Annotated in this window: 48 protein-coding genes and 1 pseudogene (1 of these 49 cut by a window edge); 27 read left to right on the top strand and 22 right to left on the bottom strand. The window is 66.6% G+C overall.

What is annotated here, in order from left to right; translation table 11 throughout:
- Together FHG09_RS08660 and FHG09_RS08655 are read right to left on the bottom strand one after the other, a co-directional pair.
- Positions 1-181: pseudogene (locus FHG09_RS08660) on the bottom strand (fasciclin domain-containing protein); the annotation flags it as partial.
- A gap of 224 nt (positions 182-405) precedes the next feature.
- Positions 406-1,974: a molybdopterin-dependent oxidoreductase gene (locus FHG09_RS08655; RefSeq protein ID WP_152347220.1), complete on the bottom strand. Its 1,569-nt coding sequence runs from the start codon at positions 1,972-1,974 to the stop codon at positions 406-408.
- Between the two features lie 108 nt (positions 1,975-2,082).
- Here FHG09_RS08655 and FHG09_RS08650 point away from each other — a divergent pair, with 108 nt between their 5' ends.
- From FHG09_RS08650 to FHG09_RS08635, 4 genes are all read left to right on the top strand, one after another.
- Positions 2,083-2,586 (top strand): OsmC family protein, encoded by a 504-nt coding sequence (locus FHG09_RS08650; protein WP_152347219.1) that lies wholly within the window; start codon positions 2,083-2,085, stop codon positions 2,584-2,586.
- 167 nt (positions 2,587-2,753) lie between these two features.
- On the top strand, positions 2,754-3,440 hold the full coding sequence (locus FHG09_RS08645; RefSeq protein ID WP_152347218.1) for a trimeric intracellular cation channel family protein: 687 nt from the start codon (positions 2,754-2,756) through the stop codon (positions 3,438-3,440).
- Positions 3,441-3,533: 93 nt separating this feature from the next.
- Positions 3,534-4,427, top strand: coding sequence for a hypothetical protein (locus FHG09_RS08640; RefSeq protein ID WP_152347217.1), 894 nt, complete (start codon positions 3,534-3,536; stop codon positions 4,425-4,427).
- A 4-nt stretch (positions 4,428-4,431) separates the two neighbouring features.
- The gene (locus FHG09_RS08635; protein ID WP_152347216.1) at positions 4,432-5,292 is read left to right on the top strand and encodes a polyphosphate kinase 2 family protein; all 861 of its coding nucleotides are present in this window, start codon (positions 4,432-4,434) and stop codon (positions 5,290-5,292) included.
- A 5-nt stretch (positions 5,293-5,297) separates the two neighbouring features.
- Here the strand turns inward: FHG09_RS08635 and FHG09_RS08630 are convergent, their stop codons facing one another.
- Both FHG09_RS08630 and FHG09_RS08625 read right to left on the bottom strand, forming a co-directional pair.
- On the bottom strand, positions 5,298-5,720 hold the full coding sequence (locus FHG09_RS08630; protein WP_152347215.1) for an OsmC family protein: 423 nt from the start codon (positions 5,718-5,720) through the stop codon (positions 5,298-5,300).
- Positions 5,721-5,805: 85 nt separating this feature from the next.
- Positions 5,806-6,327: an isochorismatase family protein gene (locus FHG09_RS08625; protein WP_319803253.1), complete on the bottom strand. Its 522-nt coding sequence runs from the start codon at positions 6,325-6,327 to the stop codon at positions 5,806-5,808.
- Positions 6,328-6,421: 94 nt separating this feature from the next.
- On the opposite strand from FHG09_RS08625, the gene FHG09_RS08620 reads away from it, so the two are divergent.
- Together FHG09_RS08620 and FHG09_RS08615 are read left to right on the top strand one after the other, a co-directional pair.
- Positions 6,422-7,723, top strand: a complete 1,302-nt coding sequence (locus FHG09_RS08620) for an MFS transporter (RefSeq protein ID WP_152347214.1) — start codon at positions 6,422-6,424, stop codon at positions 7,721-7,723.
- Between the two features lie 67 nt (positions 7,724-7,790).
- Positions 7,791-8,630, top strand: a complete 840-nt coding sequence (locus tag FHG09_RS08615) for an MOSC domain-containing protein (RefSeq protein ID WP_264674065.1) — start codon at positions 7,791-7,793, stop codon at positions 8,628-8,630.
- A 3-nt stretch (positions 8,631-8,633) separates the two neighbouring features.
- Here FHG09_RS08615 and kynU read toward each other — a convergent pair whose 3' ends face one another.
- On the bottom strand, positions 8,634-9,947 hold the full coding sequence (kynU, locus tag FHG09_RS08610) for a kynureninase (protein WP_152347212.1): 1,314 nt from the start codon (positions 9,945-9,947) through the stop codon (positions 8,634-8,636).
- A gap of 215 nt (positions 9,948-10,162) precedes the next feature.
- Here kynU and FHG09_RS08605 point away from each other — a divergent pair, with 215 nt between their 5' ends.
- The gene (locus FHG09_RS08605) at positions 10,163-10,717 is read left to right on the top strand and encodes an OsmC family protein (RefSeq protein WP_152347211.1); all 555 of its coding nucleotides are present in this window, start codon (positions 10,163-10,165) and stop codon (positions 10,715-10,717) included.
- A gap of 107 nt (positions 10,718-10,824) precedes the next feature.
- Here the strand turns inward: FHG09_RS08605 and recQ are convergent, their stop codons facing one another.
- Positions 10,825-12,651 carry a DNA helicase RecQ gene (recQ, locus tag FHG09_RS08600; RefSeq protein ID WP_152347210.1) on the bottom strand — a complete coding sequence of 609 codons (1,827 nt, stop codon included), beginning with the start codon at positions 12,649-12,651 and terminating at the stop codon, positions 10,825-10,827.
- A gap of 336 nt (positions 12,652-12,987) precedes the next feature.
- A complete protein-coding gene (locus FHG09_RS08595; RefSeq protein ID WP_152347209.1) occupies positions 12,988-14,295 on the bottom strand; it encodes an MFS transporter in 1,308 nt (435 codons plus the stop codon).
- 54 nt (positions 14,296-14,349) lie between these two features.
- Between FHG09_RS08595 and FHG09_RS08590 the strand changes: the two genes are divergently transcribed.
- On the top strand, positions 14,350-14,808 hold the full coding sequence (locus FHG09_RS08590) for a Rieske (2Fe-2S) protein (RefSeq protein ID WP_152347208.1): 459 nt from the start codon (positions 14,350-14,352) through the stop codon (positions 14,806-14,808).
- Positions 14,809-14,834: 26 nt separating this feature from the next.
- On the opposite strand, the gene FHG09_RS08585 is transcribed toward FHG09_RS08590, so the two are convergent.
- The 3 genes from FHG09_RS08585 to FHG09_RS08575 form a co-directional block, all read right to left on the bottom strand.
- A complete protein-coding gene (locus FHG09_RS08585) occupies positions 14,835-15,209 on the bottom strand; it encodes a hypothetical protein (RefSeq protein WP_152347207.1) in 375 nt (124 codons plus the stop codon).
- Positions 15,206-16,309 carry a serine hydrolase domain-containing protein gene (locus FHG09_RS08580; protein WP_152347206.1) on the bottom strand — a complete coding sequence of 368 codons (1,104 nt, stop codon included), beginning with the start codon at positions 16,307-16,309 and terminating at the stop codon, positions 15,206-15,208. The genes FHG09_RS08585 and FHG09_RS08580 overlap by 4 nt, the downstream gene beginning before the upstream one ends.
- A gap of 81 nt (positions 16,310-16,390) precedes the next feature.
- Positions 16,391-16,987, bottom strand: coding sequence for an ArsR/SmtB family transcription factor (locus FHG09_RS08575; RefSeq protein ID WP_152347205.1), 597 nt, complete (start codon positions 16,985-16,987; stop codon positions 16,391-16,393).
- A 124-nt stretch (positions 16,988-17,111) separates the two neighbouring features.
- Here FHG09_RS08575 and FHG09_RS08570 point away from each other — a divergent pair, with 124 nt between their 5' ends.
- Positions 17,112-17,897, top strand: a complete 786-nt coding sequence (locus FHG09_RS08570) for an HdeD family acid-resistance protein (protein ID WP_193627322.1) — start codon at positions 17,112-17,114, stop codon at positions 17,895-17,897.
- Between the two features lie 35 nt (positions 17,898-17,932).
- Positions 17,933-20,578, top strand: a complete 2,646-nt coding sequence (gene otsB / locus FHG09_RS08565; RefSeq protein ID WP_152347204.1) for a trehalose-phosphatase — start codon at positions 17,933-17,935, stop codon at positions 20,576-20,578.
- Between the two features lie 213 nt (positions 20,579-20,791).
- On the opposite strand, the gene FHG09_RS08560 is transcribed toward otsB, so the two are convergent.
- Entirely contained in the window at positions 20,792-21,244 is a 453-nt protein-coding gene (locus FHG09_RS08560) for a MaoC family dehydratase (protein WP_152347203.1), read from the bottom strand.
- Positions 21,245-21,412: 168 nt separating this feature from the next.
- On the opposite strand from FHG09_RS08560, the gene FHG09_RS08555 reads away from it, so the two are divergent.
- Positions 21,413-21,961, top strand: a complete 549-nt coding sequence (locus tag FHG09_RS08555) for a DUF1990 family protein (protein ID WP_152347202.1) — start codon at positions 21,413-21,415, stop codon at positions 21,959-21,961.
- Positions 21,962-22,068: 107 nt separating this feature from the next.
- On the opposite strand, the gene FHG09_RS08550 is transcribed toward FHG09_RS08555, so the two are convergent.
- From FHG09_RS08550 to FHG09_RS08535, 4 genes are all read right to left on the bottom strand, one after another.
- Positions 22,069-22,953, bottom strand: a complete 885-nt coding sequence (locus FHG09_RS08550) for a D-alanyl-D-alanine carboxypeptidase family protein (RefSeq protein WP_227492637.1) — start codon at positions 22,951-22,953, stop codon at positions 22,069-22,071.
- A 400-nt stretch (positions 22,954-23,353) separates the two neighbouring features.
- Positions 23,354-24,640, bottom strand: a complete 1,287-nt coding sequence (locus tag FHG09_RS08545; protein ID WP_152347200.1) for a sensor histidine kinase — start codon at positions 24,638-24,640, stop codon at positions 23,354-23,356.
- A gap of 4 nt (positions 24,641-24,644) precedes the next feature.
- Positions 24,645-25,613, bottom strand: a complete 969-nt coding sequence (locus FHG09_RS08540) for a response regulator transcription factor (RefSeq protein ID WP_152347199.1) — start codon at positions 25,611-25,613, stop codon at positions 24,645-24,647.
- The gene (locus tag FHG09_RS08535; protein WP_227492636.1) at positions 25,613-26,374 is read right to left on the bottom strand and encodes a hypothetical protein; all 762 of its coding nucleotides are present in this window, start codon (positions 26,372-26,374) and stop codon (positions 25,613-25,615) included. The genes FHG09_RS08540 and FHG09_RS08535 overlap by 1 nt, the downstream gene beginning before the upstream one ends.
- A gap of 249 nt (positions 26,375-26,623) precedes the next feature.
- Here FHG09_RS08535 and FHG09_RS08530 point away from each other — a divergent pair, with 249 nt between their 5' ends.
- The gene (locus FHG09_RS08530; RefSeq protein WP_152347198.1) at positions 26,624-26,905 is read left to right on the top strand and encodes a hypothetical protein; all 282 of its coding nucleotides are present in this window, start codon (positions 26,624-26,626) and stop codon (positions 26,903-26,905) included.
- A 304-nt stretch (positions 26,906-27,209) separates the two neighbouring features.
- On the opposite strand, the gene FHG09_RS08525 is transcribed toward FHG09_RS08530, so the two are convergent.
- From FHG09_RS08525 to FHG09_RS08515, 3 genes are all read right to left on the bottom strand, one after another.
- Positions 27,210-29,477: a heavy metal translocating P-type ATPase gene (locus tag FHG09_RS08525; RefSeq protein WP_152347197.1), complete on the bottom strand. Its 2,268-nt coding sequence runs from the start codon at positions 29,475-29,477 to the stop codon at positions 27,210-27,212.
- On the bottom strand, positions 29,477-29,689 hold the full coding sequence (locus tag FHG09_RS08520; RefSeq protein ID WP_152347196.1) for a heavy-metal-associated domain-containing protein: 213 nt from the start codon (positions 29,687-29,689) through the stop codon (positions 29,477-29,479). Before FHG09_RS08520 ends, FHG09_RS08525 begins: the two co-directional genes overlap by 1 nt.
- Positions 29,690-29,776: 87 nt before the next feature.
- Positions 29,777-30,070 (bottom strand): metal-sensitive transcriptional regulator, encoded by a 294-nt coding sequence (locus FHG09_RS08515; protein WP_062862662.1) that lies wholly within the window; start codon positions 30,068-30,070, stop codon positions 29,777-29,779.
- Positions 30,071-30,184: 114 nt separating this feature from the next.
- Between FHG09_RS08515 and FHG09_RS08510 the strand changes: the two genes are divergently transcribed.
- From FHG09_RS08510 to FHG09_RS08495, 4 genes are all read left to right on the top strand, one after another.
- Positions 30,185-31,969, top strand: a complete 1,785-nt coding sequence (locus tag FHG09_RS08510; RefSeq protein ID WP_152347195.1) for an MOSC domain-containing protein — start codon at positions 30,185-30,187, stop codon at positions 31,967-31,969.
- A 41-nt stretch (positions 31,970-32,010) separates the two neighbouring features.
- Entirely contained in the window at positions 32,011-33,885 is a 1,875-nt protein-coding gene (locus FHG09_RS08505; RefSeq protein WP_152347194.1) for a sensor histidine kinase, read from the top strand.
- 192 nt (positions 33,886-34,077) lie between these two features.
- A complete protein-coding gene (locus FHG09_RS08500; protein ID WP_152347193.1) occupies positions 34,078-34,812 on the top strand; it encodes a response regulator in 735 nt (244 codons plus the stop codon).
- A 289-nt stretch (positions 34,813-35,101) separates the two neighbouring features.
- Positions 35,102-37,048 (top strand): penicillin-binding transpeptidase domain-containing protein, encoded by a 1,947-nt coding sequence (locus FHG09_RS08495; protein ID WP_152347192.1) that lies wholly within the window; start codon positions 35,102-35,104, stop codon positions 37,046-37,048.
- A 49-nt stretch (positions 37,049-37,097) separates the two neighbouring features.
- On the opposite strand, the gene FHG09_RS08490 is transcribed toward FHG09_RS08495, so the two are convergent.
- Positions 37,098-38,699 carry a succinic semialdehyde dehydrogenase gene (locus tag FHG09_RS08490; protein ID WP_152347191.1) on the bottom strand — a complete coding sequence of 534 codons (1,602 nt, stop codon included), beginning with the start codon at positions 38,697-38,699 and terminating at the stop codon, positions 37,098-37,100.
- Between the two features lie 47 nt (positions 38,700-38,746).
- Between FHG09_RS08490 and FHG09_RS08485 the strand changes: the two genes are divergently transcribed.
- Complete coding sequence (locus FHG09_RS08485) at positions 38,747-39,946, top strand: amino acid deaminase/aldolase (RefSeq protein ID WP_152347190.1); 1,200 nt, start codon at positions 38,747-38,749, stop codon at positions 39,944-39,946.
- Positions 39,943-41,301, top strand: coding sequence for a D-arabinono-1,4-lactone oxidase (locus FHG09_RS08480; protein ID WP_152347189.1), 1,359 nt, complete (start codon positions 39,943-39,945; stop codon positions 41,299-41,301). Before FHG09_RS08485 ends, FHG09_RS08480 begins: the two co-directional genes overlap by 4 nt.
- Positions 41,302-41,489: 188 nt before the next feature.
- On the opposite strand, the gene FHG09_RS08475 is transcribed toward FHG09_RS08480, so the two are convergent.
- Positions 41,490-42,377 carry an alpha/beta fold hydrolase gene (locus FHG09_RS08475; protein ID WP_152347188.1) on the bottom strand — a complete coding sequence of 296 codons (888 nt, stop codon included), beginning with the start codon at positions 42,375-42,377 and terminating at the stop codon, positions 41,490-41,492.
- Between the two features lie 101 nt (positions 42,378-42,478).
- Between FHG09_RS08475 and FHG09_RS08470 the strand changes: the two genes are divergently transcribed.
- Both FHG09_RS08470 and FHG09_RS19805 read left to right on the top strand, forming a co-directional pair.
- Entirely contained in the window at positions 42,479-43,849 is a 1,371-nt protein-coding gene (locus FHG09_RS08470; protein ID WP_152347187.1) for an MFS transporter, read from the top strand.
- A gap of 223 nt (positions 43,850-44,072) precedes the next feature.
- Positions 44,073-44,873, top strand: a complete 801-nt coding sequence (locus FHG09_RS19805; protein WP_193627321.1) for a hypothetical protein — start codon at positions 44,073-44,075, stop codon at positions 44,871-44,873.
- A 114-nt stretch (positions 44,874-44,987) separates the two neighbouring features.
- Here the strand turns inward: FHG09_RS19805 and purB are convergent, their stop codons facing one another.
- A complete protein-coding gene (purB, locus tag FHG09_RS08460; protein WP_152347186.1) occupies positions 44,988-46,421 on the bottom strand; it encodes an adenylosuccinate lyase in 1,434 nt (477 codons plus the stop codon).
- Positions 46,422-46,671: 250 nt separating this feature from the next.
- Between purB and FHG09_RS08455 the strand changes: the two genes are divergently transcribed.
- From FHG09_RS08455 to FHG09_RS08430, 6 genes are all read left to right on the top strand, one after another.
- Positions 46,672-46,917 carry a hypothetical protein gene (locus FHG09_RS08455; protein ID WP_152347185.1) on the top strand — a complete coding sequence of 82 codons (246 nt, stop codon included), beginning with the start codon at positions 46,672-46,674 and terminating at the stop codon, positions 46,915-46,917.
- Entirely contained in the window at positions 46,914-47,606 is a 693-nt protein-coding gene (locus tag FHG09_RS08450) for a hypothetical protein (RefSeq protein ID WP_152347184.1), read from the top strand. Before FHG09_RS08455 ends, FHG09_RS08450 begins: the two co-directional genes overlap by 4 nt.
- A 61-nt stretch (positions 47,607-47,667) precedes the next feature.
- Positions 47,668-49,185, top strand: coding sequence for a hypothetical protein (locus tag FHG09_RS08445; RefSeq protein ID WP_152347183.1), 1,518 nt, complete (start codon positions 47,668-47,670; stop codon positions 49,183-49,185).
- 521 nt (positions 49,186-49,706) lie between these two features.
- On the top strand, positions 49,707-50,861 hold the full coding sequence (gene pdhA, locus FHG09_RS08440; RefSeq protein WP_152347182.1) for a pyruvate dehydrogenase (acetyl-transferring) E1 component subunit alpha: 1,155 nt from the start codon (positions 49,707-49,709) through the stop codon (positions 50,859-50,861).
- On the top strand, positions 50,861-51,838 hold the full coding sequence (locus FHG09_RS08435) for an alpha-ketoacid dehydrogenase subunit beta (RefSeq protein ID WP_152347181.1): 978 nt from the start codon (positions 50,861-50,863) through the stop codon (positions 51,836-51,838). The genes pdhA and FHG09_RS08435 overlap by 1 nt, the downstream gene beginning before the upstream one ends.
- 18 nt (positions 51,839-51,856) lie before the next feature.
- Complete coding sequence (locus FHG09_RS08430) at positions 51,857-53,290, top strand: dihydrolipoamide acetyltransferase family protein (protein ID WP_152347180.1); 1,434 nt, start codon at positions 51,857-51,859, stop codon at positions 53,288-53,290.
- Positions 53,291-53,924: 634 nt separating this feature from the next.
- Here the strand turns inward: FHG09_RS08430 and FHG09_RS08425 are convergent.
- Complete coding sequence (locus tag FHG09_RS08425; RefSeq protein ID WP_193627320.1) at positions 53,925-54,803, bottom strand: LysR family transcriptional regulator; 879 nt, start codon at positions 54,801-54,803, stop codon at positions 53,925-53,927.
- Between the two features lie 105 nt (positions 54,804-54,908).
- On the opposite strand from FHG09_RS08425, the gene FHG09_RS08420 reads away from it, so the two are divergent.
- Positions 54,909-56,153: the 5' portion of a CitMHS family transporter gene (locus FHG09_RS08420; protein WP_152347178.1), read on the top strand. The gene runs 216 nt beyond the window's last position; the window shows 1,245 of its 1,461 coding nt (coding positions 1-1,245); it begins with the start codon at positions 54,909-54,911; its stop codon lies off the right edge, out of view.

Here is a 56,153-nt window from a genome sequence, read left to right as displayed (position 1 = left end):
CGGACTCTTCGGGCATCTCGGACTCACCCGAGTCAGCCGGCTGGGATTCGGAGCTGCCCGAATCCGAGCCGGATTCCTCCCCGCCGGATCCGGAGTCCATACCGCAGCCGCTGAGGGCCAACAGGCCGATGGCACCGGCCGAGAGGATGGTGGCGGTGCGTGTGCGAAGCAGTGTCTTCATTGTTCTTCTCCTAATCAACAGTGATGCGTATTCGCGCACAGCTGTGAAGTGATCTCCATTGCTCGCTGTGTACTGGGTATTCGCAGCGGGCGAGTATCCGGATGGGTGAATGGGCAAGAAATCTGAGATTTTCTTCGCCGAGGCGGCCCCGGAGATTTCGTCCGGGCGTTCCTGCACGGATAATTCCGCCCGGGCGTTCCCGCTCGGACGATTCCTCTGGAAGATCATTCGACGCGGAATTGGATGTGGTGGTGTCCGGTGGCCGAGTTCGGGATCGAATCCCGACGTTTCCCCGTCTGCACGGTGCCGTCCCTGTCCGTGGCGCGCACGGTGAGGGTATGGGTGCCGGGCTCCACCCCGGAGAAGTCGGCACGCCATTGTCGCCAGGTGTCGATCGTGACCTCCTCGGCCAGATCCGCCTGCGTCCAGTCGCCGTCGTCGAGCTTGACCTCGACGCGGTCGATCCCCGAACGCTGCGCCCAGGCAGTGCCGCCGACCCGGACGGTCCCAGCGGAGACCTTGGCCAGCGGCTTCGGCACTTCGATTCGGGAGGCGACGAGGATGGGCGCCTTCGCGTCCCACCCGCGGTCGGTCCAATAGGCGGTCTTCTCATCGAAGCGGGTGACCTCGAGTTCGGTCACCCATTTGGTGGCGGAGACGAATCCGTAGAGTCCGGGCACGACGAGGCGGGCGGGGAAGCCGTGTATCGGGGTGAGCGGTTCGTCGTTCATCCCGACCGCCAGCAGAGCGGCACGGTCATCGGTCAGCGCTCCGAGCGGAGTCGAGGCGGTGAATCCGTCGAAGGAGTGGGAGAGGACCATGTCGGCTTGCGAGCTCGGGCGTGCTCGGGCGAGGAGCTCGCGCACGGGATAGCCGAGCCAGGTCGCATTGCCGACGAGCTCCCCGCCGACGGGGTTGGACACGCAGGTCAGCGTGATGTGGTGCTCTTCGAGGGGCAGATCGAGGACGTCGTCCATCGTCAGGGTCACCTCCTCCTCGACCATCCCGTGGATGCGCAGGGACCACTGTTCGGGGTCGATGACCGGGGGTGAGAGCACCGTGTCGATGCGGTAGAAGTCCTTCGCTTCGGTGACGAAGGGAACCGTGCCCTCGATGTCGGTGCTCGCTGCGGCCGGGATCGCGGCCGCCTTCTTCGCGGGGGTGGGCAGAACCAGCTTGGCCACCGCGGCTCCGGCCTCCTGGGCGAGCGAGGCCACGGTCTGACCGGCGGCGATGGTCACGGCGCCGATGGTGCCGACGGCTCCTGCGAGGGTGAAGAAGCGGCGTCGGCTCAGCGGATCGGGCTGCTGTGGCCGGGCGGTGCGAGCGGTCGCCTCGGCGGTGGCTTCAGGGACGCCGAGGCGGAGCAGCAGGACGAAGACCGCGACGCCGACCCCGATGCCGATGAGCGTGGGAATGATGTCTGGGGCACCCGCCTCGGGGCGCAGGATGATGACGATGACGGGGACCAGCCCGGCAGCGAGCAGCAGCGTCGTGGCCAGTCGCCGGCGGGAGGCGGCCAGGGCCCCGATGAGGCCCGCCGCCACGAGCGCCCCCAGCCCTGTGGAGAGGATGAGGACGAGTTTGTCGTTGTCGCCGAAGAGAGCGATGACGGGTTTGATCGCCGCCGGCGGAGCCAAGGGAATGATCGCCTGCCCGAGAGTGAGCAGGGGCGCGGCGCTCGGGCTGAAGGCGCGGGCGAGGACGTCGGCGAGGCCGAACATCACGACAGTGGCGACGACTCCGGCCAAGGCGCCGCGGAAACGGTGTGCAGCACGGGTTTTCCGATTCATAGTGATCATTCGGAGCCATCGGGACGGCGGATGGGTTCACAGCCTTGGTCACTGACCATTCACCGAAACGCCAGTGACCTCGTTGCGCTCCTGTCGTAGCATGGTGCAATGACTGAGAAACCCGGATACGCCCAGCCGCAGGCTCCGACCGGAGATGCGGATGAGCCGAAGAGCCCGAGCGCGCCGATCTACACCGCGAAGGTCGAAAACCTCGGCGGCACCTCGGGTGAGGTGCGCGTCGAAGACGGCCAGACCCTGCCCACCGCCCCGACCTCACGGGTCGAGGAGGGCAACAACCCGGAACAGTTCCTCGCCATGGCCTGGTCGACCTGCCTCGGTGAAACGCTCAAGGTCGTCCTCGCCGTCAACGAGATCGAAGCGCTCTCACGAGTGCGCGTCGAGGTCGAACTGCACAACGAACCCTCCGGCAACGGCTTCTATTTCGCCCCGAAGGCATTCATCTCCATTGAAGGGGTCCCGGACACCGACGCCGAGAAGTACGCCGCCCGCGCCCACGCTCGCTGCCCGATCTCCAAACTGCTCATGGGCAAGGGCACCCCGGTCGTCGAGATCGAACCGTACAAGAACCCGGACAACTTCCAGCTCAGCTGAGTTCACTACTCACCTCGGCGGTGATCTGCGCCAACTGCACGGCCGCCTCGGCGATGGGGAATGGTCCACCAGGCAACGGCTCACCAGGCGCCGAAGCGGATTACAGTGGCGGATAGGGCGTTCGGCACCGGGCCGGGCACGGGTCGTGGAGAGGAGCCGCTGTGGAGATGAATCTGCAGGAGGTCCTGTTCCTCGCGCTCGACCTCACCGGCACCTTCGCGTTCGCCGTATCCGGAGTGCTGCTGGCCGCGCGCCGGAATTTCGACATCACGGGCGGGCTCGTGCTCGGCACACTCACCGGCATCGGCGGCGGCATGATCCGCGATGTGCTCCTCGACCGAGTGCCCAACGCCATCGGCCAACCGATCTACCTCGCTCCGCCGGTGATCGCGACCCTGCTCATCTACATCATCGGTTCGCACATCTCCAGGGCCCGGATCTGGATCGTCGCGTTCGACGCGATGGGCATCGGACTCTTCAGCGTCACCGGGACGACGATCGCGCTGTCGGCGGGGACGAACTATCCGGCGGCTCTCCTCATGGGTGCGCTGACCGCGTGCGGCGGCGGGCTGATGCGCGATGCCGTGGCCAGTGAGGATCCGGCGATCTTCCGCGGCACCGATCTCTACCTCATTCCCGCACTGTTCGGGTCGGGGCTGACGATCATCGCCGAGGTGACCGGGCTGTTGGGTGCCATCGTCTCCCTGGTCATCGCGGCCGCCGCCTTCGGCTTCCGCATGCTCGCATGGAAGCTGCAATGGCGGGTGCCGCAGCCGATGCGGCAGTGGTCGTACAAGGACACCGGCCGTCGAGTGAAGAAGAAGCTGCCGTCGGTGTTCCGGAAACCGGACTGAGCGGTTGATGATGTCAGAGCGTCGTCACAGGGGCGACAGATCTGCCACATCGGCATCGGCTTCGTCGGCCGGGACGTGTGCGACGATGAAATCATGAGTCAGACACCCGCTGGACCGCCCCCGCCCGGATCGTCCAGGGTCGCCGAGGTCGAGCCGGTCCCGACGTGGACGCGTGACTTCCTGCGGGTCCTCGGCATCGCACTCTTCGGCGCGCTCTTCTTCACCTTCCTGATCTGGTTCGCCTCGACCGGTCTGCTGCTGCAGCAGAACCTGGAAGCGATCGAAGCGAACGCAGCCTGGGCGGGGATCTGTGCCGGATTGATCGCTTTTCTCTTTCCTTTCCTGTTCATGGAACACAAGCGCCGGGACAACGGGTTCAGGCGTGATGGTCTCATTCCGCTGGCCACCCTCAGCGTGGTCTGCAGCGGAGTGATCGTTACCCTGGTGGCGCTGATATGGCCCGTCATCCTCGGCGATCGGACGGTGCCCGGAACGGTTGCTGCGGGACTCAACAGCGATCCGGCGAGCTTCTTCCTCATCCTGCTCTTCTTCATCGGCGGCATGGCGTGGGCGATGACCCTGATGCTGCCGATGATGGTCGGCGGCTATAAGATCGCTGTCTGGCTGCTGCTGCCCTATCTTGGTTTCGTCTTCCTCATCCTCTTCGCCGGTCTGAGGGTCTTCGAGAATCCGCCGAGTCTGCTCTTAACGATGATCTGGCTGGCTGTGGCGCTGTCGGGCCTGGCCGCGCTGACGGGCATCGCCGCTCTGCGCAATGTCATCGACAGACCGAGTCGGCAGATGACCGGTGCCGAACGCGAAGCGGCCTACCAGCAGTTCCTGGAGGACCGGCGCCGTCGCGGGCTGGGGAACGAGAGCCCGCTGCCGGGGATCGACACACCTCAGACGAGTCCGTCTCCGAACTCTCCACCCGGCCCGAGGGCGAACGGTCCATATAGACGCGGCCCCTCTCACCTGGAAAGATGAACGCATGAGTGAGCCGACGAGCAACTGGGCGACCGACCCCGCCCCACTTCTGCGCGTGGGGGAGGGGTTCCGCCTCGGCGAGGTCGGCCCCGATTCCACCCCCGGCTACGAGGGGGATAAGAAGAGCGGGAAGAAGGACCTGGCGGCGCTGTCCGCTGAACTGAGCGACCTGCAGGAACGCCTCTTCGCCGCCCACCACGACGATGATTCCGGTCCCGCCGTCCTCCTCGTCCTCCAAGCCATGGACACCGCGGGCAAGGGCGGCATCGTCCGCCACGTCGTCGGTGCCGTCGATCCGCAGGGCGTCGAACTCGCCGCCTTCAAGAAGCCGACCGACGAGGAACTCGCCCACGACTTCCTCTGGCGCATCCGTCCGCGCGTGCCCGGGCCGGGCATGATCGGTGTCTTCGACCGCTCCCACTACGAGGATGTGCTCATCGGCCGCGTCCGCGAACTCGCCGACGACACCGAGCTCGACCGCCGCTACTCGGCCATCAACGACTTCGAAGCCGAACTGGTCGCGGCGGGGGTGCGGATCATCAAGGTCATGCTCCACATCTGCCCGGACGAGCAGAGAGAACGCCTGGCCGAACGCCTCGACCGACCCGACAAGCACTGGAAGTACAACCCCGGCGACGTCGACGAACGCCTCCTGTGGCCGGACTACATGGACGCCTACCAGGCCGTCTTCGACCGCACCTCCACCGAGGCGGCTCCGTGGTTCGTCGTGCCCGCGAACCGGAAATGGTACGCCCGCTTGGCCGTGCAGCGACTGCTGACCGACGCCCTGAACGCGATCGACCCGCAGTGGCCGGCGGCCGACTTCGACGTCGAAGCCGAGAAGAAGCGCCTGGCCGAGAGCTGAGGGCCTCAGTCGCGACGGATGCTGAAGTCGACCTTCGTGGGGTGTTCGACGGTGCGCGAGACCGTGCAGTACTTGTCGTGGGAGAGCCCGACGAGGCGTTCGATGCGGGCATCGGCCTTCCGGCCCTCCTCGTCGTCGGGGAAGGCGAGGTCGAAGTCGAGGTGGACGTTGTCCACGCGGGAGGCTCCGTCCTCGTCGATCTTGTCGGCGGTCGCGGAGACCTCGAACTTCGTCGGTTCGGTGTGGCGGCTGGTCACGGTGTCGACGTCGATCGACGAGCAGCCGGCGACGGCGGCCAGGAGCAGTTCGACGGGTGTCATGAGGCCCTCGCCGCGGCCGAATTCGATGCTCGCTCCGCTCGGTGCGGTGGCGCGGTAGTGGTTTTCGGCGATGCGGGTCAGTTCGATGCTGCGAATGTCTTCACTCATGAGCCCATGATGTCAGATCCCGGGCGGGACGGCGTGTGGGGCTGAGCTTCGACGATGCGGTCCGGTGGCGGTCAGGGTCTGAGGTTCAGGGTCCGGGGTTCGGGGTTCGGGGTTCGGGGTTCGGCGAAGTCGACCTCGCTCGATTCCTGCACCCTTGCCTGCCGACCGGGACCGGATTCGAACTGCCAGTACAGGTTCGTGTGGGAGACGACCTGCTCCGGTGGGGGAGCGCCCCATTCGGTGAGGTCCTCCGTGGTGTGGGCGTCGGTGACGAGGGTGACGTCGTAGCCGCGGCAAGCACCTCCTCGAAATCCGTGTCCTCGAAGGTATTGCCATGGGTCTTCTCGACGATCGCTTCGCCGTCGGCGGGGGAGAGGGCGTCGACGATCTGCCATTGCGGGGAATCGATCGGCAGCTCACCGGAGCTGTGCCGGACCCAGATCACCTCGGTGCCGGTGCCGGTGTTGCGGGCGCGGTCGACGAGATCCGAGATCGTGGAGATGACGCCCTCGGAGTTCCAGGCGGCCTGCATCACCCCGTTCTGGACGTCGATGACGATGAGGGCGGTGTTCGGGCGAGTGGACGTCGGCGGCTGTGCTGTGGACATGTGATCCTCCTTGATCAAGGATCATTGTCCTCGCCTCGATCCCAGCAGACAAGAGGCGCAGGCCGGTTCGCTGTGAGGGTGTGAGAATGGGGGAGTGAGCGATACCTCCCAGAACTCCGGCGACGAGGCGGGCGTCGGCAAGGCGGCTGCCCCGCGCCGCTTCAGCGTGCTCCGCAGCTGGAAGACCGCCCCTTACCTGGTCGGATCGGGCACGGCGATGATGGGCGACAACATCGAGCACGTCATCACCTATTGGGTGCTGTGGCAGAAGTTCGAATCCCCGGCGCTGGTCGGGTTCCAGCTCATCAGCCACTGGCTGCCGTTCCTGCTGCTCTCCGTCTATGCGGGGTCCCTGGCCGAACGCTTCGACTGCCGCCGTCTCATCCAGATCGGGCAGATCATGTTCATGGTCGTGTCCCTGTGCTGGGGGATCCTCTTCCTCACGGACTCGCTGCAGCTGTGGCAGGCATGCGTGCTGCTCGTCATCCATGGGCTGGCCGGATGCCTGTGGGGGCCGGCCGAGCAGATGATGCTCCATGACTTCGTCGATCGGAAGGAGCTGCCGAGCGCGGTCCGCCTCAATGCGACGTTCCGCAGCCTCGGCATCCTCTTCGGTCCGGTCGTCGGTTCCGCCTTGCTTCTCGGGGTCGGCGCCACTTGGGGCATCTTCATCAACATCATCTTCTACCTGCCACTGACGATCTTCCTCATCCGCACCCCGTTCACCGGACATCTGCGCAGCGGAGGAGTGCGCACTGCGCGGACGACCCTCATCCAGTCGCTGCGGGTGCTCATCGATGTCCGCCGCAATCGGGCGATCGTCGGCATGCTGCTGCTGGCCGCGCTCGCCTCGACGACGATCGGGGCGGTGCTGCAGACGGCGATGCCGGTGTTCGGCGACATACTCAACCCGGTCGGCGGGGACAGCGACTTCACGTATGGTGTGCTGCTCTTCGCCATGGGTGCAGGCGGGGTGCTCGGCGGCTTCGGGCTCGAGGCGACCGGATGGATCAAGGCAGTCCCGGCCGCGGCCGCACTGGCCGCCGCGGCCATGGGGGTCAGCGCCTTGCTCTTCGCCCTGACGTCGCACCTGTGGGTGGCGGTCATCATGCTCGTCATCGCCGGGGTCTCGAAGATCACCGCTGAGTCGACGGAGATGGCGATCATCCAACTCGAAGCACCCGCGGAGATCCGCGGCCGCGTCATCGGCTCCTATGCGACGTTCGGTCCCGGCATGCAGACCTTCTCCGGAGTCACCGTCGGAGTGCTCGGCACAATCGCCACGATCCCCGGAGCCGTCATCATCGGCGGCACTGTTCTGGCCATCGGAGCCGTGGCCATCGGCACCTACGCCGTCACAGGAAGACGCAACCCCCATGCCCCAATTACTACCTGACGGGGGCGCAGCAACCTGGCGCCAGGTATCTGCGCCGCCGTCACCTGCTCCGGCGCGGGGATTCGGCGTGCTGACGATCGGATTCGCCCATATCAAAGGCACGCGGCACGAGGCCCGGCCCGGCGCAGTCATCGACGCTCACGGCCCGAGAGGTGACCGCGAGTTCTGCTTCGTCGACGTCGACACGCGGCAGGTGCTCAAGACAGTGCAGAATCCGCGGCTCATCCAGATCGCCACGAGCCTGAACAGAGCCGGCCGTGAGGGCGGCGAGGACGGTGAAGAGGCCGGTCGGCTGACGATGACCCTGCCCGACGGTCGATCCGTGAGCGGAGTTCCACATGGGTCGGGCGAGCGGCTGACCTGCGACTACTGGAAACGACCTGTCGGTCTCGAGCTCGCCGACGGGCCGCATGCACAGCTCGCCTCCGAATGGCTCGACCGCGCGGTCCGTCTGGGCCGGGTGCCGCGCGGAGCAGTGGTCTACGGGGCTTCGCTGTCGATCGTCACGACGGCGTCCCTGCGCGATCTGAGCGACAGGATGACCGATACGCGACAGGGCGCGACCGATCTCACCAGGCAGGCAGCTCGGTTCCGCGCCACAGTCGTCCTCGACACCGACGAACCCTATGCGGAGGAGTCGTGGGAGGGACAGGTGATCGACCTCGGCGGTCTGCGGGTACGGATCGGGTCGCCGATCCCGCGCTGCGCGGTGATGGATCTCGACCCGATCACCGGCGAACGCAACGCCCCGGTGCTCAAGACGCTCGCCGGATTCCGACCGGCGAACTCGGCCGGCGAACCCGTTTTCGGTGTCTACGCCGAGGTGATCGGCACTCCCTCGCGCTCAGACGCTGGTGACGGCGGCCCAGATACCTGGCGCCAGGTTGCTGAGCCGCCGTCACAGTAGCAATTAGGTGACGGCGCCGCGGACTCTGTGGGCTGGGGAGTCCCAGAGGCGGTTGTCGAGGATGTCGCGCAGAGCTTCGACGGTGTCCCAGACCTCGATGAACCCGATGTAGAGCGGGGTCAGTCCGAACCGCAGCACCTCCGGTTCCCGGTAGTCGCCGATGATGCCGCGTTCGATGAGGGCGCTCATCACCGCAAACCCCTCCGGATGCCTGATCGAGACCTGCGACCCGCGGTGGGCGTGCTCGCGTGGGGTGACGACCTCGACCGGGTGGTCGGCCAGGCGCGTGTCGACGAGATCGATGAACAGGTCCGACAAGGCCAGGGACTTCTCTCGCACACGCTCCATGTCCACACGGGAATGGATGTCGAGGCCGAGCTCTGCCACGGACATCGACAGGATCCCCTGCGTGCCGGTGAGGTATCGGCGGATGCCGTCGGCAGGCCGGTAGTCCGGAGCCATCTCGAAGGGCTTGGCATGCGACCACCACCCCGACAGGGGCTGACTGAACCGGTTCTGCAGGGCTTCGGCGACCCAGATGAACGCCGGAGAGCCGGGCCCGCCGTTGAGGAACTTGTACGTGCAGCCGACCGCCATGTCCGCGCCCGACCCGGCGAGATCGATCGGCAGGGCACCGGCCGAGTGGCACAGATCCCAGATGACCATGGCCCCACCGGAATGGACCGCCGAGGTGGTCGACCCCATATCGAAGAGTCGACCGGTCCGGTAGTTCACATGAGTGAGGACGACGAGAGCCACCTCGTCGGACATCGTGGTCGGGAACCCCGCGGTGACTTCCTCATCGTCGACGAGGCGAACCTCATACCCGTCGCCGAGCTGATCGGCCAAGCCCTGCAGCATGTAGATATCTGACGGGAAATTCTCCCGCTGGGTGAGGATGATGCGGCGTTCAGGGGAGTCCTCGACCTGCATCTTCAGCGCCGCCGAGGCGGCCTTGAACAAGTTGATCGAGGTGGTGTCCGTGACCACGGTCGACCCGGCCCCACCGCCGACGATCCCGGCGATCTTCTCCCCGAGCGTCGCCGGCAGATCCCACCACCCGGCCGTGTTCCACGACCCGATGAGGCCGGTGCCCCACTCGTCGGTGATGACATCCTGGGCACGTTCGGCGGCTCCCTTCGTGCGGGGACCGAGTGAGTTCCCGTCGAGGTAGATCGTGCCCGGCGGGAGCAGGAATTCCCCGCGGAAGTCGCGCAGGGGATCGTTCGCATCGCGCTGTTCGCAGTCCGTGCGGGTGATTGCAGTCGGGGAGACATCTGAGTTCGCCGAGGTGGCAGTCCGGTCAGGGGTCGTCATCGTCGCCTTCCACGTGGTGAGGGAACCGGTGGGTTCGTCCGCATCCCAGGCTACCGTGCGTCGGCTGATGACGATCTATGACCTGCTCATGACATCAGACGACGGTATTCGACGGTGGGAAGGGATCAGTCAGGCGGCCGTTTCTAGTCTGAGACCAGCACCGACCCGCACGATCTCGACCAATCGCTTCACCATTCGATCAGGAGACCACCCTCATGACCACCACCGACTTCGACACGACCATCGCCATCAGTGACGAGGAACGCGCCACGCGACTGACCACGGCCGGAAACGCATGGAACGAACGCCTGGCCGCCTCGGCGAAGAACGGGCAGCTGACGTTCTCGGCCTCCGGCATCGCCCGCGGGTCCGTGTCCTCGGTCATCACGGCAGGCCGCCACACCTTCACCGTCGACGAACCGACCCCGCTGGCCGGGGACGATGCCGCCCCGAATCCCGTCGAATACGCCCTCGGCGCACTCATCTCCTGCCAGGTCGTCGTCTACCGCCTCTACGCCCAGAACCTCGGGCTGACCATCGACGAACTCGATGTCACCGCCGAGGGCGACCTGGATGTGCGGGGGCTCTTCGGTGCCGATGAGACCGTGCGTCCCGGGTTCTCCGCCGTGCGGGTGAGCGTGAGCATCGCCGGACCCGACAGCGAGGAGGACTACCGGAAGTTGCAGGAGACCGTCGATGCTCATTGCCCTGTCTTCGATATCTTCACGAACCCGACCCCGATCGACGTCAGCGTCACGAAGACCAACTGAGGTCACAAAGCCCGCTCCGCCCCTCCAGAACTACCTGACGGGGGCCCAGCAACCTCGCGCGAGGTTGCTGGGCCCCCGTCAGGTAGTTCTGGAGGGGTGGGCAGGGATCAGCCCGCGTGTGCGGAAAGCACCTCGAGCACGTCGTCGCCGTAGCGGTCGAGCTTCTTCAGGCCCACACCGCTGACCTGACCGAGTTCGCTGATCGTCGATGGCTTGACCTCCACGATGCCGTAGAGCGTGGCATCGGGGAACACGACGTAGGCGGGCACGCCCTGCTCCTTCGCCTGCTCGCCGCGCCAGGACCGCAGAGCCTCGAACAGGGAGGCGTCGGCGGGGTCGAGTTCGACCTCGGGACCGCCTCGGCGAGTCCTCTTCGCGCCGGACTTCTTCACCGGGTCGACGCGCAGGGAGATCTCCTCTTCGCCGCGCAGGACGGGTCCGGCGTTCTCGCCGAGCACGAGCACTCCGTAGTCTCCGTGGGATTCGAGCAGGCCGCGGGCGAGCACCTGCCGGATGACGGTCTTCCACTGGCTCTCGGACAGGTCCTCGCCGACTCCCCAGACGCTCAGGCTCTCATGGTCCGAGGCCCGTGACCGGTCGTTGTCGTTGCCGCGCAGCACATCGATGACCTGACCGGAGCCGAAACGCTGCCCGCGTTCCCGGTCAAGCCGGATGACCGCGGACAGCAGCTTCTGCACGGCCACGGTCGCGTCCCAGGTCACCGGGGGTGTCATGCAGGTATCACAGTTTCCGCACGGTGCGGATTCCTCATCGAAGTAGCGCAGCAGCTGCACCCGGCGGCAGTCGACGGTCTCACATAGGGCGAGCATCGCATCGAGGTGGCTCATCTGGCGGCGTTTGAACACCTGGTCGCCCTCGCCGGATTCGATGAGGCGGCGTTGGGAGACGACATCGCCGAGGCCGTAGACCATCCACGCATCCGCGGGCAGTCCGTCACGTCCGGCTCGGCCGGTCTCCTGGTAATAGCCTTCGACCGACCGGGGCAGGTCGAGATGGGCGACGAAGCGGACATCGGGTTTGTCGATGCCCATGCCGAAGGCGATCGTGGCGACCATGACGATGCCGTCCTCGCGGAGGAACCTCGCCTGATTCTCCGCCCGCACCTCGGACGGGAGCCCCGCGTGATAGGGCAGAGCGGTGATGCCGCGGGCGACGAGCGCCTCGGCGAGCTGGTCGACTCCGCGCCGCGACAGACAATAGACGATCCCGGAATCCCCGGGATGCTCGGTGGTGATGAAGTTCAGCAGCTGCGACCGCGCAGAGGCCTTCGGTTCGATCCGGTAGGTGATGTTCGGCCGGTCGAAGCTGGCGACGAAGTGCTCGGCGTTCTGGAGGTGAAGGCGCTCGGTGAGTTCGGCATGGGTGGCGGGAGTCGCCGTGGCCGTCAGGGCAATGCGCGGAACGTCGGGAAACTGTTCGGCCAGCACTCCGAGACCCAGATAGTCGCTGCGGAAGTCATGTCCCCATTGGGACACACAATGGGCTTCGTCGATGGCGAACAGGGAGATCTGAGCCTGCTCGAGCAGTCGCATCGTCCGCGGCAGGACGAGCCGTTCGGGCGCAAGGTAGAGCAAGTCGATCTCACCGGCGAGCAGCTGCTGTTCGACCTGCTGCGCGGTGTCGAAATCGAGGGAGGAATTGAGGTAGGCCGCGCGCACACCGAGGTTCTCCAGGGCAGCGACCTGATCGGCCATGAGCGCGATGAGCGGGGAGATGACCACGCCCGTACCAGGCCTGACCAGGGCGGGGATCTGATAGCACAGGGACTTTCCGCCGCCGGTGGGCATGAGCACGACCGCATCCCCGCCGCCGACGACCTGATCGACGACAGCCGCCTGCTGCCCCCGGAACTCCTCATAGCCGAAGACATCGTGGAGGACATCGAGGGCGGAGGCCGTGGCTGCGGAGGTCATGGGACCCACCCTAGTTCACGTCACTGACTCGAATCTCCGGGTCGTGCAGTCGTTAGAGGCCGTTCGATGACGAGGATGTGGGGGAGCCGCCGCCGAATATCGGTCACAATCGGATACTCGAGCCGAAACTCAGGTCGCAACCGGATACTCCGCGCGCCGGCGCCGAAAGTATCCGAAGGCGACCACAGTTTCCGACCCACTGTCCGAAAGTGACCACCTCTCGGCCGAGGGCTCGGGATCGGCCGAACTCTCGGCATCGGCTGACAGCCTCCGACCACGGCCCACCACAGCACTCATCGCCCGCCCTCACCGGGCAGAGAACCTCAGCACCCGCCCTCACCGGGAAGAGAACCTCCGTGCCGCCATCAACCCGAACACACAGACGAACGCCACCCCGATGGCAAAGATCGTCGTCGCATTCGCCAACCCCACCGTGGCGGCGAGGAATCCGGCACCGATGGCCGGCACCGACATGAACACGTAGGCGAGGATGAAGTACGAGGTGGTCGCCTCGGTGCGGTGCTCGGGTGCGGTCACCGCAGTGATCGCGCGCATCCCGGTCATGAATACGAGCCCCTGTCCGGCTCCGGCCAACACAGAGGAGGCGATGAGCACGGTCAGCGAGCTGACCAGGAGCGCGGCCACGAGGGCGCCCATGCTCACGATCATCGTCACTGTCCCGCCGATGATGAGCCGGCGGTCGCTGAGTGCGCGGAAGATCAGCTGCGCGCTCGCCGAGGCGCCGAAGAGGAGGAACACGACGGTGCCGGTGACCGCGGTCGACGTCACGTGCAGGGTCTGGCCGATGAAGCTCGGCGCGATCGCCGAATACAGTCCGCATACCGCAAATCCCGTGATCGCCCCAGGTGAGGCAGCCAGGAACATCCGTTTCGCCGAGGCGGGAATCCCCGGCAGCTGCAGCCGCACGGCACCCCGGTTGCCTCGCATCCGTCCGCCCGTGCGGTCGCGGACGAGGAGCAGCGCGACCCCGGCGATGACCAGCATGATCGCGTTGACTAGGAACGGTGTGAACAGGGGAGCGGGCGCGAAGCCGGCGAGCAGGCCGGAGGACAGAATCCCGAGGCCCAGCCCGCCCATATTCGCGGCCGTCGCCAGGGACCCGGCGAGCCGTTCGCGGCCGACCGGGGCGTTCTCGAGCACGGTGACGGTGGCCGTCGACGTGAAGATCCCCGCCGCGAGCCCGGAGAGGACGCGTCCGGTCAGCAGCAGGCCGACGTCGGAGCCGATGAGGAAGAGAATCGCCGAGGCGACCGAGAACACCACACCGAGGCTGAGCACCGGACGTCGCCCCAGTCCGTCGGAGAGGCGGCCGAAGACGACGAGCGCGGCGATGACCCCGAGCGCGTAGATCGCGAAGAGCTGCGTGGTGAACGCGGTGCCGAACCCGAATCGCTCCTCATAGAGCGGGTAGAGCGGGGTCGGCAGTGTGGTGCCCATCATGACGACGGTGAAGACGTACACCGAGGCGGCCAATCCCCATCCCGTCGCGGCGCGCGATTCCGGATCGCGCCGGTTCGCCGCGGGAGCTTCCTCCGCCATCAATCGCACCGCCTTCCCGGCCTCCGGGTCCCACCTGAGAGCCACGAGCCGTCTGCGATTGTACGCTGGAACTCCGATGCCCATGCCTGCGTGAGAGCATGGCGGATTGTGCGCACCCGCGAGAAGGAGCAGATTCCGATGACCACGTCCCCGAACAGCCCCGCCGAAGCCGACCCGACCGCACCGGCGGATCCGAGCCGGCGCCGAGTGATGAAGACGGCGGGCGTGGCCGGAACGGTGGCGGTCATCGGCGGCTCCGCGGCGGCCACCTCGGCGTGTTCGTCCGACGAGGAGGCGGAGCCGACGAAGGACGCGAGCCTGCCGGCCGCCGATGTTCCCGTCGGTTCCGGCACCGTCATCGAGGACACCTACGTGATCACTCAGCCGAAGGAGGGCGAGTTCTTCGCGTTCTCATCGGTGTGCACCCACCAGGGGTGCCAGGTCACCCGGATCACCGAGGAGGCCATCATCTGCCCGTGCCATTCCTCGAACTTCTCGGTGACCACCGGAGAGGTGGTGTCCGGACCGGCCGAGGAACCGCTGCCGAAGTACGAGGTCTCCGAAAGCGGCGGCACCCTCACCATCACGGGCAAGTAGCGCCGAGGCCGACAGCCGAGCGGCACTCAGAGGAAGAGCCCGGGCAGGACGAGGGCTCCGGCGACGAGGACCGCGAGGAGGCCGGAGAAGGCCAGTCCGCTCGACTCGCTGCGTCGAGTCTTCGTGTCCTCGGCCCGCCATGGCAGATCCGGCCATACGAGCGCGGTTCGAAAGACGGCGACGACGATGACGAGCAATCCTGCCGACCACACCCAGATGAACCAGCCGTCCCACCCTCCGAACGGTGTGATGAGGCGGATGAGCAGGATGAACACGACCGCCGTGACAATCCCTGAAAGCAGACTCAGGCGGGTCTCCGCGCGGGGAGCGCGCCACGCGGTGAACGCACCCCAGGCCACGATCAGTGCCCCGATGACCGTTGAGACGAGTTCCGCGTTCATGAGCGAGGTCCCTTCTTCGAGATGATCGACGCGGCGGCGTCGACGTCATTCGCTGAGTCGTTCAACACGATGACGCCCTGTCCGGTCTCGGCGGAGAAGCCGAGAAACGACCTGTAGCCGCCGGTGCCGCCGTTGTGCCAGGTGAGGTTCGGCGTTCGGTTCGTCGTCGTGAACCAGGCCCAGCCGATCCGGTCGCCGCCCTCGAACTCGGCGCGGGGTTCGGCCGCGTTCGCGCCGGGTGCGGTTCCGTCCCGCACGGCCCGCAGCCAGATGCTCATGTCGTGGGTCGTCGAGCGGACCGCTCCGGCCGAAGCCGAACCGCTCATCGTCCACGGAGCCGCCGGCAGCCCCGAGGCCGTGTACCCGTGGCTGAGCCCCTCGGCAGAGTCTGGTACGAACGTCTCCTTCATTCCCAGGGGTGCGGTGATGCGCTCTGCGACGAGGTCCGCATACTCCATGCCTGTCACCTCGACGAGAGCCTGGCCGAGGACGGCGAAACCGAAGTTCGAATACTCGGGTTCAGGGTCGCCGATCTCCACGTCGATGAGACTCGTCACGATCTGCGCCGAATTCGCACGGTACGGATCCGTGTGCAGATAGTTCGACAGGGTGCTCATCGCTCCGTCGATGAAGTTCGGCGCCGGTACCTGCGCGGGCAGCCCGGACCGCTGCATCGCAATCGACTCGAGCGTCACCTCGGCGATCTTTCCCTCGAGATCCGGCCAGACCTCGCCGAGGCGGGTGTCCGCCTCGACCTCCCCGCGGTCGATCGCATCGGCGAAGAGGGCGGCGGTGAACGTCTTCGTGATCGAGCCGATCTCGAACTCGGTGTGCTCATCGGCCCCGGTGCCCGCGAACGTCACCTCGTCGCCGTCGATGCGGGCGGCGGCCACATGCTGCCAATGCCTGCTGCCGAGGCTCTGCTCGACGTCGGCCATGAGACCGGCATCGCCGGTCGCTGCGCCCTGGAACCCGCGTGGCCACGGAGTGATCGCCACGAGCGCGGCGGCCGTCAGCGCGGCGGCGATGATGGCGATCAACCAGCGCCGAGGTACAGATGAGGCTGTCGCGGAAGTGCGGTCTTCCTCGGTGGTGGTCATCGTTCCTCCTGGTGAGCAGAGGCGGGTTCTGCGGTGGTCGGGATCGGGCCGCACAGTGCGCGGTGGGGTCGAGAGGTGTGGTCAGTGCGTGCCGATGAGGACGAGGGTGAGCAGCGGAATGACCCGCTGGGCAGGCACGCGCCAGTGCCCGCGGCGGGCGCTTTCGAGCCATCCGGCCCCGGCGAGGGCATGCACATGGTGGTAGATCTGCCCCGACGTGCCGAAGCGCTCGTCCTTTCCGAGCTCGGCCACGGTGCTCGTGCCCTCATAGATCGCCTGAAGCAGCTGGAGTCGGACGGGATGGCCGAGTGCTGCCAAGGACTCGGCCGCCTCGGCGAAGTCGATCTGCGCCAGCCCCGCACTGTTGAGGCCCATCTGCCACGCCACGGGATCGGAGCTGCCCGGAGGAGTGGTGCAGCCGGTGTAGGTCACCCCATCGCCGAGGTGGTCGACGAGTCCGTGCAGAGCCCAGAACGTCTCCGTGTCGCTCGGCAGGGCCGTGCCCGCTCTGTCGGACAGCGCAGACGATTCCGCTGCGACTGTCGATCGTGTCTCCGGATTCTCCTGTGCTGTCGCAGTCTCCTGAGGCGACCCGGGTGCCGCGGTCGCAGCCTCGAGTTCGGCGACTCGACGCTCGAGCGCGGAGAGGCGTTCGTCAGCTGATGCGATAGGTTCCATGCGTCGACAATACAATAAATACGTAATTACGTAAATGCTGATGTGGCGCGACAGCGGTGCCCGTCAGTCCCTGAGACGACGCTGACCGGACAGACTCAGCTGGGAGACCTAGACTGGTGCCGTGATGAGTACCGAAGAACCGCGCACCGAATCCACGCCTCCGCGTTCCGAGGCCGCACCGCAGGCCGTTGCCGCAGCGAGGCGACTCGGCTGGCCCATGGTCGTGCGCGGAATCCTCGGTGTCGTGTTCGGCATCGTCACCGTCTTCTGGCCCCGTGATGCGAGCAATCCGCTGCAGCTGAGCCTGCCGACCGAGGTCGTCGACCACCTCGCCATCGGCTACCTCATCCTCTTCGCCCTGGCGCTGGTCTTCCAGGCCGTGCGCTCGCCGTTGAACGTGCGCACCGCGATCTTCGGCCAGGCCGTCATCGCGATCCCGGCGATCGTCTTCCTCTTCCTCGCCGACCATCCCGCCGAACTGCGCGCGGCCCTGAGCATCTGGGCCCTGCTGCACGGCGCCCTCGAATTCTGGGCCTACCGACAGCTGCGGTCCCAGCCCATGGCCTCGGACTTCCTCATCGCCTCAGGAGTCCACGTCCTGCTCGGCATCATCCTCGTCTTCGGCGACGGCATGGAAGCCCTGTCGATCCTCGGCTTCACCGGTGCCGCGACCCTCATCGCCGGTGTGATCTTCATCATCGGCGGGTACTCCCGCCTGAGCAAGGGTCGCCAACTGGCCAAGCTCGGTGCCCTGCCCGAGCAGATCGACACCCCCACCGAGGCGGCCGACCCCGCCGACGAATCCGATCACGATGTCGAATCCGATCGTGCCGTCGACGCCGGTCACGCAGCCGAGTCCGAGCATCCCGATGATCCGGACAACGACGCTCCTGTGAAGAAAGAGCCCTGACCGGCACCCGAGCCAACCGAGACATCCGAGGTGAGATGAGCACTGTCGAATACGAGAGCGCAACCGAATCCCGATTGGCCACCATCGCCGCCTCGGTGAGGTCGTCTGAGCTGCTGGGCGACCTGGCCGAAGCGAGCCGAGCGCTCGACCCCGCCCTCTTCCGGCGCCTCTTCGAACTCTCCCGCTCCCCATCCCTGCTGGTGGCCACCGACTACGACGGGACGATCGCGCCCATCGTCGACGTGCCCAGCCAAGCCTTTCCCCTGGAGGGCTCGGTCGATTCGCTGCGTGCGCTCGCCCTGCTGCCGACCACCTCGGCGGGGGTCATCTCCGGTCGCAGCCTGCGCGATCTCGCGGCGATGTCGCGACTGCCCCGCGAGGTCCACCTCTTCGGATCTCACGGCGGCGAGACCGACACATTCACTATCGACGCCCTCACCGAATCGCAGCGGGCGGTCCTGGCCGACTTCCGCGCCGATCTCACCCGCACCCTGCCGCGAGAGGTCATCGAGCACAAGACCACAGGCGCTGCCGTGCACCTGCGCGGACTCGACGAGGCGAATCGACGCGACATCGAAACCGCTGTCGAGAAGCTCGCCGCCGCCCATCCGATCCATCCCACCCGCGGCAAGCAGGTCATCGACCTGACCGTCGTGCCCTCCTCGAAGGCCGATGCGCTGACCCGACTGCGCAGCCAGACCGGAGCGGAAGCCGTCGTGTTCATCGGAGACGACACCGCCGACGAATTCGCCCTCGAAACCCTCAGGGCCGACGACCTCGGACTCAAAGTCGGAGCCGAAGCAGCGCCCACGCACGCCGATTTCCGGTTGGACTCACCGGACGAGGTCTCCACCGTCCTCGGCGCGCTGTTCGAACTGCGCAAGTCCTGGCTCTTCGGCCGCCGCGCCACCCCGATCCAGCGGCACAGCCTGATCGGCAACGGTCAGTCGACCGCGCTCATCGACCCCGCAGGCAGCATCTGCTGGATGCCGCACCCGATGCCGCACTCGGCGTCGATGTTCTCCGAGGTCCTGGGCAGCGAGGCGGCCGGCTTCTTCGCCGTCGCCCCTGCCAACGGAGCCGCTCCGCTGACCCAGCGCTATCTCGGGAACTCGACTCTGCTCGAGACGCGGTGGGCCGGGCTGAGCTGTGTCGACTACCTCGCTCCCGTCGACGGACACAGTGACGACACGATCGTCGTCCGCGTGCTCACCGGCGACGTCCCGACCCGCATCCGGTTCGCACCCCGACTCGACTACGCAACGATTCCTACCCGCATGACCAGGACCGATGACGGTGTGGCGCTGCTCGGCACGGCGGAGCCGATCGAACTCCACGCCCCCGGCATCGACTTCGAGATCGTCGAGCACGGAGATTCCCACACCGCCGAGGCGACCGTCATCCCCTCGCAGCGGCCCGGCGGATCCGTCGTCCTCGTCCTCGCCTGCGGAACCGGTACCGGCGACGCCGGATATATGGCCACCGGCGGGGAGCACCATGTGCGTGAGCGCGCCCTGAACTTCTGGACCAACTGGGTCGAGTCGCTCTCCCTGCCGGGCCACCACCGCGAGGAGGTCATCCGGTCGGCGATCACCCTGCGCGCACTGTGCCACGAGCCCACCGGCGGAGTCCTCGCCGCCCCCACCACTTCCCTGCCTGAGGGCATCGGCGGCGTCCGCAACTGGGACTATCGCTATACGTGGCTGCGCGACGGATCGATGACCGTCCGCGCCCTGCTCGCACTCGGATCCACCGGTGAGGCCGAAGGATTCCTCACCTGGCTGTCGGGGGTCCTCGAGCGCACGGTCTCTCCCGAACAGCTCCATCCGCTCTATGCCGTCGACGGTTCGGCCCTGACCACCGAGGCGGTGCTCAACCACCTGCCCGGATACGCCGGTTCCCGGCCGGTGCGGGTCGGCAACGCCGCCGAACATCAGGTCCAACTGGACGTGTTCGGCCCGGTCACGGAGCTGCTCGACGAACTCAGCGGCCACCTCGGCGAGTTGCCCGAGGACTATTGGACGCTCACCTGTCAGATGGTCGAAGCCGTGGGCAAACGGTGGTTCGAGGCCGATCACGGGATCTGGGAGGCCAGGCGCCCGCCGAAGCACAACGTGTACACGCGGGTGATGTGCTGGGTGACGGTCGACCGGGCACTGCGGATCGCGGACCGGTTCGATCGGGAGCCGCCCGGTGCGTGGCGGCAGCTGCGTGAGGAGATCGCCCAGGACGTGCTCACTCACGGCTACAACGAGGAAGTCGGGGCGTTCACCGTCGCCTACGGGGAGACCGATCTGGATTCGGCGGCGCTGTTCGTCGGGCTCTCGGGACTCCTCGACGCCGACGATCCGCGATTCGTGGCCACCGTCGACGCGATCGAACGCGAGCTGCGGGTCGGTCCGACGGTCTTCCGCTACCGCTACGATGACGGGCTGCCCGGCCTCGAGGGCGGATTCCACATCTGCACGACCTGGCTCATCGAAGCCTTCATCAAGGTCGGCCGCATCGACGACGCCTGGGACCTGTTCCGACAGGTCGACGCCCTGCTCGGGCCCACCGGGCTGCTGTCGGAGGAGTACGACCCGGTCGCCGAGATGCACCTGGGCAACCACCCGCAGGCATACTCGCACCTCGGCTACATCCGCGTCGCCCAGCAGCTCGACGAGTACCGCCCCACCTGAGGTGTGCGGCGGTCTCAGCGGCGCCAGCCCCAGCCGCGAGCCGGCCGGGGCGCGGCCGCCCGAACGCGGCGGCCGCACATCTTCCGGCCGCTCAACCGTGCCTTAGGTGGACGAAATGGTCACAGAAACCCGCCGGGAGGGTGACCATTTCGCCCACCTGAGGCTGGATTGAGTGCCCAGGAGCTGCTGCCTCACTCGAGAGACCTCGCAGCCTCACTCGACGAGGAGGGTGACCACCTCGGCGACGCATGCGGGACGGTCTTCACCCTCGATCTCGATCGTGTGCTCGAGGATGACCTGCGTGCCCTTGTCGCCGCGGATGACGTTGTTGACGCTGATGGTTCCGCGCAGTCGGGAGCCGACGACGACGGGCTGGAGGAAGCGGACCTTGTTGAGCCCGTAGTTGACGCGGATGGCCACGCCTTCGATGGTGAAGACCTCGGTGGAGAACTTCGGGATCAGCGCAAGGGTGAAGAATCCGTGCACGATCGTCGCGCCGTAAGGGCCCTCGGCCGCGCGCGCTTCGTCGACGTGGATCCACTGGTGGTCGCCGGTGACGTCGGCGAAGGTGTTGATGGCGTCCTGGTCCATCGTCATCCACTCGGAAGAGCCGAGCTCCTGGCCGATGAGCGATTCGATCTCGTCGATGCCGTTGATTGTGCGCACGTGGTTCTCCTTTGATCCTGGCTCAGATGCTGAGCGGACATTCGATCGAGGTCCGCTGTCCTTGGCATCATACGTGGCCGTCCGGTCGACGCCGCTCTGCCGTCCGGACTGTGAGTCGCACGCTCCGCGTCCGTTAGGTTGACGGGCCGAGTCCGTTAGGTTGGAGGCATGGCCGAACAATCACAGGAGCGCCCGGAGACGCTGACGCATCCCCTCTCGCCGAGGTGGCTGGAGCGTCCCGACGGCTACCGTCACTTCGAATCCGCGTACTTCGTCGGCCGTGGCCGGGACACGTTCGACCGCTGCGCCGAGGAGCTGCTGCACTGGGAGGTCAAGATCCGCAGCGGCTTCGACATCGACGTGGACGGCGACATCGACGTGGACGGCGACGGAGCTGCGCGGCCGCCACGTGTGGAGCGTGGGCAGGAACCGACGATTCGGGTGCGCCTGGGACCGTTCCGACTGCCCGAGCCTTCCCGAGTCATCGATGTCTTCGAGGCTGAGGATCGGTGCGGCTTCACCTACGGCACGAAGCCGGGGCATCCGATCACCGGCGAAGAGTCATTCATCCTCATCCGCACCGCCGATGACCGGGTCTTTCTCGTTCTGCGGTCGGTCTCGCGGGCGGAGCAGGGAATCTGGCGACTCGGCGAACTAATCGTCCGGCTCGCTCAGATCGTCTACCGGCACCGCTACGGGCGGGCGCTGCGCCGCTGACTGCGCAGCGCAGAGGCGATCAGGTTGCGAGCTGCGGGTGCGGGTGCGCACATTATGGGCTGCCTCGGCGGCAAGAAGTGCGCGCTGCCGGACAGACCGCTGTTCGATCACTTGCCGGGAATAGAGCTCCGAGCAGGCTTGTACTCCCAGTGCCACGGCTCGTACATGCTCGCCTTGGCCCAGTCGGGGTTCTCCCAGCCGTATTCGTCGCCGTGCTCGACGAGCCAGCTCCAGGCTCCGGACTTCGAGGCGACTCCCCCGCCGAGGTCGAGGGCGATTCCCCAACCGTGCAGAGAGGTCCCCGGTTCGGCCGACAGTCCCGGTTTCCGGCTGGCCACAGAGAGCTGGCCGGCCATGTCACGGTAGGAATCCGTGATCTCGAGTTCCTTGCCGGTGTCCTTCTTGTATGCGGCATTCATCTTCGCGAAGGAGACGGCGGCGTCGTCCCGGAGCTGGTGGTCTCCCTTGCCGAGGTCGCACAGCCACTCATCGGGCAGTTCGCCGTTGCCGGCGGACTGGTCGAAGTCCTGCTTCGCATCGCAGCCGGGCAGAGCGCTCTTCTCAACTGCGCGGGACGCGGCTTCGACCTTCTTCTGCTCGGCGCTCGGCACGCCGATCTCGATCGACGACTTCCCCTCGGCAGCGGGGACGTCGGCGTTGACCTTCTCGGCGTTGATGGCGGCGGGCTCACCGGCAGCGGTCGGATCGGTTTTGACCTCGGCACCTCCGCTGAGGTTGTTGACGAGCATGGTCACGGCGGTGGCGGCACCTGCCACGGAGACGGCTGCCAGTGTCGACATGGTCCGCAGCTTCCGTTTGCGCACGGACTTGAGCAGAGCACCATCGGACCCGCGGCTTTCGGCGGCTCCTGCGCTGACCCGGCGAATCGATGAGGCGGAGTGGGAGCCGAAGGTCGCAGGAAACTCGGCGGCCTCACGCTCCATGGCGGCCCGACGCGGTGACGTCTCCGCTGCTCGGGCCTCGGCGGCCATCGCTGCACGCCTGGGCGACAAGGTGTCGGCCGAGGAGTCAGCGGAAGCAGGGGCTGGCGGCGTCCCGGTCCCGCGCGTCGCGGTGCGTGCGCGTGAGAACGGGGACGATGAGCGACGCCTGTGCAGATCCCGTCGACGCACCGATGGTTCTGTGGCCGATGATGACTCTGACATAACTCTCCGTGTGACTGTGACTCGTCGAAGACCGCCGAGGTTTCGACGACTTCAATCCAACATCACAAAAGTGTAACGGGAATATATAGAAGCTGTCACATACAGGTGACGAGTCCCACTGACGGGCACTCAGCCGCCACTCAGGCCGATTTCAGTCGCACCGCTGCGAACGCTGCATCACGCCAGGTCAGCTGGCTTCCGGAAGCGGAGGGCCGCCTCGGCGAGGTTATTCGGATCGGCTCTCGACGTACTGTCGGAGAGCGCGTTCCTGGGCCTCTTCGTCGGGGAAGATCACTTCGGTCCGCGCGCCCCCTGTTACGGGATCGTTACTGAAGATCAGCTTGATGCCGAGCAGGCGGGCCTGCCCTTGGGCGATGACGAGGCCGAGGCCCATTCCTCCCCCGCCGGCGGAGACGAAGCGGGTCGGGCCGGTGTTGACGATATCCGGCGGGTAGCCGGAGCCCGAGTCCGTGACGACGATGCTGCGCGTGCTCGTCTCGAGGCGGATGGGATCCCCGCCGTGTTTGATCGCGTTGACGAGCAGGTTCGACACGATGCGCTCGAAGCGGCGGACATCGGTGACCAGCGTCGAATTCAGTGCGGCCAGATGAGTGTCGATCTGGTGCCCGGCCAGGGCGCCCGAGGCCTCCATCGTGCCCAGCAGGGATCGGATCGCCTGATCGACGTCGACGCGGGTGAAGTCGGGGTTGGCCCGTCCCGCGTCGAGGCGGGAGACCTCGAGGAGGTCCTCGACGAGGACCTGCATGCGCACGACCCGGTCCTTGACGAGTTCGGCGGGGCGGGAATCCTCTTCGAGCAGGTTCGCGGCGTTGACCAGTCCGGTCAGCGGGGTGCGCATCTCGTGCGCGAGGTCGGCGGTGAATCGCTGCTCGGAGTCGATGCGTTCGGTCAGTCGTGCCACCGCGGTGTCGACGGCCGTGGCGAAGGCCCACACCTCCTGATCGGATTCGTCGATGACGTCGGCGATGCGCGTCGTCGTGTCCCCGGCGGCGATCTTCCGGGCCGCCTGTGCGCCGAGGGTGAGCCTGCGGGAGATGCGGCCGGCGACGATCGATCCGACGCCGCCGACGACGAGGGCGGATCCGATCATGCCGACCAGCAGCGCCTGGTCGATGCGGCCGATGAGCTCCTGGCTGTCCTTCGTCGATGCGCGCACGGAGATCACCTCGGTGTACTCGCCGACCTCGATCGGGGCCGCGGCCCACACGATCTCCTCGCCGTCGACCTCGGAGCGGATCGTCACGCTCTGCCCCTTGAGCGCGGACTTGCGCGCCTCCTTGGGCAGCTGCGGATCCTCAATGCGGGCGTTGAGGGTGAGCACACCGGTCTCGGAGAAGATGGCGGTCGCATTCGTCAGCTGCTCGGTCACCGTCGACCGCATCCGGTCGTCCTCGGCCCGGGCCGCGGACTGGCGCAGCACGATCGAACACGACAGGACGGCGATGATCACCGAGGCGACGATGAGCAGAGAGATCTTCCAGCGCAGCGACATACGATCAGCCTGCGAAGCGGTAACCGAATCCGCGAACGGTTTCGATCATGTTCGCCCCGATCTTCTTCCGCAGGCGCTGGATGTGGACGTCGACGACGCGGGAGTCGCCGGCCCATTCGTAGCCCCACACCGTGAACGCGATCTTCTCCCGCGAATACACGTGCTCGGGCTGCTCGGTCAGCAGCAGAAGCACACGCAGCTCGGTCGGGGTGAGGTGGACTTCCTCCCCGTCGACTTCGACGGTCAGCCGCCCGGTGTCGAGAACGAGGGATCCCAGCTGTGTGCGGAACGGGCCCAGCCCGCCGTCGGAGCCGGACGTTTCCGGGGCCACGGTGGGGGAGCCGCTCGGTCGAGGGGGGACCCCGGTGCCGCCGCCGATGGCCTCTTCGTCGTCGTCCGCCTCGGGGGCGGTGGTGAATCTCCCACCGGCACCGAGGTAGGTGTCATCGGATTCGAGCTGCGCTCGCAGCCGATCCCGGGTGTCCATGCCGGGGCTGGCGCCGAGGACCTCGGGGATGCCGTCGCCGGTGACCATGCCGCCGGGTCCGATCACGGTTTCGTGATGCTCATCCGCCTCGGGGGCGGGGGAGTAGCCGAACCGGTCGGTGCCGGTGGTGATGAACCGGCGGACGACAGCGCGGATGCGGGCGTTGAGCACCTGCATGTCGAAGGGCTTGGTGAGGTAGTCGTCGGCTCCGGCCTCGAGGGCCTGGACGATGTCGATGGCGTCGGAGCGGGCGGAGATGATGATGATCGGGATCGTCGAACGCTCGCGCACGGCACGGCAGATGGAAGCACCGTTCATCGTCGGCAGCATGAGATCCAGCAGGAGGACGTCGGCGCCGTTGGCGGAGACGAACTCGTACCCCTCGCGGCCGTCGGCGAAGGCCGAGACCGTGTAATCGAAGCGTTCGAGTCCGATCTGCGTCGTTTCGCGGATGACCTCGTCATCCTCGACCAGAACTATATGCATTACGTTTCTCCATTAAGCCGCGTGAAGCGTTGACCTGGTTCAAACCTACCGTCGTGCAGGCGGAACACCTGCACCGACCATCCGGAGGGGCAGCATGCTCTGTCCCCGTCTGCGAACATGGCCTCCTGCACCACCAGTGTCCCATTTCTGCCGGGGCTGACCTTGAGCTGATTGCCGGTGGCGATGAGTTCGAGGCGGGGCCGGCTCTTCTGCTCGCTGATGACTGCGCCGGCGATGATCTCGTCCCGCTGTTTGGGGTTGGCCACCGTGACCAGCTGGAACTTCTGTTCGCCGCTGAGGAACGGTGTCGAGAACTTCAGACAGTCCTTGCAGTCGGCGACGACCTGAGCGGTCTCCGAGGCGCTGCCGGTGACGGCGATTCCCGACGAGGATTCGATGGCCTTGCGGACCTCGTCGAGCGAGAACGGTTCGTTCGGCTGGCCGGCGGCCACGGTATTGGGGGCGAAGAGGGAGGGGGAGGGGTTGCCCTCCGGTGAGACCTTGAGGCCGCGATCGGGTCCGCATGCAGTGACGGTGAAAGTCATGACGGCCGCGAGGAGGAGTGCTGTGACGGTGCGGACGGTGCGGCGGGAGGATCGTGACTGGGGACTGTCGAGGGTGCTGGGGCCGCTGGCTGCGATGCCGGCAGCTGTGGCCGTCGGGGTCGCGGCGTCTGCGCATGGTTCACGGCCAGGCGGGGCCTGGCTGGAGTGAAAAGAGCGCAGCGCCTCCCCGGAGGCGCGTCTGACGGTGACGGGCACACACTCATTTTTGCCTGTTCGGAGCCCGTAGTCCACCTGATCATCGGTGCAGGCGGGTCGGACCCTCGGTCGGATCCTCCCTCGGATCCTCCGTCGAATCCACCGGTCGCTGCGCCCTTCGCCGGTTTCAAGGCGTCTTGTGGCCTCCTCGGTGCCGGTGGGAATGTGGTTCCAGGTGGAACGGTGTGGGGTGATGATCTCGGGCACAGGATGGGTCGGCTCTCAGGTCCGACCGGTAGAATGAGGGGCATGGCGCCCACGAACACCCCGAAGAAGAAGTCCACAGGCGGCAGGCCCACCAGCACGGTGTCCTACAAGGATGCGATCAAAGTCGGCCTCGTCTGCGGAATCGTCACCCTCGTCCTTGCGATCATCGTCACCCGAGCTTGGCAGGACGGCCGCGCCTTCGGCTACGCATTCCTCTACGCCGGAGCGGCATTTGTGGTGGTGTCAGGCTTCGCGAGCTACCTCAACTGGGTGATGCGCAAGGACACGCAGAACCAGAACCAGTCCTACCCGGTCATGCGGTAGGACGCCCCACCACGCACCGAGACGCGCCGGCCCTCCGCTGAGGCGTCCACTGCGGCGTCTCCGCTGAGACGTCCGCTGCAGCGCCGGCATCGACTTCCCTTTCGCGGCAGTTCGTCGCGTGACTGTCACTGCCTACAGCTGCTGAGGCATCAGACACCGAAAGCGCCATAACGCCCTGCTCCTGCAGGGTGTTATGGCGCTTTCAGTGGGGGATGCTCGCGGACGAGGGGTGACGGCTCGTCGGATTCCGCAGTGTGCAGCTCCGTCGCTCTGACCCGCCGTCGCCGGCCGGGCCCCGGCGCACCTACTTGAAGCGCAGGAGGCGGAGGCTGTTGAGGATGACGAACACCGACGAGAAGGCCATCGCGGCCCCGGCGATCATCGGGTTGAGCAGTCCGAGAGCCGCGATCGGGATCGCCGCGGTGTTGTAGGCGAAGGCCCAGAACAGGTTGCCCTTGATGAGCCCCAAGGTCCGGCGCGAGAGCCGGATCGCCTGCGGGATCTGCTGCGGATCGGACTTGACCATGGTGATGTCCGACGCCGCCATCGCCGCATCCGTGCCCGATCCCATCGCGATGCCGAGATCAGCGCCGGCCAGAGCGGCGGCGTCGTTGACCCCGTCGCCGACCATGGCCACGGCCCGGCACTGCCCCTGCAGTTCGCTGACCACGGAGACCTTGCCTTCCGGGCGGACATCCGCGCGGACCTCGGTGATCCCGAGAGCCTCGGCGACCACCTCGGCGGCTTGGGCATTGTCCCCGGTCAGCAGCACCGTGCTCAGTCCCAGCGAATGCAGTTCGGCGATCGCTTCCGCGGCCGTCGGCTTGGCCTCGTCGGAGACGAAGCTCAATCCTCGGAACTGCCCGTCGATCGCCAGTGCGATGATCGTGGCCCCGCGGGGAACCGAGTCGGCCGGGCAGTCGACCGCGATTCCGCGTTCTCGGAGCAGGTCCGGGCGACCGGCGAGCACCTCGGCGCCGTCGATCGCGGCCCGCAGTCCGCCGCCGGGGATGTTCTCGAAATCCGTGACCGCTGCGTCGGCCGACGTTCCGGTCGATCTCGCCGAGGCGGCCCCCGCCGAACCCACCCCGACGATGTCGGGTGCGGCCTCGACGATGGCACGGGCGATCGGGTGTTCGCTGCGCGATTCCAACCGCGCGAGGATGTCGTAGTCCGCCGGTGAGAGCTCGGTTCCGGTCAGGCTCATCACGCCGGTCGTCATGGTACCGGTCTTGTCGAGGACGACCGTATCGATCGACCGCGTCGACTCCAGTGCCTCGGGCCCGGAGACGAGGATGCCCAACTGGGATCCGCGCCCCGACGAGACCGCAAGGGCCGTCGGCGTGGCCAGGCCCAGGGCACACGGGCAGGCGATGATGAGCACGGTGAGTGCCGCATGCAGCCCCGTCGCCCAGTCGCCGGTGACGAAGCCCCAGATGAGCAGGGTGAGCACGGCGATGCCGAAGACGATCGGGACGAACACCGCCGAGATCCTGTCGGCCAGTCGCTGCACGGCCGGTTTGCCGGTCTGAGCGCGGCTGACGAGATCGGCCATGGCCGCCAGCGTCGTATCCGCCCCCACTCGGGTGGCGCGGACCTCGAGCACACCCGAGGTGTTGATCGTGGCGCCGGTGACGGAATCGCCGGGAGCGACCTCGACCGGCACGGATTCGCCGGTGAGCATCGCCTCGTCGATGGCCGAATGGCCGGTGAGCACCTCACCGTCGGTGGCGATCTTCTCACCGGGACGCACGAGGAAGACATCGCCGACGGCCAGCTGATCGATCGGCACCTGCACCTCGACACGGCCCCCACCCGCGGAATCAACACCCGCGGCACCGACGCCCGAAGCAGCTCCATCCGTGGCAGCGCCTTCGCGCAGCACGGTCGCGGACCTCGCCCCGAGATCGAGGAGTGCCTTCAGCGCGGCCGTCGCCCGGTTCTTCGCCCGGTCTTCGGTGAGCTTGCCGATGAGCAGGAACACCGTGATCGCCGCGGCCGCCTCGAACCACACGTGGTATTCGGCGGGAATCGCCCAGCCGTAGCCGTCGGCGACGGCCCGGCCCAAGGTGTAGTAGGAGTAGAGGCTCGCGACAGCGATGCCGACGCTGACCAGGGTGTCCATGGTCGTCGAGCCGCCGCGCGCGGCCTTGTACGCCGCCGAGTGGAACGGCCACGCACCCCAGGTGACGACGGGCAGGGCGAGGATCGCGACGATCCACTGCCAGCCGGTGAAGTGCCAGCTCATGACCATCGAGATCGCGACGATCGGGACGGCCAGGATGAGCGAGCCGATGAAGCGCGGCCGCAGATGACGCGGATCGTAGTCGACGATCTCCGGACCATCGGCGCCGGCACCGGGGCCGCGCACTGCGGCCCCGTAGCCGGCCTTGGCGACGGCGGCGGTGATGTCGTCGTCGCTGAGATCGGAGTCGATGACCACATGCGCGGTCTCCAGCGGCAGATTGACCTCCGCCGTCACCCCATCGAGGCGGGTGAGCTTCTTCTCGATCCGAGCCGAACACGACGCGCAGGTCATGCCCGTGATGTCGAGCTCGAGCTCGCGTGACATCACTTCACCTCGTAGCCGGCCTCATCGACGGCGGCACGGATCGCCGCGTCGTCGAGTGCGGCCGACGATGTGATCGTGACCGGGGAATCGCCGCCGGCGTTGAGGTCGACCGCGACGTCCGAGACGCCCGCGAGGGCGCCGAGCTCTTCCCTGACCGCGGCTTCGCAGTGTCCGCAGGTCATTCCCGAAACGGTGATGGTGGTGGTCGTCATTGTGCTCTCCTATCAGCTGTGAGTGTTTCCCGATGGCCGAACCTCCGGCGTCGTCGCACCCCTATCGGGCCGACGCGGCCGGCGGGCTCAGCTCTTGATGAGTCGGGAGATGGCGGCTGATGCCTCCTCGACCTTCTTCCGCGCTTCCTCGTCGTCGCCGGATGAGGCGGCGTCGACCACGCAGTGAGCGATGTGCTCTTCGAGGAGGTTGATGGAGACCGCGTGCAGCGCGGCTGTCGCGGCGGAGACCTGGGTGAGGATGTCGATGCAGTACTTGTCCTCATCGATCATCTTCCCGATGCCGCGGACCTGACCTTCGATCCGCTTCATCCTCCGCGCGAGAGCGTCCTTCTGCGGGGTGTATCCATGTTGCTCAGTCATGACTACACCGTATACCCCTACAGGGTATCAATCAAGATGGGTCCTCGCCGAGGCGGCTGTGCGTTTGCTCTCACCCCGACCCGTCCGTGCCGTCCGGCTCCTACAATCGTGAGTATGCGTGCTGCCAGACTGTTCCGGTTCCCCGTCAAGGGATTCCCCGCCGAGGAGCTCACCGAGGCCCGGGTGGTCAGGGACCGCGGAATCCGCGGCGACCGGATCGCGGCATTCACCAACGGCAGCCTCGACGTTCCCGCCGACGCCTGGCACTCGTACTCCGCCTTCACCGTGCTCAAGAACGACACCGACCTGCAGAGATGGCGTGTGGGCGTGTCCCTCCCCGAGGCGGCCGATGACGACTCCGCGACCGTGACCCTGACTGCCCCGACGGGGGAGTCTACGACCTTCTCCACGGACGATGAGAGCGGCAGGGCCGCCTCGGCGGGGTTCCTCTCCGAACGGATACCCCCTCAGGGTTCATTCCCGCGCTGCCTGGCCGTCGCGGATCAGGGGATGTTCGACTCGCAGCGTTCGGGGGTCTCGCTCATCAATCCCGCCACGGTCGCCGCGATCGCCGATACGGTCGAGGGTCGCGCGGCCCTCGGCACCGAGAACGACGAGCTCGACCCGCTGCGGTTCCGCGGCAACGTCCTGCTCGATGGCCTCGCCCCGTTCGAGGAATTCGCGCTCATCGGGTCGATCGTCCGCCTCGGCGGCGTGCGCCTGGCGATCCGATCCTCGATCGAACGCTGCCCGGCGACGACGGTCAACCCCTCGACGAAGGCCGTGGACGTCAACGTCCCGCGGCTGCTCAACTCCGCATGCGGGCACCTGCACTGCGGCGTCTACGGCGAGATCCTCGAGACCGGGGACATCACGGTCGGCGACGAGGTCGTCGTCGAAGGCGAGGCACCGCGCGAACTGATCAAGACCGCCCGCACCCCGCGGTTCATGACCGTAGTCGGGCGGCAGCAGATCTGCAACGACATCGTCGAGGTGTCCCTGCGCGATGATCTCGGCTGGATCCGCGCATTCGATGAGCCGGGCACGAACCTGCGCGTCCACCTCGACCTCGGCGCACCGTTCTGGCGGACCTATACGATCACCGACGTTGACGACGACATCGTCCGCATCGCCGTGCGCACGCAGGGCAAGGGCTCGCGCGCCGTCGCATCGCTGGAGGCCGGAGCGCGGATCCTCACCTCCGGACCGCACGGGACCATGACCGCCTCCCGCGTCTTCGGGGGCACAACGGCCCTGATCACGGCCGGAATCGGCATCACCCCGAGCCTCGGTCTGCTGCGCGGCGACGGGCTGGCCGACCTGCCCGCCACCGACCGGATCCGACTCGTCCACGTCGACCGCGACCATCGCACCGCCTGCCTGTGGAACCGCCTGCAGGACCGCGCCCGCTCGGGCGGGGTGCCCGTCGAGACGCACCACCGCGACACCGCGACCGCCGGTCGGCCCGCCCACCGGGACCTCGTCGACTGGGTGGCCGGCTGCGACAATGTCATGGTCTGCGGGCCCCGCGACTTCACGGCGGCCGTGCTCGCCGCCGCGGACGAGGCCGGAGTCCCCGCCGTCCACCAGGAGACCTTCGCCTCCCCGAACACGGGAATGAGCGAGGCCATCGCCGCCTGTTCCCCCGCCGAGGTGACCCTGGAGAATTCGGGCACGAGCTTCGTCTGGCAGCCGCAGGAAGGCACCCTGCTCGAATCCTTGGAAGCGCGCGGATTCGGATCCCCGAGCTCCTGCCGCGGCGGATCCTGCGGAACCTGCTCGGTGTCCCTGGCCGCCGGGACCGTGCTCTACCCGATCGAACCGGCCGCCCGAGTCGAGAACGACGAAGTGCTCGTGTGCTCCGCGGTCCCCGCCGGACCCATCAGTCTGGCTCTCTGACCCCGGAAGACGGCGCCCGACCGGGTGGCACAATGGTTCCCATGCCGAAGAAGAAGCGCACCATACTGTCGAAGGGGCCCGCCGGACCGGTGGGCCGCCTGAGCCGGTGGGTCCGCCTCAGCGCGGCCGGGCGGATCATGTTCGCGAACTCGATCATGCTCGTGGGCATCATGGTGCTCACGACGAGTCTGCTCTACCTCCAGCTCTCGCAGCTGAATACGAAACGCGAACAGGACCTGCTGCGGTCGGCGGCGGACAACATCTCGATGTCGCTGGGCCTCGTCGGCACCGGTGAGGTCGGTCAGGACGACTACCTCGATTCCGAATCCCGCGACGACGTCCAGACGCTGCTGAGCAACGTCATCAGCCAGTACGGCTTCGACATCGCCGCCGTCGTCCCCATGGATTTCCTGCTCACCCCGCCGACTCTGGGCTCACCCGGACGGCAGCAGGCGCTGGAGGCGAAGACCGCCTCGGCGGATTCCGGGCGGATCCCCGAGGATTCGATCGACCAGCTGGCCCAGGCCGTCGACGGACAGGCCCTGCAGGACGGCGAGTCGACCGTGCGCTTCATCGACGACGGCGGGCCGGCCGACGGCACCATGTACGTCATCACCCCGGTCTATGCCGAACACGTCGGCGTCGATGGAATGAGGTCCGACACCGTGGTCGGCGCCGTCATCGTCGGCAGCTCCGCCGATTCGGTCCGCGAGGGCTTCCTGGCCCAGGGCAAATGGCTCATCGGCATCGCCGTGCTCACCCTCCTCCTGGGCATCGGCTCCTCCTGGGTGACATCGCGGGGTCTGCGCCGAGTCACCGGCGACTACGGTGCCGACGAACTGCGCAGCATGCTCGACTTCTACTCCTCTGTGCTCAAGGCCGTCTCCGAAGGACTGCTGCTCGTCGACCGAGCTCGCGGGATCGTGCTCATCAACGCCGAAGCCCGGGAGCTGCTGGGCATGCCGCCGGTCGAGGACGACGCGGACCCCGGCCCCACCTCGGCGGAGGAGATGCCGCTGCGCGAACTCGACCTGCCCGAAGCGCTGCACGATCTGCTCGCGGCCGGGCGGTGGGCCCGCGACGAGATCCACTACACCGACGACCGGGTCCTCGTCGTCAATCAGCAGCCCACCGAGGCGGCCAGCGATACGTGGGTCGTGACCATGCGCGATCACACAGAGCTGGCCGAACTCTCCGGCGAGCTCGTCTCCGTGCGCTCCTTCTCCGATTCCCTGCGCGCGCAGACCCACGAATACGCGAACCGGCTGCACATGGTCGTGTCCCTGCTCGAGACCGGGCACGTCGATGAGGCCATCGACTTCGCGGCGAAGGACATCGACGATCTCAACCGGGTCAACGGGGACGGATCGATGACCTTCGACCACCCCGTCCTCTCGGCCCTGCTGCTGTCGAAGATCGCCCAAGCCGCCGAGGTGGGCATCGAGATGACGGTGGACACCGCGGATCTCACGGGCAGCCTCGGCGGGGATGATCGCGATCTCGCGACGATTCTGGGCAACCTCGTCGACAATGCTTTCGACGCGCTGAGCAGGCAGGATGTTCTGTCAGAGGACAAAAGGGTCCACGTCGAGCTCTCCGGTTCGGGCGGTGCCGGCGGATTCACGATCGAGGTCAGCGACGACGGTCCGGGCATCGACGAGGAATATCTCGACGCGATCTTCGAACGCGGCTGGTCGACTAAGCACGACGGTGTCGAGACCGACCAGGGGCAGGGCCGCCAGCAGACAGGAACCCGCGGGGTCGGGCTGTCGCTGGTCGTGCAGGCGATCCGCCGCCTCGGGGGAGCCGTCGATGTGCAGGGGCACGGGGAAGACTGCGACCGGTTCAAGGGCGCCGTGCTCACGGTGTGGCTGCCGGACCCGAGAGGTACAACTCAGGTCGGCGGCGGATACTAGGCCGGCGGCGGTCAGGCGGTCAGGCCGGCCGCGGTCAGGCCGGCGAAGATCGAGCCGGCGAAGATCGGGCCGGCGAAGGTCAGGCGGGCGAAGGTCGGGCCGGCCCCGCAAGCTCAGCCGGCCGCAACCCGATGTGACGGGACTGCAACACGATCCGGGGCGCTGTCAAACCGCTGAAGCTAGACTGAAAGCATGTCGGATACAACTGCGCCTGAACCGAGCATCGGTGTGCTCGTCGTCGAGGACGAGGTCGTCGCCGCCCGTGCTCACGCGAAGTACATCGACCGCATCGAGGGCTATCACGTCGCGGGAGTCGCGAAGAGCGCCACCCAGGCGATGGCTGCTCTCACCGGACAGATCTACGGCCTCGATCCCTCCGGCGTCCATCTCGTCCTCCTCGATATGAACCTGCCCGACGGGCACGGTCTCCAGGTCTGCCGCGCCATCCGCGGCCAGCGCGTCGACGTCGACATCATCGCCGTCACCGCTGCCCGCGACATGCAGATCGTGCAGGAGGCGCTGTCGTACGGAGTCGCTCAGTACATCATCAAGCCCTTCACCTTCCCCGTCTTCAAATCCAAGCTCGAAGCGTATTCGTCCTTCCGCAACCGCCTCGGCGGGGATTCGAACGACGGGGAGGTCACCCAGACCGAGGTCGACAAGGCGATCTCTGCGTTGCGCACCCACACTGTTGCCGCGACCGCGAAAGGCGTGCCCGACGCGGTCCAGACGGAGGTCAGAACCCTGCTGAATGAGACCCCGGCGCAGTCCGCCGCCGAATTGGCCGAAGGCCTCGGAGTCTCCCGAGTCACCGCGCGCCGCTACCTCGAATCCATGGCCGACGCCGGGATGCTCGAACGCCGTCCCCGGTACGGTGCCGCCGGGCGCCCCGTCCTCGAATACACCGTCGTCGCCGACGCAGGCTGAGGCCCGCTGATCGGGAACCGTCCCGGCTGAGCCCCGTCCGGTGTGTCACAACGCGCGGTGCGTCGCCGGGCGCCGAGATCGACCCCACGGTCGGCCCACTGGCAGGATCAGCCGGCTGACCCCGGCCCGGCAGCGATTTCGCGACGACTGACGGTCGAGTCAGCGGTCGCGTAGGCACTGAACTGCGCTCCTGCCGTCCGGCAGCCGAGTCTCAACGGCGAACTCAGCAGACGACAGAACTCAGCAAGCGGCAATGGACATTGCGGAACCCTCGGTAGAGGATGGTTCCATGTCGAAGAAGTCCCGGGTCTGGTTGGCCGTCGCTCTCGTCCTCGTGCTGCTCGTCGGAGCCGGGGTCTTCGCGGTCTTCCGACTCCCGATGACGAAATCCTCCGCCGCCGAGTCCGCCGCCGACGATCTCGCCGAAGAGCAGCTGAGCTCGGACATCTGGCATGAGAAGGACCTCGACCAAAGCCTGTTCGACCGCGTCACGAAGTCGCTGGGCAAGAGAATCGACCTGCGGTCGGTCACCGTCGACGACATCACCGAAGCCGACGGTCGGACCGTGGCGGTCCTCGATTGGACCTGGGCGAACACCGACGGTGAGGCCTGGCAGTACAGCTCTGAGCTGCCGTTGGAGAAGAACGGTCTGTTCTGGTGGGCGAATCTCACGGAGAGGGCCATCCACCCGAAGCTGAGTAAGGGCGGCAGCTTCGAACTGCGCGCGAATCCGGGTCAGCGGGGGAACATCCTCGGCGCCGACGGCGAGGTGCTCATGGAGGAAGGGGAGGTCGTCGACATCGGCGTCCACCCGAATCGCCTGGAGCCCGATACCATCGGCAAGCTCGTCAGAGGGCTCAACGACGGCGTCGACTCCCTCGATCTCGACGCCGGTGACCTCGAGGACAAGGTCGACGATGCCGAAGGCAACCAGCTCGTCCCTGTCGTCACCCTGCGCGAAGACGACTACAGACGAGTCAAGGACGCGATCCACGATCTGCCGGGTGTCCTCTTCTCCGAAGACACCCAGACCCTGACTCGGTCCCGCGGATTCGCACAGGCCACACTCGGTTCGGCCGGGCCCGCCAGCGCCGAAGACATCAAGGAGTCCGACGGCACGATCATCGCCGGTGACTTCGTCGGCCGCACCGGTCTGCAGAAGACCTTCAACGCCCGCCTCAGCGGTCCGGGCAGCGTCGAAGTCTTCGCCGAAGGGGACTCAACAGATGACAAGGGCGGAAAGACGAAGCTGACGAGCCTGCACGCCTTCGAGCAGAAGGACGGCGAGGACCTCGAAACCACCCTCGACGTCGATATTCAGACTGCCGCGGACGAGGCGGCGGCGACCGCGAAGAAGCCGGCCGCCGTCGTCGCGATCCGCCCCAGCGACGGACAGGTGCTGGCCGTGGCCAACCACGACCCGGAAGGGGCCGCTTGGGATCGGGCGCTGAGCGGCCAGTACGCTCCCGGCTCGGTGTTCAAGATCGCCTCCGGTTCGGCGCTCCTCGACGCCGGGGTGAAGCCCGACGACGACATCGACTGCCCGAAGACCGTGAACATCAGCGGAAAGGAGTTCAAGAACGCCGAAGACGAGGTGCTCGGGTCTGTGAGCTTCGCCGAAGACTTCGCCCACTCCTGCAATACCGCCTTCGTCTCCTCCGGTGAGACGGTCACCGGCGACGAGGTGGCCGACGCCGCCGCCCAACTCGGAATGCTCGGCAACGCCTCCGGATTCGGGGCGAAGATGGCCTCGGTGTCGGCCGCCGACGACGAGGTCACGCATGCCGCGCAGATGATCGGTCAGGGCAAGGTGCAGTCGAGCCCGCTGGCGGTGGCGACGATGGCTGCCTCGGTGGAGGCAGGGGAGACGATCAGCCCGCAGCTCATCCTCGGCGATGCACTCGAGGGTGCGAACGCCGACGACGCGAACGCAGGTGACGATGGGGCGACCCGTGATGCTGCCCCACTCGACCCGGACGCGGCGAAGGAGATCGCGGACATGATGCGCAAGGCCGTCACCGCCGGCACCGCCACCGACCTCAAGGACGTTCCCGGCGATCCCGTCCACGGCAAGACCGGAACGGCAGAATACGGCAACGACACCCCGCCGCGGACCCACTCATGGTTCGCCGGATTCCAGGACGATCTGGCTGTGGCCGTGCTCGTCGAGGACGGCGGATTCGGTGCCGAGGCGGCGGTGCCGGTGGCTCACGAATTCTTCACCGCCGTCAACTGAGTCGCACCGGGGCAGAGGGCATCCCCGCCTCGGTGCGCCCGGGCCGCAGCTATTTCATGCGCAGGGACCGCATCACTGACAGCGCGCCGGTCATGGCCTTCGCGAATGTCTTCTGGTCGAGGGGCCCGGCCGGTGCGATCGGGTGGAGGCGCTGCTCGGCGATCGTGTGCGAGTGCATGAACTGGAAGAGGCCCTCGGGCCCGTGCCGATGGCCCATCCCCGAGGCCTTGACGCCGCCGGCCGGAGCATCGATGGACCCCCAGCTGGCCGGGTAGACCTCATTGATGTTGACCATTCCGGCCTCGATCTGCCGTGCGATCTCACGCCCGTGGGAGCGGGAGTACACAGAAGCCGAGAGCCCGTAGTCGCTGTCATTGGCGGCAGCGATCGCCGCGGCGTCGGAGGGCACCGAATAGACGGCGACGACGGGGCCGAACGTCTCCTCGCGGTGCAGCTCCGCCGCAGCCGGAACATCCGTGAGCACGGTCGGGGCATAGAAGTAGGGGCCGAGATCGGGCACAGGGTGTCCGCCGGCGATGACCGTGGCCCCGACGCTGCGAGCCTGCTCGACATGTCGGGTGATCGTCTCGAGCTGCTTCGGCCCCGCCAGGGTGCCTATGTCCGGGCCGTACTCGAACTCGGAGCTGAGGCGAAGAGCGCGAGCCGCTTCGGCGAAATGGGCGCAGAAGGTCTCAAAGAGATCCTCGTGGACATAGATGCGTTCGATGGAGATGCACAGCTGTCCGGCCGAGGAGAACGACCCGCGCACGGCACCTTCGACGGCCTTCGCCAGGTCCGCGTCGGCGGCCACGACCAGGGGGTTCTTGCCCCCGAGCTCGAGCGCGGTCGGAAGCAGACGCTGCCCCGCCTCGGCGGCGATCGAGCGTCCCGCGGCCGTCGAACCGGTGAACGACATCCCGTCGGCACCGGCCATGAGAGCGGGCCCGACCTCGGAGGACGGGCCGGGCACGAGCTGCCACACCTCCGGCGGCAGACCGGCGGCGATCGCCAGTCGGCGCATGAAGACCGAGGTCAGCGTCGTCGTGGAATCGGGTTTGTGGACGACGGCGTTGCCGGCGGTCATGGCCGCGAACAGGTCGGTCGCACCCAGGGTCAGCGGGTAGTTCCATGGTGTGATGAACCCGATCACGCCCAGCGGAGTGCGCGTGACCTCGGTGCGGGTGAGCACGGGGATCGCCCCGCGGCGACGTTCGGGACGCAGATAGCGGGCGGCCATCACCCCGTAGTGGCGCAGCACATTGAAGGTATCGAGGATCTCGTCATAGGCGTGGATCCGGGCCTTGCCGGTCTCGTACTGGATGATGTCGAGGAGCAGATCCTCGTGGCGGCGCAGCGAGGCATGCAGTCGAGTGAGCACCTTCGCCCGGTGCTGGACCGACTGAGCGGCCCACGCGCCGCCGGCGATGCGGGCCGTGGCATAGGCGGTCTCGATATCGGCGGGAGTGTTCCGGGCGAACCGGTCGACCTCGGTGCCGGTGAACGGCTCGACGCCGCGCATCACCTCGCCCGAGCCGGAAGCGTCAGCGTACGGATCGGTGTCGAGGAAGTCCCGCAGCGCCGTGGTGACATGCGTGGATGCGGTCCCGACAGTGCCCGCCTCGGAGGCGTGGGCGGTGGTCTCTGATTTCATCGGATTCCTCCCTGTGACGTAGGTCATCGCAGGCTAGACTACCGAATATGGTTTCGAGTGGTCTCCGGCATGCGCTGAAAGGGACCTGTGCACCCACCGCGGTCGTCGATCTCGACGCCTTCGATGCGAACCTCGACGCTCTGGCCGAGCGTGCTCGCGGACTGCCGATCCGCCTGGCCACGAAGTCGCTGCGCGTGCCTGCCGCCATCGACCGGGCGCTCGCCCATCCCGCGTTTTCCGGGGTGCTCGCCTTTTCCGTCCCCGAGGCGCTCTACCTCCACGCCCGCGGCGTCCGCGATATCGTCATCGGCTATCCCAGCCTCGACCGAGCTTCCCTGAGTCGGATGTTCGCCGAGGCGGGAGCCTGCGAGAACATCACCGTGATGATCGATTCCGTGGATCACCTCGACATCATCGAACAGGCCCGGACGACCATCGCCGAGGCGGGAGCCGCCTCGGTGCGGGTGTGCATCGACGTCGACTCCTCCTATCGCCCGGCCGAGTCCTGGTTGGGCGACCGGGTCCATATCGGGGGCCGGCGCTCACCGATCCGTGACGCCCGATCCGCTGTCACACTCGCCAGGCAGGTTGCGGCCCGGCCCGGTTTCGATCTCGTCGGGTTGATGTTCTACGAAGGGCAGATCGCCGGCACCGCCGATGCCGGGCGCTCGGTGCGGCAGGCGATCGTGCGGGCAATGCAGAAAGCCTCGATCGCCGAACTCGCGGAACGACGGGCAGCCGTCATCGCCGCAGTGCGTGAGATCGCCGACCTGGAATTCATCAACGGCGGCGGAACCGGTTCCTTCGAATCCAGCTCCGTCGAAGGCACTCTGACCGAACTGGCCGCTGGTTCAGGCCTCTTCTCCCCGGGACTCTTCGACGGCTATACGCACTTCCGACACCGCCCGGCCGCCTACTTCGTCAGCCCGGTCGTGCGCCGTCCCGCTCCCGGCTGGGTGACGGTCTTCAAGGGCGGATACATCGCCTCCGGAGTCCCCGGCCCCGACCGTCTGCCGACCATCGCCTGGCCACAGGGACTCGCCTACTCGAGCCTCGAAGGGCCCGGAGAGGTGCAGACGCCGCTGACCGGGCCGGGTGCTGAGTCACTGCGCATCGGTGATCTCGTGTGGTTCAGGCATGCCAAGGCCGGTGAGCTGGCCGAGCATTTCAACGAATTCCAGATCGTGTCCCAGGGCCGGATCAGCGATGCCTGGACGACCTATCGAGGAGAGGGGCTCGTTCTGTGAGCGCAGTGCAGTCAGGGCAGGGCAGGCACGCGTTTCGGAACTGGGCCGGTCACGTCCATGCACATCCGCACACCTTCGCCGGCCCCGCCTCGGCGGAGGAATTGTCCGGGATAGTCACCGCCGCAGCGGCGGCAGGGGACCGGCTGCGGATCGTCGGGGCAGGGCATTCCTTCACCCCGGTGGCGGCGAGCGACGACGTCATGGTCAGCCTCGACGGCCTGTCCGGGATCGTCGCCGTCGACGAGTCGCGGATGCGGGTGTGCTTTCGTGCGGGCACCCGGCTGCGGGACATCCCGGTCCTGCTCGAGCCCTTCGGTCTGGCCCTGGAGAATCAGGGCGACGTCAACCCGCAGTCTCTGGCCGGTGCGATCTCGACGAGTACGCACGGCACGGGGATCGGGTTCACCGGGTTCGCCGGGACCGTCACCGGGCTGAGCCTCATGGGTCCCGACGGTGACGTGCGGGCGCTGTCGGCCGAGGCGGAACCGGTGGCCTTCGACCTTGCGCGGGTCAGCCTCGGCGTCCTCGGTGTCATCACCGAGGTCGAACTCCAGTGCGTGCCGGCTTTCGACCTCATCGCCGAGGAGAGAGCGGTCGGATTCGACGAGCTCCTCGATGGGCTGACCGAGCGGATGCGCGGCTCCGACCATTTCGAGTTCTACTGGTTCCCGCACACCGATTCGGTCCTGACCAAGACGAACACTCGGGTCGCGCCGGGGCAGGCAGGTCCCGGTCACCTCGCCGAGGCGGGGGTGCGCAACCGGTGGCTCAACCTCCTCGACAAAGAGGTGGTGGAGAACGGGGCGCTGCGACTGGCGGTCGAACTCGGCGCGAAGATCCCGGCCGTGGTGCCCCCGATCAATCGCATCGCCCAGTCAGTCGTCGCGGATCGGACGTACCGGGCGCCGGGTCACGATGTGTTCGTGACTCCACGCCGGGTGCGGTTCAATGAGATGGAATATGCACTGCCCTTCGCGGCCGGGCCCGAGGCGATTCGGGAGATCCGCGATGTCATCGAGGCCAAGGGGTGGGCGATCTCCTTCCCGCTCGAGGTCCGGTGCGCGGCCGCCGATGACGTGCCGCTGTCGACGGCGTCGGGGCGGGAGACGATGTACATCGCCGTCCATCGCTTCATCAAGGAGGACTTCGCCGAGTACTTCCGCGTCGTCGAGGAGATACTGTGCCGGCACGGCGGGCGACCCCATTGGGGCAAGATCCACACACGCACGGCCGCTGACCTGCACGAACTCTATCCGCGTCTTGCGGACTTCTGTGACCTGCGGGCTCGCCTGGACCCGGAAGCCATGTTCGGCAACCGCTTCACCGACTCACTGTTCGGTCTCACCCGGCGCTGAGAGCTGTCAGCCGCGAAGTGGTCGCAAATAGAACCGGCGGTCGAGAAGTGGTCGCAAACGGATATCGGCCGTCGAGAAGTGGCTTCGCGCGTCGGAGCTCAGAAAGTCTCCGATAGTGACCTATTCTTCGGATGCTCGATGCTCGATGCTCGATGCTCGCTGCTCGCCGGGGCCTGGGCGCGTGGCGCTCAGCGCGAGGTGTCGGCAGCTGTTTCGAGCCAGTCGAGGATCTCCGGCCACGCCGCCGCGGCGATGGATCTGCGCATGAGACCGTGATGTCCGATGTGGTCGATGCCGAGCTCCGCGGGGGAGACGGTCCGCCGGGTCACCGGCGCCAGTCGCAGCCGGTCGGTGAGCGCATCGATCTGCGCAGGAGCCGCCCACAGATCGTCGGTCGTGCCGACGGAGAGCACCGGGGTGCGCAGCCGGGCGATGCGCGCCTCGGCGTCGAAAGTCGGATCGTCGAAGAAGAAGTGGGGCCGTCGCAGCCAGCTCGTCCACTCATAGAGTGCGGCGGCGGGGATGTCTTCGCCGAGGCCCACACGGCTGCCGGGCATGTACCCGAGCAGTCGCGTGACGGCCCTGCCGACAACCCCGAGCCCGACTCCGACGCGCAGGCGTTCGCCGCGGGGTGCGATGTCGCGAGTCGCCGCCATGTGAGTGGCGATGGTGACGATGCCGCTCAGGCGCTCGCCGCCGCAGCCCAAGAGCAGGGAGTGGCCGCCGACGCTGTGGCCCAACGCGACCTGCGGCAGATCGGGGAAGGACCCTTCGGCCCAGGCGGCTGCGGCCGAGACGTCCTCGAGCATCCAGTCGCGCATGCGGATGTGCCGATGAGCGCGGGCCGTGGCCCGGTCTCCGACTCCGCGGAAACCGTAGGTGATCACGGCGAACCCGCTGGCGGCGGCCGCCTCGGCGAAGGAGAAGTAGAAGCGTTCCGGAGTCGCGGTGGCCGGGTGGATCGTCAGCACTGCTTGTGCGACGCCCTCGGGGAGGAAGAGGTGCCCCTCGAGCTCGCTGGAGCCGTACCGGCTCGAGACCGGAATGCGCAGGGTCTGTGGCGTGAGCGTGTCCATACGTTTCAGCGTAGTGAGTCGGAGACAAGAATGCTACTGATCGGTAATAACGGTTGATTTCACATCCCCGGCGAGTCCGGGAGTGCTGGTACGCTCGGGGAATGACCGCGTCGGATCGGAACCATCCCGCATCACCCGCCCAGGCAACCAGCCGAGAGCAGGAGAGGGGCCGGCGCAGGTCGATGTTCGTCGCCGCCTTCGGCACCGTCGTCGAGTGGTACGACTTCTCGATCTTCTTCTATGTCGCCACGACCCTGACCAAGGAGTTCTTCGGCGATCAGACGGACTCTCTGCTGCTGACCCTCGGGGTCGGTGCGGCGGGATTCCTCTTCCGGCCCTTGGGTGCGATGGTCTTCGGCCACCTCGGTGATCGGATCGGACGGCGATCCACGCTCATCATCTCCGCGGTCCTCATGGCGATCTCGATGCTCGGGATCGCCGTCATCCCGAACTACGAGACGATCGGCATCTGGGCTGGCGTCCTCATGGTCACCCTGCGCTGTCTGTCCGGGTTCTCCGTCGGTGCCGAATACACCGGCATCATGGTCTTCCTCATGGAGTCGGCGCGCCCGGGACGCCGTGGCCTGGCCGCGAGCTGGGCCGCGGCCAACAGTGAGGTCGGTGCCCTCCTGGCGGTGGGATCCGGTGCGCTGTTGGCGAATACGCTCAGCCCCGAGGCGATGGATTCCTGGGGCTGGCGGCTGCTGTTCGTCCTCGGTGCCGTCCTCGCCATCCTCATGGTGCCGCTGCGTTCGATGATGGAGGAGACCGAGACGTTCAAGCGGCTCCAGCAGGCGGAGAAGGAGAAGAAGGACGTCGCTCTCAAGCGCTCCCCGCTCATCACCGCGATCGTCGAACAGCCGCGCGCGATCCTCGTCGCCTTCCTCATCTCCTCGATCGGCTCGGTCAGCTACTTCCTCAACATCACGTATGTGCCCACGTACGTCGAAGAGGTCGCGAAGGTTCCGAACTCCGGTTCCCTGGCCCTGGGCACGGTCGCGGCCGTCGTCGCCATCGTCGTCACTCCGTTCTTCGGTCTCGCCTCGGACAAGTTCGGGCGCAAACCCGCTCTGGCCGCACTCATGGTCGTCTTCGTCTTCACGACGATTCCCGCTTATGTCCTGCTTTCGAATCAGTCCGCGGGCATCGCGATCGCAGGGTCTGCGTTCCTCGCGATTCCGGCGGCCGGGTGGAGCGCGGTGGCTGCTGCCATGGTGCCCGAACAGTTCACCGGCACGAGCCGCTTCTCCGGCATGGCGATCGGCTACAACGTCGCCACCGTCCTCTTCGGCGGACTCTCGCCGCTCATCGCCACAGCGCTCATGTCCTCGACGGGCATCACGCTGGCACCGGCGATCTACGCCACCGTCGTCATCGTCGTCGCCGGAGTCCCGACCCTCATCCTCGCCCGCAGCATGGGCAACAAGACCCTCGCCGAGGTGGACGCGGACAAGCATCTCGTGCCCGCCTGAGGGCGTGGCCGGGGCGGCCCGAGCGCAGTGTGGGCTGTCGGCTCACGACCATGCGACGGTCGAAGGAAGGCACCGAATCGGCCGCTGCGGCGGATCGGTGACAGGCGTTGCCGTTCTGCCACACGCTGCGCACATCTCGAGCGCGATGAGCTCATAGGTTGGTTTCAGAACACGCATTCGGGCGACCTGGTCCCGGGTGCGAGAGACCGACCAAGGAGTCACCATGAAACGCACGAAGCGCGCCACCTTCACCGCCGCCGCCCTGCTCAGCTGCACGCTCGCCTTCTCGGGCTGCTCGCTCATCAGCCAGGTCGTGCCGGACCAAGACGGGACTGCCGGAGAACAGGCCGAGGCCGACGGTCAGCAGACCGAAGGCCAGCAGCCGACCGGAGAGAACGACGCCTCGCAGGACGCGGGCGGGGACTCCTCCGATTCGGGATCGTCGTCCTCGGCCGAAGGCACATCGAACGGCACCGACGGTTCGGACGGCACCGACGGTTCGGACGGCGGAACCGCAGGCTCGGACGACGGGACGACCGGATCGGATGCAGGACAGTCGTCGGGCAGCCAGGGCGAGGTGAGCATCGGCGAAAGCTTCGAGGACCCGGAGATGCAGGACAAGATCGAGGTGCTCTCGGCCGTGCGGAACTTCGACTCGTCCAAGAAAGCCACGTCCATCGAACTCGGCGGCGAAGTCGTCCTCCTCGAGGTCAAGATCACCCCGGGACAGAAATACAGCGGACTCATCCAGTCGGGCGCCTTCAAGATCTCCGACGACGGCGGCGCCGGCTATCGGTACGACCAGACCGACGGCCTCGAAGCCGAGATGAGAGCTGCCGGGTACGAACCCTTTGAAGATGTGACTCGACGCGACGGCGGAACCCATCAGGGCTGGCTCGCCTACGTTCCCGACGAGAAGCAGGACACCTACACGATTCGGTACGAACGCGGAGCCGGCAAGGTGATGGGAACCGAGGAGAAGGTCCCGGAGTTCACGACTACCTTCGACATCCCCTCCGCCTGATTCGCGGCCGTCAAGGACGCCTGCGGCAGGCGGAACCCGCCGGTCACCGAAAAGCATATCGAGGCCGGCCTCCGAATTCGGAGGCCGGCCTCGATGCGTCGTCAGCGTTTCACATCAGCCTTCGCTGAAGGCCTTCCAGTCCGAGACCTCGGACTCGGCGAGCTGAGCCGCCACACCCGTATAGGTGGCAGGGGTCAGAGCCTTGAGCAGTTCGGCACACTCGTCGGGCAGCCCGAGACCGTCGACGAAATTCTGCAGATCGGCCTGGTTGATGCGCTTGCCGCGAGTGAGTTCCTTGAGCGTTTCGTACGGGTTGTCCATCCCCGGCACACCCTGCAGTCCGGCGGCACGCATGACCGACTGGACGGCTTCACCGAGGATCTCCCAATTGCCGTCGAGATCGGCGGCCAGGGCCTCCTCGTTGATGGCCAGGGTGCCGAGTCCCTTGACCAGGTTGTTCAGCGCGAGCACCGAGTGACCGAAAGCGACACCGATATTGCGCTGCGAGGTCGAGTCGGTGAGGTCACGCTGCATCCGGGAGGTCACCAGGGTGGACGCGAGCGAATCGAGCAGGGCGCACGAGAGCTCGAGGTTCGCTTCGGCGTTTTCGAACCGGATCGGGTTGACCTTGTGCGGCATCGTCGATGACCCGGTCGCACCGGCGACGGGGATCTGCTTGAAGTAGTTCATCGAGATGTAGGTCCACATATCGGTGGCCAGATTGTGTGCGATCCGGTTGAACCGAGTGATATCGGCGAACAGCTCGGCGTTCCAGTCGTGGGACTCGATCTGTGTGGTCAGAGAGTTGAAGGTCAGCCCGAGGCGGTCTTCGACGAAGGTGCGGGCGATCTGCGGCCAGTCTGCTCCGGGCACGGCGGCCAGGTGCGCAGAATATGTACCGGTGGCGCCGTTGATCTTGCCGAGGAACTCGGTGGCGGCGATGCGTTCGTACTGGCGGCGCAGGCGGTGGATGAAGACCGCGAGTTCTTTGCCCATCGTCGTCGGGGTGGCCGGCTGACCGTGAGTGTGGGCGAGCATCGGAACCTCGGCCAGCTCCGCGGCGGACTCGGCGAGTGCGTCGATGAGAGCCTTTGCGCGGGGCAGCCACACCTGCTCGGTGGCCCCCTTGACTCCCAGTGCCCAGGACAGGTTGTTGATGTCTTCGGACGTGCAGCAGAAGTGGACGAGCTCGCCGAGGTCCTCGGCGCCGATCGTCACTAGGGCTTCTTTGATTGTGTACTCGACGGCCTTGACGTCATGGACGGTGACGGCCTCATGGGTGGCCAACGTGGCGATGGTGTCGGCGTCGAAGTCGGCGGCGAAGGCACGCAGACCGTCGACCTCGTCGAGGGTGAGGGTGCGCACGCCGTCGATCACGGAGTTCTGTGCGAGGTGGATGAACCACTCGATCTCCACCGTGATGCGATTGCGGTTGAGAGCCGCCTCGGAGAGGTGATCGACGAGGTCAGCGGTGTCTTTGCGATAGCGACCATCAAGCGGTCCGAGAGCGATGGCGGGCGAGATTTCGGCAAGGGAAACAGTCGGCATGTCCTCATTTTCTCATGAGCGGCGAACCGGGGCGGCACCTGTCCGGGCCTACCCGCTGGTAAGCGAAGGCGGAGGGCGGGACTCGGGAGTCGCCGCCTGTGGATTCGGTGGTGACTTCGACATCTGTGCCCTGTGGATGCTCAAGGCGCTTCCCCAGCCCTCAGATCGAGGCTTCCGCAGTGATCCGCGCTCTCCTACGGTCGAGTGATTCGGGCACGGATGCCGAGCAAGCAGCTGGGAGGGCAGAGGCATGATCACGGACGAGTTGGAGCGCAATCGCGCGCAGTGGAGACGGCGAGCGGAGGTGCTGCACTCCTTGGCGCAGAGCTGCCGGCAGATCGATGGATGGGATTCCCCTGCGGGGAAGCTGCTCGATGACCGGGTGGTCTCGTGCGCGGAGTCGATCGACTTGTTGGGTGAGCGGGCGGAGAAGCTCGCTGAGGCCTATGACCTCCATCTGCAGGTCGTGTCGGTGGGAGGGCGGATCCAACTGTGAACGCCCATCCCGTCGCACGCGAGACAGCCGGAATCGACAGTTGGATCGTCGTCGACCTCGACCGGATCCTCAGGCTGCCCGAACGGCTGCGTCGACTCTGGCCGCCCGATCTGCTCCCGCACCGGGCCGATCGGGAGCCCGGAGCCGCCTCGGCGGGGGTGGGAAAGGCCAGTGCAGCCCCAGAATCGGATGAGGCGGGCGGCGGGGGAGCGAAACGGGAACTCGACGTGCTCACCGCATGGCTGCGAGGCTTCGCCTCCGAACTCGACCGGGCGAGCACGCGCATCAGCGTCGTCGTGTCATCGGGAGTCGAAACCGTCCACCTGGCGCTGTGCCTGGGGTCGGGCGTCGGGCATGCGATCCTGGCGCTGCAGGGAGAGGGGCTTGAGGACTTCGCACAGCACCAGCTGCTGCGCCGGATCGAAGCGGGACTGATCGGGCACGTCGTCGAGGATCTCGCCGAGCTCGTCGAACACGACTGTGTGCTCACGCTCAGCTGGGCCTCTGGAACGGGCGCCACGGGGCTGGAGTTCCTCCGCCGAAAGGGCGGGGCCTGGTTCCGGCCGGTCATCGAACGCGCCGGCGATTCCGTCACCGTCGACGACGACGTCGCCGCAGGAGAGGCAGCGGTGCGGATGCTGCTGAGCGCCGTGCTCACACGGACGCTGACGGCAGGTGCCGCGAATTGACGGCGGCGGGATCCGACGAGGATCGATCTGGACTTGAGGGGACCATGAGGGGAGACCCGCGATGATCGATTCGACAACGCGCGGCGGTGGGCGGATCACCGTCGACGAACGCGCCGACGGCAGCGGAGACGCACTGCAGACCGTCATCACCGACGTCGGTGACCTGGCTGTCGAAGCAGCCGTCGGGGACTTCGACCTCGCGACCCTGCTCACTCAGGTTCCGGCGCCGGTGACAGCGCTCAACCTCGATGCCTGCCGGGTCCGATTCCACAGTCAGCTGGCCGCCTCGATGCTCGAGCTCGAGGCCACTCTGCTCGCCGTTCGGGCCGCTGCCTTCGCCTATCGCCAGGCGGAGAAGGGCCTCAGCGAAGTCTTCGGCGGGCTGCTCGACGCGCTCGGCTACGCGACCGGACGGGTTCTCGCCCTCAGTCTGCCCGTCCTCATTCCCGTCGCACTCGTCGTCGGCGCCCAGGTCGTCGTGGTCACGAAGATCCTCGATGCCACCGGACTCGACGATGTCATCTCCAAACAGTTCGGCATCGACCTGGGCAAGACGAAGGCGAAAGCGAAGGAAGCGCTGATCACGTTCGCGTTCGAGCAGTCCGACGTCACCGGGGCGATCATCGAACACGTTCTGCCGGGCATCGTCGTCGGATTCATGGGGCTGCCTCCGTTCGTCCTCAACGCCGACGGCGATCACGCGTTCTGGCCGCACGACTCGAAGTCGATGACGATTTGGGTGCTGGCCGGGGCGAACAAGTTCGATCTGCTGCTGCCCTCTGACGTCGAGGTGTGGAAGGCGAAGGGTCTGACCCCGCCGCACAAGGAGCCGCCGCGGGATGTCGAAGACCTCTTCATCCGCGAAGCGAACTGTCACCGCGGAACCGATTCCGGGCAGGTCCGCATCGAGGAGATCGTCGGTCCCGATGGGACGACCCGCTATATCGTCTACGTCCCTGCCACCACCGACTGGTCCCCGAAGTCCGGGGACAACACAACCGACTTGACGACGAATGTGCAGGGTATGGCCGGCAATGACACGGTGATGCGCGAAATGGTGCGGCAAGCCATCGCCGACGCCGGTATCGGTGGCGATGCCGAAGTGATGCTCGTCGGCTATTCGCAGGGAGGCATCACTGCGGGTTCACTGGCCGCGGACCCCGCGTTCTTGGACGATGTCAATGTCACGGCGCTGATGACGGTCGGTGCTCCGGTCTCTGATTTCCCCATCGACTCCGGTATCGACGTGCTCTCGATCGAACACGAACAGGACCTCGTGCCCGACCTCGACGGCAACGAGAACCCGGCGACGAAGAACTGGTCGACGGTCACCGTCGGCTACGACCCGGAGGAACTGCGCAAAGCCCCCGAGCTTGCCGATAAGACCGATGCCGAACTCGATGCGATGTTCGCTTCGGCCGGAGCGGCGCACTCCTCCGTGGCTTATGCCGCCTCGATCGGTCTGCTGCTGCGGGCCGGGAACTCCGGCTTCGACCGCTTCACCTCGAAGAACTCGGGGTTCTTCACCGGCGACCTGACGAAGACGCGCGATTACCAGGGCAAGCGCAAACGCCACTGAACTCTGTGCGCGGATACGGAACTCGGCATCGAAGCGATTTGCCGCCTCCGTGCCCGGTCCCGGCGCACGGAACCGGAACTCGATCCCGCACCGGAGTGCTCCCTCAGTGTGGGCCGAACCCCACGGAACCGGAACTCGACGACGCACCGGAGTGCCGCCTCGGTGTGGGCCTGACCTCGCGCAACCTGGACTCGACCACGCACCGGAGGGCCGCCTCGGTGCTCGGACGTGCGTTGGTCGGACGATGGAGCATCTCTGCCGTGATCGACAATTGTCCGCGGAACGCTTTGGAACTCGGCCACATGTGTCGAGCTCAGGCCATAGTCTGTTCCTGACCTGCACTTTTGATACTCGAACCGCATGGGAAAAGTGGCAAGCAGTGAGTGGATTCGGTATTGTGATACCACCTGTGAATCAGATCACTCGAGGGCGAGTTCTCACATCCGAGGGCCTGCCCGACGGACACGGTCCACCACTGGTCACCTCCGGTGAAGATGGACCTCGAACAAAGGAGAACTGAAATGACCTCCAACATTTCAGTGGGAACCGGCGCTGCCCACAGTCAGTCCTCGGAGCCCAGAATGATCCAGATGCTCGCCGAAGACGGAAATCGCGTCGAATCCGGTGAGTACGATGCCTTCGCCGCAGAACTCACCGATGAGGATCTGCGCGGCTTCTACCGGGACATGGTCCTGGTGCGCCGCATCGACGCCGAGGGAGCCGCCCTGCAGCGTCAGGGACAGCTGGGCCTGTGGGCACCGCTGTTCGGACAGGAAGCGGCTCAGATCGGCATGGGACGGGCCGCCCGCCCTCAAGACTTCGTCTTCCCCACCTACCGCGAACACGGCCTCGCCTACACCCGCGGTGTCGAGCCCGAGACCCTGCTCAGCATCTTCCGTGGTCAGAACCACGGCGGCTGGGACCCGCAGGAGCACCGGTTCCACACGTACACCATCGTCATCGGTTCGCAGACCCTGCACGCCACCGGCTATGCCATGGGCGTGTCCATGGACGGCGACGTCGGCACCGGTGACATCGAGCGCGACACCGTGTCGATCGCCTGCTTCGGCGACGGTGCGACCTCGCAGGGCGATGTCTCCGAAGCACTGACCTTCGCCGGAGCCTTCCACGCCCCGGTCCTGTTCTTCTGCCAGAACAACCAATGGGCCATCTCCGAGCCCACACACGTCCAGACCGCCGCACCGCTGTCCACCCGCGGCGAAGGATTCGGAGTCCCCGGCATCCGCGTCGACGGCAATGACATCATCGCGATGTACTCCGTCGCCCGTGCCAGCCTCGACTCCGTGCGCGCCGGCCACGGCCCGATGCTCATCGAAGCCTTCACCTACCGTCGCGGCGCCCACACCACGGCCGACGATCCGACGAAGTACCGTGACAAGGCCGAAGAGGAGATCTGGGAGGACCGCGACCCGATCATCCGCCTCAAGGCCTACCTGGACAAGCACACCGAAACCAGCGCAGAGTTCTTCGCCGAGGTGGACGCCGAGGCCGACACCCTGGCCGCCCGCATCCGCCACAACTGCATGACTATGGAGAACCCCGACGGCGTCGAGATGTTCGCCCACGTCACCGCGGAACCCCACTCCCTCGTCGACGAGGAACGTGCCGAATTCCAGGCATACCAGGCCTCGTTCGCCGATGCGGGTGAGGCCTGATGGAGAAACTTCCCCTCTCTAAGGCGATCACCGCCGGAATGCGCAAGGCCATGGAGGACGACCCGAAGGTCGTCCTCATCGGTGAGGACATCGGCAAACTCGGCGGCGTCTTCCGCGTCACCGAGGGACTGCAGAAGGACTTCGGTCCCCAGCGCGTGATCGATGCCCCGCTGGCCGAGTCCGGCATCGTCGGCACCTCGATCGGCATGGCCATCCGCGGTTACCGTCCCGTCATCGAGATCCAGTTCGACGCGTTCATCTTCCCGGCCTACGACCAGATCGTCACCCAGGTGGCGAAGCTGTACAACCGGACACTGGGCAAAGAGAACATCCCGATGGTCATCCGCGTGCCCTACGGCGGCGGCATCGGCTCACCCGAACACCACTCGGAGAGCCCCGAGACCGTGTTCGCCCACCACGCCGGCCTGCGGCTGGTCTCCCCGTCGAACGCTCATGACGCGTACTGGATGATCCAGGACGCGATCAAGAGCGACGACCCGGTGATGTTCTTCGAACCCAAGCGCCGCTACTGGATGCGCGGGGACGTCGACACGTCCGCACGGGGCGAGTTGGGCATGCACGACGCCCGCGTGGTGTCCGAGGGAACTGATGTCACGCTCGTCGCCTACGGTCCGCTGGTCCCGACGGCGGAGGACGTGGTCACCGCGGCCGCTGAGGAAGGCAAGAGCGTCGAGCTCATCGACCTGCGCAGCCTCAGCCCGATCGACTTCACCGCGATCGAGAAGTCCGTGACCAAGACCGGCCGTCTGGTCGTCGCCCATGAGGCCCCGACCTTCTTGGGGCTGGGCTCGGAGATCGCCGCGCGCATCACCGAACGCTGCTTCTTCAACCTCGAGGCCCCGGTCATCCGGGTCGGCGGCTACCACACCCCGTACCCCGGGTCGCGGATGGAAGAACACTACCTGCCCGACCTCGATCGCATCTTCGATGGTGTCGATCGGGCCCTGTCCTACTGATTTCGAGGAGAGTCAAGAATGTCATTCGAATTTCCTCTTCCCGACGTCGGTGAGGGCCTGACCGAGGCCGACATCGTCGCGTGGAAGGTCGCCCCCGGCGACACCGTCACCGTCAACCAGATCCTCGTCGAGATCGAGACCGCGAAGTCGCTCGTCGAGCTGCCCAGTCCGCAGGCCGGCACCGTCGGTGCGCTCCTCGTCGAAGAGGGCCAGACCATCGAGGTCGGCACCCCGATCATCCGGTTCGGCGGAGATGATTCCAGCGCCGAGGCGGCCCCCGCCACCGCTGGTGCGCCCGCTTCCGGCTCGGCCGAGAAGCCGGCCGAAGAATCCGGGGACGCCGACGGCGGAGCCACACTCGTCGGCTACGGTGCGAAGGAGACGTCGTCGAAGCGCCGTCCGCGCAAGGGCGCTGCCGCCCCGGCTCCTGCCGCTTCCGCAGCATCGGCGGCCCCGCCGGCCCCAACTGCGGCGCCGGCCCCGGCGGCATCGCCTGCACCCTCAGCAGCTCCTGCGCCCTCTGCGGCTCCAACCGCGGATGCGCAGCCCGCGGCGGCACCTGCCTCGCCGGTCAAGCCGCTGGCGAAGCCGCCGGTGCGGAAGCTTGCGAAGGATCTGGGTGTCGATCTGTCCCAGGTCGCCCCGACCGGTCCCCACGGCGACATCACCCGCGACGATGTGCACGCGGCCGCGAACCGGACGGCGGCTCCCACGGCGGGTGCGACTGCACCGGCGGCCGCCTCGGCGAGTGACCAGGGAGCGCTCGAGGAACGGATTCCGTTCAAGGGCGTGACGAAGATGATGGCCAAGGCGATGGTCGATTCGGCATTCACGATGCCGCACGTCACCGAATTCCTCGATGTCGACGTCACCGAGACGATGGCGATGGTGCGCCGGCTGAAGTCGACGAAATTCCTCGGCGAGGACGTCAAGGTCTCGCCGCTGCTCATCGTGGCCAAGGCCGTGGCGTGGGCGGTGGGCCGCAATCCGCGGATCAACTCGTGCCTCGAAGGTGACGAGATCGTCGTGAAGAAGTACGTCAACCTCGGAATCGCGGCGGCGACCCCGCGCGGTCTCATCGTGCCGAACATCAAGAACGCGCAGGTCATGGGACTGGGCGAGCTCGCTCAGGGCATTCAGGATCTCACCGCTCTGGCGCGGTCGGGCAAGACCCCGCCGGCCGATCAGGCAGGCGGCACGATCACGGTCACGAACGTCGGCGTCTTCGGAGTCGACGCCGGTACGCCGATCATCAACCCGGGCGAGGCCGCGATCCTCGCGTTCGGTCAGGTCCGGAAGAAGCCGTGGGTGGTGGGCGACGAGATCGTTCCGCGTGAGATCACCACGCTGTCGGTCAGCGCCGATCACCGTGTCGTCGACGGCGAGATCATCTCGAAGTTCCTCGCCGACGTCGGACGGGGCCTGGAGGACCCGAGCCTGATGCTGGCCTGAGGTTTCACCCTGGTGCCGGCTTTCTGCCGGTTCTGGCGGCTGAGTGCCCCGGTTTCGCATAGTGCGAGGCCGGGGCGCTCTGTCCACTTGCCGGTCTCGGCCCAGTGTCCCTACACACTTCTCGGACACCTCTGTGTGCCTTCTCGCTGCCCGGGCACCGGCACGGTTGCGTGGGGCAATGATCTCACGCATCAGCACAGACATTCGCGGACTCTGGAATCCCTTTGAGCCGCATCCGTTCGGCGCAGGGGGGGCCACACTGCCGCATTTCGACACCGGCCCGGTCACAGCGGCGTCGCGGCCACGGTGCGATCCGGCGAATAGGTACATCTTGTTCTGAACTGCTCACCGAAGAACGTGATGAGTTCAGAGAAGACAAGACCACGTCATCGCCGCTGGCACCCGTCTGCGAACCGCAGAAATGACTCGGGCACTGTCCGGTGAGTGTGTAGGAGCACTGAGTTGCATAGGAACTGTGCCCGGCGAGTGGACAGGAACACTGGCCGGGAGGTGACGAGACAACCTGTCCGATAAGTCACTCGACAACACAACCAGGGCTGTTCGGCTCAGACTGGGCCGTGAGCGACTGGCAGGCGGGCCAAGCAGAAGCCGGGGCACTCGAGCCTTGCGCCCGTCAGTCGGTGGCTGCAGCGAGCAGTCGCTGCTTGAAATTGGAGACTGGGCGCGGAAGCGGAGCCTCGGCAAGATAGGTGAGGACCAGTTTGCGTTCGATCGTGGGCGTGATCGGGACGCTGACGAGATCGTTGAAGTTCATCAGCGGGACGACCAGCCGCGGCACTGCGGTAATGCCCATACCTGCTGCGACCATTCCACCGACTGCGGGAATCGTGTCGGCGGTCTGCACCTCCTTGGTCTCTGCTCCGACCTGCAGCAGAGCTCGCCGCACCATCGGTGCAATGCTCGTCACGGAATTGAAGCCGACGAACTCCTCACCGTGGAAATCTTCCCACCGCACCGAAGCTCGTGCGGCGAATCCATGATCGCGGGGGACGATTGCGACAAAGGGATCGGAGAGGAACGGTTTCACAGCCAGGTCGGCAGGGAGGGAACCTGTGGAGGCGACGAGACCGATGTCAACCGTCCCGTCGGCCACCATCGACACGACCTGATCCTGAGGCGCATCACGGATGACGAGTTCGACCTCCGGGAATTCGCGTCGAAATGCATGAACGACCTCTGGCAGGCCTGTCGCCGCCAAGGACGGCAGGCAGGCGATCCTCACCTGGCCTGAACTGCCGGTGACGAAGCCGGAGATCCGCGTCAGCACAGAGTCGAAAGATCGAACTGCGTGCGCGGCGTACAGGGCCACCTCATTGCCGGTGACCGTTGCGGCGACTTTCCGGGTGGTGCGCTCGAACAGGGGCGTGCCGATGCGTCGTTCCGCCTCGGCGACGGTACGGCTGAGGGCCGGTTGGCTGACCTCGATCTCCTCGGCGGCACGGGTGAAGCTCTCCGTGCGCTGCACTGCTTCGATCGCACGCAAGTGATGCATTGACAGATTGATAACCATGAATCATGAGTCTAGCCACAACGGATATTGGACGCCCCTACTCATGCTCGGAGAGGATGAATACGTTCATCGAGAAGGGAATCAAAGGTGCTTTCACTTATCGGCTATGTCACCATGCTTGTCATTCTGGCGTTATTGCTCACGCAGAAAGTCTCTCCGGTCGTTGCACTGGCAGGAGTGCCACTCGTCGCGGCGCTGATCGCCGGAGAGTCGCTGTCCGATATCAGCGAATTCGTCTCAGCCGGAATCGCCGGAGTCGCAGACGTCGTCGTCATGTTCGTCTTCGCCATCGTCTTCTTCGGAATCCTGCGCAATGCGAAGTTCTTCGATCCGATCATCGACCGGATCATCAGATTCGGCGGTTCCTCACCGCGAACCGTCGCCGTTGCGACCACCCTCCTGGCCTGTGTCGTTCACCTCGACGGGGCAGGTGCGACGACGTTCCTGGTCACGATCCCGGCCATGCTGCCGCTCTACCAGCGACTCGGGATGAGCCGGTTGACGCTGTCGACCTGCGTGGCGTTGGGCGCCGGTGTCATGAACCTGCTCCCTTGGGGAGGTCCGACGGCTCGCGCAGCGGCAACAATCAAGGTCGACGCGAACGACTTGTGGGTTCCTCTCATTCCGGCCCAGATCGCCGGGATCATTGCGGCTCTGGCTGTGGCTTGGTACCTCGGCCATCGTGAAGCCAAGCGGCTCGATCGGGTGCCTGTCGATCACTCTGCCGACTCAGCTATGGCCGAAGCGACGTCGGTCGCAGGAACCGGTCGTTCGGCGGAGGCTTCCAGCACGGAGCGTTCTTCGAAGGGGCCGGAAGCCGCGGCCGGGATCGGCCAGTCTGCTGGAGCGGCCTCATCCGGCGGAACCGACGTCGCAGGTGATTCAGACTCCACGCGTGGTTCTGAAGAGCCAGGTCCGACGGTGCTGTCGCTGATCCTCAACGGCGTCGTGCTCCTTGCAGCCCTCGCCACGATGATGACGGGCGTGATCTCACCCGCACTGACTTTTATGGTCGCGACGATCCTCGCTCTGCTGATCAACCATCGCGGCATGGCCGGTCAGTCCGAACAGTTCGATCTCAATGCCAAATCCTGCATGCTCATGGCCAGCACTCTGCTGGCTGCCGGGGTGCTCTTGGGAGTGCTCGAAGAGAGCGGAATGATCGAGGCGATGGCCAAGTCGGCGACCGCGGTTCTCCCCGCTGGCGTCATGCCGGTGCTGCCGATCCTCGTCGCCGTTCTCGGTGTTCCGATGAGTCTGCTGTTCGGCCCCGACGCGTACTACTTCGGGCTGCTGCCCGTGCTTGCGAGCGTCGGAAGCACCTACGGCATC

The sequence above is a fragment of the Brevibacterium sp. CFH 10365 genome, assembly GCF_009299785.1.
Classification (GTDB): domain Bacteria; phylum Actinomycetota; class Actinomycetes; order Actinomycetales; family Brevibacteriaceae; genus Brevibacterium; species Brevibacterium limosum.
This window is presented reverse-complemented; position numbering and strand designations above follow the sequence as displayed.

Excerpts from the sequence above, each read along its gene's own strand:
- FHG09_RS08540 (WP_152347199.1), bottom strand. The coding sequence starts at position 25,613 with ATGCATATAGTTCTGGTCGAGGATGACGAGGTCATCCGCGAAACGACG.
- FHG09_RS08525 (WP_152347197.1), bottom strand. The coding sequence starts at position 29,477 with ATGTCACGCGAGCTCGAGCTCGACATCACGGGCATGACCTGCGCGTCG.
- FHG09_RS08645 (WP_152347218.1), top strand. The coding sequence starts at position 2,754 with ATGAATCTGCAGGAGGTCCTGTTCCTCGCGCTCGACCTCACCGGCACC.
- FHG09_RS08625 (WP_319803253.1), bottom strand. The coding sequence starts at position 6,327 with ATGTCCACAGCACAGCCGCCGACGTCCACTCGCCCGAACACCGCCCTC.
- FHG09_RS08635 (WP_152347216.1), top strand. The coding sequence starts at position 4,432 with ATGAGTGAGCCGACGAGCAACTGGGCGACCGACCCCGCCCCACTTCTG.
- FHG09_RS08650 (WP_152347219.1), top strand. The coding sequence starts at position 2,083 with ATGACTGAGAAACCCGGATACGCCCAGCCGCAGGCTCCGACCGGAGAT.
- FHG09_RS08430 (WP_152347180.1), top strand. The coding sequence starts at position 51,857 with ATGTCATTCGAATTTCCTCTTCCCGACGTCGGTGAGGGCCTGACCGAG.
- FHG09_RS08555 (WP_152347202.1), top strand. The coding sequence starts at position 21,413 with ATGGCCGAACAATCACAGGAGCGCCCGGAGACGCTGACGCATCCCCTC.
- recQ (WP_152347210.1), bottom strand. The coding sequence starts at position 12,651 with ATGACCTCCGCAGCCACGGCCTCCGCCCTCGATGTCCTCCACGATGTC.
- FHG09_RS08655 (WP_152347220.1), bottom strand. The coding sequence starts at position 1,974 with ATGAATCGGAAAACCCGTGCTGCACACCGTTTCCGCGGCGCCTTGGCC.
- FHG09_RS08510 (WP_152347195.1), top strand. The coding sequence starts at position 30,185 with ATGCGTGCTGCCAGACTGTTCCGGTTCCCCGTCAAGGGATTCCCCGCC.
- FHG09_RS08575 (WP_152347205.1), bottom strand. The coding sequence starts at position 16,987 with ATGGAACCTATCGCATCAGCTGACGAACGCCTCTCCGCGCTCGAGCGT.
- FHG09_RS08630 (WP_152347215.1), bottom strand. The coding sequence starts at position 5,720 with ATGAGTGAAGACATTCGCAGCATCGAACTGACCCGCATCGCCGAAAAC.
- FHG09_RS08475 (WP_152347188.1), bottom strand. The coding sequence starts at position 42,377 with ATGGACACGCTCACGCCACAGACCCTGCGCATTCCGGTCTCGAGCCGG.
- FHG09_RS08515 (WP_062862662.1), bottom strand. The coding sequence starts at position 30,070 with ATGACTGAGCAACATGGATACACCCCGCAGAAGGACGCTCTCGCGCGG.
- FHG09_RS08530 (WP_152347198.1), top strand. The coding sequence starts at position 26,624 with ATGGCGCCCACGAACACCCCGAAGAAGAAGTCCACAGGCGGCAGGCCC.
- FHG09_RS08550 (WP_227492637.1), bottom strand. The coding sequence starts at position 22,953 with ATGGCCGCCGAGGCCCGAGCAGCGGAGACGTCACCGCGTCGGGCCGCC.
- FHG09_RS19805 (WP_193627321.1), top strand. The coding sequence starts at position 44,073 with ATGAAACGCACGAAGCGCGCCACCTTCACCGCCGCCGCCCTGCTCAGC.
- FHG09_RS08455 (WP_152347185.1), top strand. The coding sequence starts at position 46,672 with ATGATCACGGACGAGTTGGAGCGCAATCGCGCGCAGTGGAGACGGCGA.
- FHG09_RS08605 (WP_152347211.1), top strand. The coding sequence starts at position 10,163 with ATGACCACCACCGACTTCGACACGACCATCGCCATCAGTGACGAGGAA.
- FHG09_RS08485 (WP_152347190.1), top strand. The coding sequence starts at position 38,747 with ATGGTTTCGAGTGGTCTCCGGCATGCGCTGAAAGGGACCTGTGCACCC.
- otsB (WP_152347204.1), top strand. The coding sequence starts at position 17,933 with ATGAGCACTGTCGAATACGAGAGCGCAACCGAATCCCGATTGGCCACC.
- FHG09_RS08585 (WP_152347207.1), bottom strand. The coding sequence starts at position 15,209 with ATGAACGCGGAACTCGTCTCAACGGTCATCGGGGCACTGATCGTGGCC.
- FHG09_RS08520 (WP_152347196.1), bottom strand. The coding sequence starts at position 29,689 with ATGACGACCACCACCATCACCGTTTCGGGAATGACCTGCGGACACTGC.
- FHG09_RS08590 (WP_152347208.1), top strand. The coding sequence starts at position 14,350 with ATGACCACGTCCCCGAACAGCCCCGCCGAAGCCGACCCGACCGCACCG.
- FHG09_RS08640 (WP_152347217.1), top strand. The coding sequence starts at position 3,534 with ATGAGTCAGACACCCGCTGGACCGCCCCCGCCCGGATCGTCCAGGGTC.
- FHG09_RS08595 (WP_152347209.1), bottom strand. The coding sequence starts at position 14,295 with ATGGGCATCGGAGTTCCAGCGTACAATCGCAGACGGCTCGTGGCTCTC.
- FHG09_RS08495 (WP_152347192.1), top strand. The coding sequence starts at position 35,102 with ATGTCGAAGAAGTCCCGGGTCTGGTTGGCCGTCGCTCTCGTCCTCGTG.
- FHG09_RS08505 (WP_152347194.1), top strand. The coding sequence starts at position 32,011 with ATGCCGAAGAAGAAGCGCACCATACTGTCGAAGGGGCCCGCCGGACCG.
- FHG09_RS08445 (WP_152347183.1), top strand. The coding sequence starts at position 47,668 with ATGATCGATTCGACAACGCGCGGCGGTGGGCGGATCACCGTCGACGAA.
- FHG09_RS08425 (WP_193627320.1), bottom strand. The coding sequence starts at position 54,803 with ATGCATCACTTGCGTGCGATCGAAGCAGTGCAGCGCACGGAGAGCTTC.
- purB (WP_152347186.1), bottom strand. The coding sequence starts at position 46,421 with ATGCCGACTGTTTCCCTTGCCGAAATCTCGCCCGCCATCGCTCTCGGA.
- pdhA (WP_152347182.1), top strand. The coding sequence starts at position 49,707 with ATGACCTCCAACATTTCAGTGGGAACCGGCGCTGCCCACAGTCAGTCC.
- FHG09_RS08570 (WP_193627322.1), top strand. The coding sequence starts at position 17,112 with ATGAGTACCGAAGAACCGCGCACCGAATCCACGCCTCCGCGTTCCGAG.
- kynU (WP_152347212.1), bottom strand. The coding sequence starts at position 9,947 with ATGACGACCCCTGACCGGACTGCCACCTCGGCGAACTCAGATGTCTCC.
- FHG09_RS08545 (WP_152347200.1), bottom strand. The coding sequence starts at position 24,640 with ATGTCGCTGCGCTGGAAGATCTCTCTGCTCATCGTCGCCTCGGTGATC.
- FHG09_RS08470 (WP_152347187.1), top strand. The coding sequence starts at position 42,479 with ATGACCGCGTCGGATCGGAACCATCCCGCATCACCCGCCCAGGCAACC.
- FHG09_RS08490 (WP_152347191.1), bottom strand. The coding sequence starts at position 38,699 with ATGAAATCAGAGACCACCGCCCACGCCTCCGAGGCGGGCACTGTCGGG.
- FHG09_RS08435 (WP_152347181.1), top strand. The coding sequence starts at position 50,861 with ATGGAGAAACTTCCCCTCTCTAAGGCGATCACCGCCGGAATGCGCAAG.
- FHG09_RS08580 (WP_152347206.1), bottom strand. The coding sequence starts at position 16,309 with ATGACCACCACCGAGGAAGACCGCACTTCCGCGACAGCCTCATCTGTA.
- FHG09_RS08500 (WP_152347193.1), top strand. The coding sequence starts at position 34,078 with ATGTCGGATACAACTGCGCCTGAACCGAGCATCGGTGTGCTCGTCGTC.